This is a genomic window from Pseudomonas sp. B14(2017) (genome assembly GCF_002113255.1).
In the GTDB taxonomy this organism is placed as follows: Bacteria; Pseudomonadota; Gammaproteobacteria; order Pseudomonadales; family Pseudomonadaceae; genus Aquipseudomonas; species Aquipseudomonas putida_Z.
This window is the reverse complement of the sequence record NZ_NEJY01000004.1, coordinates 115,344-171,685: the sequence shown is the minus strand read 5'-3', so window position 1 is coordinate 171,685 and position 56,342 is coordinate 115,344. Positions and strand designations below refer to the sequence as shown.

Genomic DNA, 56,342 nt, shown 5'->3' with positions numbered 1-56,342 from the left:
CCCAATCCATGAAATCGGCGCGGGCGCCGGGGAAGCCGATCTGGGTCCAGCCGACCATGCCTTTGTTGCCGCCATGGATCGGGTCGCAGAAGAACCCTTCACGGGTGTTCTGCACCAGCAAGCTGAAGAACACCTTGGCCGGCACGGTGTCGAAAACCAGCTCTCCAGACTCGACCTTGCTGAGAACGTGGTCCCGGGTAGCGCTATCTTGCGCAGCAAAAACTTGCCCGGAATTGGCCTTGCACCAGCCGTCCACGGCGGCGATGCCCAGGCGGTAGATCTGTTGCGGGCTGAGTTGCAGCTGGTAACCCAGTTCGGGCGCGGCGTCGGCCTTGAACGGGCCCTGCATGTACCACTGCGCGCCGGTTGCGTAGGGGGTGTTCATCTGCCGGTCGATGAATTCGGCAGCGCCGGCTTCAAGTGCACCAGGGCCAAGCTCGTCGGCCGGAATGATGCGCGAGACGGCGGCCTGCACGAAGGCCCACTCCTCGGCAGTGAAGAACGTCGGCTGGTAGTTGCCCGCTGGCGGTGTGGCCGGCACTTTTGGCTCGTGTTGCGGGGCCGCAAGCAGCTGACTGGCACCCACGCCAAGCCCCGTGCTGGCCACGGTGACCACAGGGATCAAGGTCAAGGTCTTGCGCAAAAAGTCCCTGCGCGGGTTGTCTGGGGCATGGTCAGGCATTGCGAATCCTCATCGGCTGTGTGCGGCCTTGAAAAGCGCCATCTGATTTTCAATAGGGAGGGTGGTCTTGATAGGCCATCAAGAAAACAGCCGAATAATTTAGCGTGTTCAGAAATGTTTTGAAACCGGTTTCATGCTTGACGGCTCTACCGTAAGCCAGACCGAACCACTGCGGTAAATCGCATCCGGCCAAGGCAATTTTCACATCCAGGTCACTCTGCGCTGACATCCCGCTCCCTAAAGTGCCGACGCTCGCGAATGGAACGAGCTGACTGGAGTGGCAACATGCTGCAAGGCATCATCGACAAAACCCCGGCCCTGAGGCTGTACCAAACCTTTCGCCTGCCTTCGCGCGGCGTCCTGATCGCAGCACTGTGCATGCTGTTGGCAGTGACCGTGACGGCGGCCTGGGCCCATGCCCGCTTTGCCACCCCCAATCTTGGCAACACACACCATCCGCAACACAGCGAACTCCAGGCCAACTGGTCGAAAGGTTCGGTGATTGTCGTGCTTCGCCATGCCGAGCGCTGTGACCGCTCCCGCGGAGCCTGTCTGGGTGACCCAACCGGTATAACGGTCGCGGGCAGCCGGGTGGCCGCCGATGTAGGTCGCGGCCTGCAACGCCTTGGCCTGGGCAAAGCCGATGTATGGGCCAGCCCCGAGGTGCGTACCCAGCAAACCGCACATGCCATGTTCGGCAAAACCATCACCACGCAGGGCTGGCTCAAGCAGTGTGATGGCCAGTTTGCCGAGACCGCCTTTGCCCACAAGCGAAACGGCCACAACCTGGTGCTGGTCAGCCATAGTGGGTGCATGGAACAGCTGGAGCGCACGCTTGATGTGCCTGGTAGCGCGCGCTCGAACGGCGATGCCAGCGCCCTGTTCATCACTCAGGGCAGCGATGGCAAAGAGAAGCTGCTAGGCCAGATGGCTGCCAGTGAATGGAGCAAACTCGTCGACGCCATGGAACTCTGAACATGCCGCCCCGTACCGCCTACTACCGCAACAACCTGCTGCTGCCTCTGTTGCTGGCCGCTATCGTGTTCATGGCTTTCGACCTCACAGAGCTCGATCGCTGGATCAGCAACCTGCTACTGGACCCGGCCACCGGCCAGTTCCCGCTGTTGCACAACCAGTGGTTCGAGAAAGTCACCCACAAGTGGCCACGGATACTGCCGGATTGGACCGGTGAACTGGCGGTCATCGGCAGCTTGCTGTCGTTCATCTGGCCTCGCTTGGCCAACCGTCCGCAACCGGGCCTGACACGGTTTCTGGAAAATGCCCGAATCGCACCGGCCCTACGCTTTACCACCAACCACCGCCGCGACCTGCTGTTCGTGGTGGTGGCGTTCGCCCTGAGCACCACGGTGATTCACTACCTTAAAAGCCATACCAGTGTGTATTGCCCGGTGGAAACCACGCTGTATGGCGGTACGCAGGCCCAGGTCGAATGGTTCGAAAACTTCTCCTGGTGGGGCAAGGCCGGTGATGGCCGCTGCTGGCCGGGTGGTCATGCTTCCAGCGGGTTTACCTTGTTGGCGCTGTATTTCGTGGCATTGCGTTATCGCTGGGCACATGCCCGCAAGCTACTGGTGGCGATTCTGCTGATCGGGTTCGTATACGGCACTACCCGGGTGTTGCAGGGCTGGCACTACATGTCCCATACGTTCTGGGCCGGTATTTTTGTCTGGTTTACCACCTGGATAACAGCATTATTCTTCTATGGGCGCATCGCTTTGCAAGCGCCTGTGGGAGCGGGCATGCCCGCGAAGAATCCAGCGCGGTGTATGGCACCGGCTTCGCCGGTGCTCGCGAGCATGCCCGCTTGTGCAAAACCTCAGAATTCGAACGTGTAACCCACGATCACCCGGTTTTCATCCGCCACATCGGCAAAGTTCGAACGCATGCTCGCGTTGCGCCAGCGCAGCGACACATTCCTCAATGGGCCCGACTGCACCACGTAGGCGATATCCGTGGTCCGCTCCCATTCCTGCCCTTCCCCACCTTGGGCTGCCAGCGCCCTGCCCTTGGCGCTGGCGATGCGCTGCGGATCTACCTGGTCGCCCTTCACATATCGCACGTTGAAGGTAAGCCCGGGGATGCCCAAAGCGGCGAAGTTGTAGTCATAGCGCAGCATCCAGGCCCGTTCCTTGGCCAGGGCGAAGGTGCTGACCTGCTGCTCGCTGAACAGGTAGGTATCGGTGCCACCCACGTAGGCATACGCCGTATCGCCGCGGCCCTTCTGATAACCACCACTGAACGTGTGGCCCTGAACGGTATAACCGAAGTTGGTGCTGAGCGTCTGGTTGTCGACCTCGCCAAGCAATGCACGTCCCTGCTCGCGTGCATTGAACCATCGCCACTCGCTGAATACTTCCCCAAGCCCCAGGGCGGCCTTGAACTTGAACCCTGCAAAGTCGCGGTGGAACAGGTCCTCGAGTTCACTGGCGTGCAAGCTCAGCGTCAGGTTGGCCAACAGCTGATAATCGACCCCGGCGTAGTACAACCGGTCACTGGTGACCGTTGCCGAATAGGCCCCCTGTTGCGCCATGGCGGTCAGGTCCTCATAGTCGGTGGAATCGCGCAGCTTGGTGGCATCCACCTGCATCAGGGTGAACGTAAACCGGTCCAGATCCTTGCTGGCCAGGTGCGCGCCGTTGAACCACTGGGGAAACAGGCGGCTGTTGTTGGACGCCAGCAACGGCAACTGCGGGCTCAGGCTACCCACTTTCAACTCGGTCTGCGCCAGCCTGGCCTTGAAGGTGGCCACGGCCTTGGCGTAGGCATCCGCAGCACGTTTGTCGCTGCCGCGCGGCAACAGGCCGGTGCCGCTACGGTCCGGCGAAGAATCGAGCTTGAGCCCCAGCATGCCGGCCGCATCCAGACCGAGCCCGATCACCCCCTCGGTATAACCGGACTGTACGCGCAGCATGAAGCCCTGGGCCCATTCGCCACGCCGGGATTGCGTGGCGCTGGCGCCGTGAAAGTCGCGGTCGAAATAGAAATTGCGCAGTTCCAGGCTGCCGCTGCCGTCATCGATAAAGGCAGCCTGAGCGGATTGCCAGGCGCAGCAAAGCGCCGCGAGCATCAGCGATGCTCGCCGGGAGAGAATTATCATGGGTGTGCCTTGTTCTTTTTGTTGTTCGAAGACTCAGCGCCAATCAGCTTCTGGGGTTGCGCACGTAGCGCATCACCACCAGGCAGGCGATCAGGATCAGCGGTGCGATGGACAGCATGCCCATGTAGGTGCTGCCGGTGACATCGTTGATCTTGCCCACCATCACCGGTGCGACGATGCCGCTCAGTTGCCCGACCGAGTTGATTGCCGCAGTACCGGTGGCTATCGCAAGGCCCGAGAAGGTCGACTGCGGGATGGTCCAGAAGATCGGGATGGCAATGAAGGTGCCAGCGGTGGCCAGCACCAGCGCAGCCATCATTGCCAGGGACGAATCGGAATACAGGCACGCCAGCAGATAGCCAACGGCAGCGGCGAACAGGCAGTACACCAGGTAGCGCTTGCGTTCGCCGGTGCGGTCGGAGCGACGCGTCAGCAACACCATGCCGATGCAGGCCACCGCGTAGGGCAATGCCGACAGCACGCCGACCCAGAGCATGTCCTGCACCCCCGAGGACTTGATCAGGTGCGGCATCCAGAAGTTCAGGCCATAGGACGCGGTTTTGACCACGTAGTAGATGAACGCCATGATCGCCACTTCACGGGTCAGCAGCACCCGCCAGATCGAGCCGAGCACAGGCTTTTCGGTACGTTTGTCCTGGGCCAGGTTTTCCGCCAGCAAGTCCTTCTCGTCGCGGCTCAGCCATTTCGCGGTTTCAATGTCGCGGTCCAGCTTCCACAGCACCAGCAGGCCCAGCACCACGCACGGCAGGCCGGACATCAGGAACAACCAGTGCCAGCCGGCCAGGCCCAGCACGCCGTCCATCGTCCCCAGCAGGAAACCCGCCGCCGGGCCACCCACCGCGCCAGCCAACGGTACGGCCAGGAACCACAGGCCATTCATCTTCGCCAGGTGCTTGCGGGGAAACCAGCAGGCCAGGTAGAACAGGATCGCCGGCCCGAAGCCGGCCTCCATCACGCCGATCAGAAAGCGCAGGAAGTAGAGGGTGTACTGGGTATAGGCAAAGACCAGCGCAGCCGTCGCCAGGCCCCAGGACACCATGATCCGGCAGATCCATGCCGGAGCTCCATAGCGTTTCAGCCCCAGGCTGCTGGGCACTTCGAAGAGTACGTAACCAACGAAGAACATGCTCGCGGCCAGGCCATAGGCGGCATCGCCAAGGCCTAGTTCCTGCTGCATCTGGGCCTTGGCGAAACTGATGTTGATGCGGTCGAAATAAGAGAACAGGAAGCAGATGATGGCCAGCGGCATGATGCGCCAGGCCACGCGACGGTACAGCAGCAGTTCATTGATGTGGCTGTCGTTGCGCTCACGCGCCAGTTGGCCGGTCATGGCAACCATGGTGGATCTCCATTCTTGTAATTATTGGAGAGCAGCGACGCCTCTGCCGGCGCCGCTTGCAGGTTTTTCAGCTGATGCGGACCAGTTTTTCCTTGAAGGCCTGGCCTTTGCCGACGTACTCGGCGGCGTTGCGCTGCATGCCGGCGATGGCCTCAGGGCTCAGTTCACGCACCACCTTGGCAGGGGCTCCCAGAATCAGCGAGTTGTCGGGGAATACCTTGCCCTCGGTGACGATGGCGCCGGCCCCGACCAGGCAATTCTTGCCGATGACCGCGCCATTGAGCACCACCGCCTGGATACCGATCAGCGCCCCATCGCCAATGCTGCAGCCATGCAGCATCGCCTGGTGGCCGATGGTCACACCCTGCCCCACGGTCAGCGCAAAGCCCGGGTCGGCATGCAGCACCGCGCCTTCCTGCACGTTGCTGTGCTGGCCGATGCGGATCGGTTCGTTATCCCCACGCAGCACCGCCTGCGGCCATACACTGACGCCCTGCTCGAGGGTAACGTCGCCAATCACGCTGGCATCTTCGGCGACGAAGGTGTCCGGGTGCAGGTTGGGCGTGAGCCTGTCGTATTGGTAGATCGCCATTTCAACCCCGCCTCAGGCCGCGTCGTCGGTTTTCAGCACACCGGCTGCGCACAGCTCGGCAATGTGCGCATCGCTGTAGCCCAGGTCGCGCATCACCTGACGGGTGTGCTCGCCAATGCGAGCGATCGCCCGGCGTGGCTGCAGGCGCTGGCCGTCCAGTGACAGCGGCAGCAAGGGCATCGGCGTGTGGCTGCCGTCTTCCAGTTGCAAGTCGGCCATTCCGCCGCTCTGCTGCAGGTGCAGGTCGTCGAACAGTTCTTCCGGGCGGCGGATCGGTGCAAAAGGAATACCGTTGGCTTCCAGTTGCAGCGCCAGTTGCCCCGCGTCCAATGGCGCGAACACCTCGGCCAGGTGCGCCAACAGCCGTGGCCGTTGCAACACGCGGTCGTTGTTGCTGGCCAGCGTCGGGTCATCGAGCAAGGCCATCTGCCCCAGAACCTGGCACAAGGCATGCCACTGCCCTTCTCCGGTGGCAGCGACGAACATCTGCTCGCCGCCAGCAAAGGTGAACACGTCATAGATGGCCCAGGCGCTGATGCGATTGGGCATCGGCGCTGCAGCCTCGCCGGTGACGACGTACTGCTGCATGTGCTGGGCCGCGAGCAGGACGCAGTTCTCGTACAGGGCGCTTTGCACCTCGCGGCCGGTACCAGTGGTGTGGCGCTCGTTGAGCGCAGCCAGCACGCCAATGGCACCGAACATGCCACCCATGATGTCGTTCACCGAGCTGCCCGCGCGCAGCGGGCGGCCCACTGGCCCGGTCATGTACGCCAGGCCGGCCATCATCTGCACCACCTCGTCCAACGCCAGGCGGTTGTCGTAGGGGCCGCTGAGGAAGCCCTTGTGCGAGGCATAGATCAGCCGCGGGTTGCGCTGGCGCAGCGTTGCGTAGTCCAGGCCCAGCTTGTGCATACGCCCAGGCTTGAAGTTCTCGATGAACACGTCGGCGGTGTCGACCAGTTGCAGCACGGCGGCGCGGCCTTCCGCCGTTTCGACATCGACGGCGATGCATTGCTTGTTGCGGTTGAAGGTGCGGAAGAAGCCCGCCCCCGCGCCCAGCAAGCGGCGCGTGCCGTCACCGCGCACGGGTTCGATCTTGATCACTTCGGCGCCAAGGTCACCGAGGATCATGCCGCAGGTAGGCCCCATGACCATGTGCGAAATCTCGACGACACGGATGCCGTCCAAGGGAAGTCTGGACATCGTGCTACTCCTCGTTCGAGCAGGTCAGGCGTGGCGGGCAGCGCCAGGGAAGTTCAGCGGCAATCCGGCGCGGGCGATGCAGCCGTACAGGGGCTCGCCCGGCAGCGCTTCGCTCAGCAGCCGGCGTGATTCGATCAGTGCAGGCAGGTCGATATCGGTGTCGTAGCCCATACTCTGCAGCATGAACACCAGGTCTTCGGTGACCGTGTTGCCGGATGCGCCCGGGGCGAACGGGCAACCACCCAGGCCGGCCAGCGAGGCGTCGAGCTCGCGAATGCCCTGCTGCACGGCAACCAGGCTGTTGGCCAGGGCCAGGCCGCGGGTATCGTGAAAGTGCGCGGCCTTCAGCCGCTCACCGGCAATTGCCCGCACGGCCTGGATCACCGTCGCCACCTGGCCCGGATTGGCGTAGCCGGTGGTGTCGCCCAGCGAGACCAGGTCGCAGCCCGCTTCGATCACCTGGTGAGTCAGCGCACATAGGTCGGCCAGAGGCACCTCCCCCTGGCGCGTGCAGCCGAAGGCGACCGACATGCCGGCCATGACCTGCACGCCGTGCAGGCCCATCTCGGTCCGCAATTGGCACATACGCCCCAGCTCCTCGACCATTTCCATGGGCGTGCGCCGTACATTGGCCATGCTGTGCGCCATGCTGACGGAGACGGGGGCAACGATGCGATGAGCGCCGGACTCGAGCGCGTCCCTGGCCCCACGCAGGTTCGGCGCCAATGCGGTGACTTGCAGGCCCGGGTATGTGAGGGCGTGAGCCACTACCTCGCGGGCATCGGCCATTTGTGGCAGCAAGCGTGCCGGCACGAACGAAGCAACTTCCATGTGGCGCACGCCAGCGCCGTAAGCGGCATCGATCCAGCGGCACTTGGCGGCTGTCGGCATGATCGCCTGCAGACTCTGCAGACCATCGCGCATGCCGACTTCGTTGATTGTTATTGTTGTCATCACGGTCTCTCTGTCTCAAGCGTTGCGCCAGACTAAGAGCTGGACGGCGAGCAGAAAAGACGTGTTTCACGGCCTGATCCATCGTCAGCCACGATGGATCAGACCGCCGCCTGCCAGGCCGGTGCGCGCAGCAGCAGGTGGTCCAGCAGGCGCCGCGCCGAAAGCGACAGCGTGTGCCGGTCGCGCATGCAGATGACGAACTCGCCCAGTGCCCAGTCGTCGGTCAGCGGTATAACCCGCAGGTCGAACAGCGCCGCATAGCGGGCCACGGCTTCCTGAGGGAACACTGCCAGGCCCAGGCCGAACTGCACCAGGCGGTACGCCGCGTCGAACGACGACACGTAACAGCGAAAGCGCAGCTCATGGCCCGACTGTCCGGCGCTTTTACGCATGAAGGTGTTAAGGGTGGCGAATGCCGACAGGCCCAGGTGGTCGTAGCCCAGGGTTTCCTCAAAGGCAATCTGGCTGCGCCCTGCCAAGGGATGGTCAGCGGAGACGACCACGGCCAGGTGGTCTTGGCGGTACGGCACGAACTCCAGGTCGCCCACCGCCATGGATTTGCGGCAGATGCCCAGGTCTGCGCTGCCCTCAGCCACACCGCGTACCACGTCGGGGCTGAAGCGCTCTTCGATATCGGCCTGGATCAGCGGGTGTTCCAGCATGAACGCCGACAGTTCCTCAGGCAGGAACTCCATGATCGACGAGACATTGGCCAGCACCCGCACATGGCCGCGCGCGCCTTCGGCGTACTCGCTCAGCTCGCTGTCCAGGCGTTCCATGGCCCGGACCATCTCCCGGGCATGGCGCAGCAGAGCCAGCCCTGCCGGGGTCGGCTCCACACCGCGTTTGCTGCGTTTGAGCAAGGCGGTGCCAAAGCGTGCTTCGATGTCGGAAATACGTTTGCTGACCGCAGACGGCGCCATGAACGCGCGCTCGCCGGCGCGGGCGATGGTGCCTTCCTCACAGACGACGATGAACAGGTTCAGTGACAAGTGGTCGAGGGGCTGCATTGCTGGTCTTGCCTGAGAGGATGGAAAGGCCGGTGCAATGTAGCATGGGCGCGCGGGCCTGACTCGCAGACACCGGCGAAGTCGCACAGGAATTCCGTTCACACAGATGTCACGATTGGGTCGGCACGACCTGCCCCACTCCCCAACCTTGGGGGCACGGTGCCCAACGACAAACGCCTACCAATACCGTTGAAAAGGAATTGGATCCCTTGCCCTGCAAGGGCTACAGCGCATTTTTTCCGGTTTGGCACGCCTATTGCCGATCTCCTGCCAGACGCCCCAAGTCCATGGGCCCGTTTGCAGGAGGAAATGACTCATGCACCGACCGATACCCCACCCGCTGGCAGTGGCGATTTTCGCCGGCATGCTCCAGCTCCCGGCGCAGGCTGCCTTGAACGCTGTCGATCCAGGCGCCTATGTGCCCGCCAACGGCGGCTTCCCCGCCTGGTACCAGGACAGCCACGGTCGTACCCTCGACCTGTGCCTGACCAAGGCAGTCAGCTCGCGGGTGCCTGGCGCGCCCGGCGCACCGTCGTACATGTGCACGCTGCTGCCTACCCCCGGCGTGTTCGACGATACCCAACCCATCGTCTTCCCCACCAACTTCCCTGACGAGGCGTTCTGGTTCACCGCCGACGCCGCCATCGTCGACGCCACTCGCGGCATCGACCTCAGCTACGGCACCGCGATCGAAGCGGCATTTGCCGCGGAAGAACCGGTCGACGGCGACCAGGTCAGCTTCGCCCGGGTGCGTATCCGGGTCGACGTGCCAACCGCCGGCACCTACGTGGTCACTCACCCCTACGGCGTTGAAGTATTCGACGTACCTGCGGCCGGGCGCCGGGCGATCAACATGACCCGCGACATCGGCATTGCCGGCGCAGGTGATTTCACCGGTGCCCTGAAAGGCGATGTCGGGCCGTTCCTGCGCAGTGTCAACGGCCCCTACACCGAAGGCAGCGAGCGTTTCATCGGCGACCCTAACCTGGAAGAACGGGTGACCGGCAGCCCGTTCAACACCAACTACGTGCGCATCGAAGGCCCCGGCGGCATCGACCTGCGCACCGAACTGTTCGCGGTTTCGGGCAAGCTTTCCGCAGTGGCCCTGCCAACCCCGCTGATGCCGCAACGCACTACCTACTCGCGGCATACCGAGAACGGCGACCTGCGCGCCCAGCAGGACATCTTCGTGATGGCCCCGCCACCTCCGGCCAGCGTCATCCTGACCAGCCAGACCCCCAACCTGAACCTCACCGAGGCCAACGGTACCGGCGCCTGGTACGCCCAGTCGGTGCTCGACCCGGCCGCCGGGACGATCCTGACGCTGACCGCCGACAACAGCGTGGCGATCCCCACCAGCAGCCTGACCACCGCCAACGTGCCGCTGACCGACCTGGTCACCATCACCCAGGCCCAGTACCGCCTGTCCACCGGCGAGCTGACCCTGGTGGCCAGCACCAGCGACGAAACCACGCCGCCAGTGCTCACCGCACATACCGGCAACGGCGCGCTGATCGGCAACCTGAGCGGCACGGGCGCCGTGAAAACGCTGAGCACCAACCTGTCGCCGATCCCGCCGGCCAAGGTGCAGGTCACCAGTGCCAATGGCGGTAGCGACACCGAAGACGTGGTGCTGGTGCCATGAACAGACAAAGGCTCAGCCTTCAAGGAGGCAGCATGAACACTTGGTCGCGCCGTGCGCTGTTGGCCGCCGGTTTCTCCCTTACCGTTACCAGCGCCGCGTTTGCCGCGCTGTCCGATGTCGACCCGGGGCCCTACACCTTCGCCACCGGTGGCTATCCGATGTGGTACAAGGACAGCCTCGACCAGTCCCTGGAGCTGTGCCAGTCCCGTGCCACCAGTACGCGAGCACCCGGCGCGCCAGGGGCACCCGCCTACATGTGTACCTTGTTGCCCGAGCCCGGCATCTATGACGATGCCCTGCCGTTGGTGTTCCCGGACAACTGGCCGCCAGAGATGTTCTGGTTCCTGGCTGAAACCGACATTCCGCAGGTCGGCAACAGCGGCTACGAGCTGGAGGTCTATGTAGCCGGGGTGGAGGCAGCCTTCGCCGCCGAAAACCCGGTCGATGGTGACCAGCAAAGCTTCGCCCGGATCCGCATCCGTGCTTCGGTCCCAAGTACCGGTACCTACACCATCACCCACCCTTACGGGGTGGAGACGGTCAACGTCACCACGGCTGGGCGCCGCGCGATCAACATCACCCGGGACATAGGCATTGGTGCTCCTGGCAACTTCCGGGGAGCGCTGGCGGGGGCGATCGGCCCTTGGCTGAAGGGTGTTGGCGGGCCTTACACCGCGGTCAACCCCGATACCGGCGCCATCGAAACCTACATCGGCGACCCCAACATCACCGAGGCGGTGACCGGCAGCCCCTTCAATACCAACTTCGTGCGCATTCAAGGCCCCGCTGGCACCATCCAGACCAACACCTTCACTGTTTCAGGCAAGGTACTGGACCAACGGGCCCAGACCCCGGTCAGCCTGGAACGCGCCACCTACTCGCGCAATGCCACCGGCACCCGCACGGAAGTGTTCGCCAAGGCGCCCAGCGCAGCCAGCCTGTGCATGCGCAATGGCATCGCCCTGGTCGGCACCCCGCCTTCGCCGTGCCAGTACACCCTCACCGCCGACAACAACGGGCTGTTCTTCCACCAGCAGTTCGGCCAGGAGGCACCGCCTGCAGTGGTGGTGGTCACCGCCAGCAACAGCGCCGGCGGCACACAGCCGACCGCGCTGTCGAGCAAGCTCACCGACGTGGTCAAGGTCAGCACCGCACGCTACGACTGGGCCAACAAGCGCCTGCTGATCGAGGCCAGTTCCAGTGATGAGGTGGCGATCCCCGACCTGCTCGCCCAGGGCTACGGTCGCCTGTCCAAGGCAGGCACGCTGCAGAGCCTGACCGTCAACGACGTACCGCAGCCACCGGCCACCATCACGGTCAAGTCGGCACGTGGCGGCAGCGATGTCGAACCGGTGGTCGTGGTCGGCAACGCACCGGTCGAGGCGGCCAACCAGCCACCGCTGGCCCAGGCCGATATCGGCAGCACCAGCGTCGGTATCCCGATCACCCTCAACCTGCTGCAGAACGACAGCGACCCGGACGGCAACGTGCCGCTGACCATCAGCGACCTGACCCAGCCCGGTACCGGCCTTGGCGGCGTGGTGATGAACGGCACCACCTCGGTCACCTACACCCCGCCAGCCGGGGCCACGCAACCCGTGGTGGCCACCTTCAGCTACCGGGCGGTGGACGCCAAGGGCCTGAAGTCGGAACCGGCTACTGTCACCATCAACGTCGCGCCCAACCGGGCACCAACCGCCAACCCGGAAACCGTCGCCACCCTGGGCGTGCCATTGACCATCAACGTGCTGGCCAACGACACCGATCCGGAAGGCAACGTGCCGCTGACTGTCCCTGCTGCTTCCCTCACCCAGCCGGCTGTCGGCCGGGGCACCGTCAGCACCAACGGCACCACGGTGACCTACACCCCACCGGCCACGGTGACCACCGCCTTCACCACCACCTTCACCTACCAGGCTCGTGACTCGCTGGGGGCGCTGTCCAACCCCAGCACCGTCACCGTCAACGTGTCGCCACGGCCCGCCGCCGAAACCTTCACGGTCACGGCTGCCACGGTCACGGCACGCTCCAACAACCGTTACAACTGGGACCTCAGCGGTACCTCGTCGGTCACCACCGGCAACACCGTCACCGTGCGGGTTACCACCACTACCGGCGTGCAAACCCTTGGCACCGCAACGGTAGCGCTGACCGGCCGCTGGCGCCTGGCGGTGAGCAATAGCACCACGATCATCCCGACTGCGGCACCGACGGCGACGATCACCACCAGCCAGGGCACCACACGCACCGTCAACGTAACCGTGCAGTAAAGGCCGGAGGTTGCAATGAAACGCCTGTACCCCCTGCTGCTCGGCCTGGCCCTGGTGGGCCAGGCCTGCTGGGCCGAGGACCTGCTGGACAATGCCGACCTCGCGCCCGGCAACGACCTCGGCGACCCGGTGATCATCCGCCTGCTGCCGGCCGGCGCCGGCCAGGCTGCGGTGATCGAGCAGCAAGGCGCGGGCAACCGCGCCGCACTCGACCAGAACGGCCAGGCCCTGCTGGGCCGCATCGTCCAGGCCGGTGGCGCGCAGGAAGCGTACATCTTGCAGGAAGGTAGTGACCTGATGGCGATCATCAGCCAACAGGGAAATGGCAACAGCGCGTCGATCCGCCAGAGCGGCAGCAGCAACAGCGCGACCATCGAGCAGATCGGCAACGACAACAGCGCCAGCATCGTGCAGTCCGGCACTGGCCTCAACAGCTCCGTGACCCAGGCCGGCAATGGCCAGCACGTTCAGATCACCCAATACCGATAGACCTGGAGGCACCCCCATGTACAAGCTCGCTCCGTTAAGTGCCGCTATCGTCCTGGCCCTTGCAGGTCAGGCCATGGCTGCTGACAGCACCTCGTCCCAGACCCAGGACGGCAAGGAAAACATCGCCGAAGTCAGCCAGTCCCTGGCGCCATTCGCCTCGGCCACCCAGACCCAGACCGGCAAGGGCAACAACCACCTGGCGGTGCAATCCGAGAGCACCAGCGATATCCAGCAGAGCGCCAACGGCCAGTACAACGCCGGCTACGCCGACCAACTGTTCGAGAACGGCAGCCAGGTCACCCAGCACGCCAGCGGCAGCTACAACGATGCCTTCGTCAGCCAGTCGCTGGGCATGGGCAACCAGTCGCTGCAAACCCAGCAAGGCGCCGAAAACACCTCGACCGTGTGGCAGGACAGCCAGGAAGGCAGCAAGGCCACCACCTGGCAATCCGGCCAGCGCAACGAGGCCTTCATCGAGCAGACCTTTGGTGGCAGCAACAACAGCAGCATCATCAACCAGACCGGCCAGGACAACTACGCCGCCGCCGAGCACCTGAGCTACGTCGATGGCGATATCCAGGTCTACCAGGATGGCAAAGGCAACTGGGCGTATGGCGACCAGCGCGACGGCACCGGCGGCACCATCGGCATAGGCCAGTACGGTGGCGGCAACTCGGTGGAAGTGTGGCAGGACAATCAGACTGCCAGCCAGGCATCGGTAACCCAGTCCGGCCAGCTGAACGAAGGCTATATCGACCAGAGCTTCGGCATGAACAACAAGGTCAGCCTGTCGCAACAGGGCACGGCCAACGCCAGCTGGTCGGACCAGTTCGAGACCAACAACTCGACCACCACCATCACCCAGACCGGTAGCAACAACCTGCATTTCACCTACCAGAACGGTGAAAACCTCAACCTGACCATCAACACCAAGGGCAATGGCAACAGCGTCACTGCCAGCAACTGGAAAGGCGCCAAGATGGGCGGCCAGTTCGGTACCAACCAGAACGCCACCATCAACCAGAACGGCAATGGCAACGGCGCCAACCTGACCCAGAACGGTGACAACCAGCTGGCCACGCTGACCCAGAAAGGCACCGGCAACCAGATGGAGACCAAGCAGGCCGACATGAACAACGAGCTGTACTTCGAACAGAACGGCACTGACAACATCCTGATCGCCGACCAGCGTGGCACCGAAAACTATGCCTACGGCAACAGCCAGGGCACCGGCAACGTCATCAACCTGGACCAGTCCGGCTACAGCAACCAGAGCTACACCAACCAGCTGTACGGTGGCGGCAACGAAGCCACCATCAAGCAGGTTGACAGTTACAACGTCGCCTACGTGACCCAGGGAGGCCAGGGCAACAAGGCGTACGTCGACCAGAGCGGTGTCACCCAGACCGCGACCATCAGCCAGCTGGGCAGCGCGAACGTGGCCACCGTGACCCAGCAGTAGATCGCTCCCCCCTTGGACCGCGGTGCTCCTCTCCCTGGTGCCGCGGTTCCTTTTTATTCCTGTCAGAACCTCTTTTTCTTGCCGACCTGTTCGCGGGCACGCCCGCTCCCACAGGTGCTCCACCGCCGTCAGAGCCTGCGCCCCCCTGTGGGAGCGGGCATGCCCGCGAATAGGCCAAGCCTGCCAAGCGCATTACAATGGTCCACACCCCAACCGATGCCTGCCCCATGATCCAGTCCGACCTCGACCTGTTCGGCCCCCAGCCGCAACGCCTGGCCAGCCACACCGTGCTGCTGCCCGGCTTCGCCCTGGCCGAGATCGAGCCTCTGCTCGATGCCCTGCGCCCGGTGCTGCGTGCCGCGCCGTTCCGGCACATGCAAACCCCGGGCGGCCTGCGCATGGCGGTAGGGTTGACCAACTGCGGCACGCTGGGTTGGGTCAGTGACGAACACGGCTACCGCTACAGCCCCTGCGACCCGCTCAGCGGCAAACCCTGGCCCGCCCTGCCCCCCGTGTTGCTCGAGCTGGCCAACCGCGCCGCAGCCATGGCCGGGTTCGACGGCTTCGTGCCGGATGCCTGCCTGGTCAACCATTACCTGCCGGGCGCCCGCCTGAGCCTGCACCAGGACCGCGACGAGCAGGACTTCGGCCAACCGATCGTGTCGGTGTCGCTGGGCTTGCCGGCGGTGTTCCTGTTCGGTGGCCTGCAGCGCGCCGACAAAACCCAGCGCATCCCACTGAGCCATGGCGATGTGCTGGTCTGGGGTGGCGAGGACCGCTTGCGCTTTCACGGCGTGCTCCCGATCAAGCCCGGCGTGCATCCGCGCCTGGGTGAACGGCGGATCAACCTGACCTTGCGCAAGGCCGGTGGCTGAATCGGACCAACGGCCCGCCACCCGGCGCAAACAGGATGAACGCGCATGAAACACGTTGAACATCTTGGCCAGGCAAGCTTCAAACGATATGCCATGCCCTCTTCAGCCTGGAGCCCGCCATGCCCTGCCAGCCCTGTTCCCCAACCCCTCACAGCGGAGCCGCGCGCCCATGAAAATGCCCTGCCGCGCGCCCAACGCCTCACTGCAACTTGATTACGTACGCGACACCCTGTTCGGCCCGGTGGCACAAAGCGTGGAATGCCAGTGCCAACTCGCCGCCCTCAACCTGCAAGGCCGCCCGGGCCTGCGCCTGCACATCTGCCCGCCACTGCCCGACAAGGTCGACCGTGCCCACAGCGTGGCCTTCGTCTGGGACGGGCGCAGCTACCACGGTGTGGTCCGCGACCAGGGCAAGTGCGGTGATGGCGGCCTGAACCTGCTGCTGGAACTGCTGTAAGACGATCAACGGCGATCAACCCGGCTGAACCCACGGGGCGCGTCACATCTCCATAGCAAAAGGGCCCACGCCCGCCGGAGAACGCGGAGAACGCCAATGAACAGTCCGTTGCTCAAGCTCTTCACTCACCCCGCCGACGCCTGGCTGGATATTCGCCAGGCCGAGGAAGACCACCCGCAGCAATATCTGCCGCGCCTGCTGGCCCTGGCATTGATCCCCGCGGTGTGCCTGTTCGTCGGCACCACCACCTTCGGCTGGAGCCTGGCGGCCGAGGAACGGGTGCGCCTGAGCATGGCCAGCGCCGCGCAACTGGCTGGCCTGCTCTATGCCACCACGGTCGTCGGGGTGATGTTGATGGGCACGATGATCCGCTGGATGTCGCGCGGTTTCGATGCGCAGCCCAGCCTCAACCAGTGCATCGGCTTTGCCGCCTACTGCGCCACGCCATGGTTCTTTGCCGGGGTGGCCGGCCTGCTGCCGATCCGCTGGCTGGCGCTGGCGGCGCTGCTGGCTGCCTCGGCCTATGCCAGTGTGTTGCTGTATGGCGGGTTGCAGACCTTCCTGCGCCTGAAGAAGGAACAGGCCATGCTGTTCGCTACCTGCGTGTGGGGCGTGGGGTTGCTGCTGCTGGTGACCATCCTGGTGGCGATGATCCTGTTCTGGTTCAACGGCCTGATGCCGGAATATGTGCGCCCGGCCAGCCTGGGCTGACCGGGGCGCGGCAGGCGCCTCAGGCAATCGCCTTGAGTGGCGCCGGGTGGCTGTCACGCAGCGCGTGCAGCTGCCCCACCAGGTTGACCAAGTCGCGGCAACTGTTGAGGCTATGCAGGGGGACCCCGCTCAGGGTCACGCCCTCGTCGAGACTCTGGCCCTGACCCAGGCGGATGGTCAGGTTGGCGCCGTCCGTGCAGCTGACTTCGCAACGGTCGGGCAGGCAGGCCTGCTCGATCATCTGCCGCATTTCTAGCATCGAAACTCCTATCAACGACATGGTACGACCCTCTCTTTGGGATGGCCTGTTGTGTGAGTACGCCTTTGTCGGGCGAGGCGCCAATTGATATTGCGCATGCCGGGGCAGGCGTCCATGCGCCTGGGCAATGATCATGCGGGGAATCCTCTAGCACCTTAGTGGAAGATCACCTGCACAGTTCGAGTGTTCGAACGCAATGGCAGACTTAGCGACGAGCGGTGCCGGCAGGCCCCAGCGATGCCCACAGATGCTGCGCCGCATAGGCTCGCCACGGTCGCCAGGCCAGGGCTCGTTGCGCCAGTTGGGCGTCGTCGCCTTCGAGCAGGCGCAACGCCTTGACCAGCGCCACGTCGCCCAGCGGCAAGGCATCGGCCGCGCCGGCCTGGCGCAACGCCAGGTAGTGCGCGCTCCAGGGGCCGATCCCCTTGAGTTGGCACAGGTTGCGCAGCAGTTCATCCAGCACTTGCCCGCGGCGTAGCAGCCGGGGCTCGGCCAGCAAGGCACTGGCCAGCGTGCCCAGGGTGGCGGCGCGCGCCCGCGGCATGCCCATATCCTCGAACTGGGCAGCCGCCAATACCGGCAGCGCCGGAAACACGTGGCTCAGGCCCGGTGCGGGCCAGCGCAGGGGCACGCCGTGGCGTTGCACCAGGCGGCCGGCCAGGGTCATGGCCCCGGCCACACTGACCTGCTGGCCCAGCACAGTGCGCATGGCCTGCTCGCAGGCGTCCCAGCCTTGTGGCACGCGCAGGCCTGGGCGCTCCTGTAGCAGGCGGGCCATCAGCGGATCGCGGGACAGTTCGGCATTGATGCGCGCGGGGTCGGCATCAAGGTCGAAGACCCGCCTCAGCCTGGCGGTCAGGCCGGGTAGCGCGTGGGCCGGGACGCCCTCAAGGCGGACCCGCAGGTACTGGCTACCCGAAGGTGTGGCGTGCAAGACGGCGTGGCGGCCGGCAATTACCAGGGTACGGCGGTAGGTGCCGTCGAGGCAGGTCTCGATGCCGGGGATGCAGCGGGCAGCGAGGAAGGCCAGGGTCGAGGGCCAGTGGTAAGGGGCGCGGTAGCGCAGCCACAAGGTGTGGTGGCCGGGGGTGGGCAATGATCGGCGCACGGCGTGCAAGGGGGTGAGCTTGGGCATGGCTGCATCATGCCAGCAAATGTAATACCTGTACCGGCCCTATCGCCGGCAAGCCAGCTCCCACAGGTACAGCGACAATCTCGAGAGCATCGCTGTACCTGTGGGAGCTGGCTTGCCGGCGATAGGGCCGGACAAGCCATTCAATCAACCAGGATCAATGCGCCGCACCGTCCCGTGCATCCTGCATCTGCCCGAACCGCCCGGCATGGAAATCGTCGAACGACTCGGCAATTTCTGCCTGACTGTTCATCACGAACGGGCCATAGCCCACGATCGGCTCGTCGATCGGCTCACCGCTGAGCAGCAGCAGGCTGGCACCTTCCAGCGCTTCGACGGCAACATCCTCACCGCCGCGGTCAAGCAACACCAGGCTGGATGGGCCGGCTTCGCGCTCGCCGTTGATCCGCACATTGCCGCGCAACACCACCAGCGCCGCATTGCGCCCGGCGGCAACCGGCAGCTGCAAGGTTGCACCGGCATTCAGGCGCATGTCCCAGACATCCATGGCGGTAAAGGTTCGCGCCGGCCCCGAATGCCCACGATATTCACCTGCAATCACCCGCAGGCTGCCGCCCTCGCCGTCCAGCGCCACCACCGGGATGTCCTCGGCCAGCAGCGTCTGGTAGCCAGCCGCTGCGCGCTTGTCGCGTGCCGGCAGGTTGACCCACAGCTGTACCATCTCCAGCGTACCGCCAGTGCGGGCGAAGCCTGGGGAGTGGAACTCTTCATGGATGATGCCGTTGGCAGCAGTCATCCACTGCACGTCACCGGGGCCGATCAAGCCGCCAGCGCCGGTAGAGTCGCGGTGCTCCAGTTCGCCCTGGTAAACGATGGTCACGGTCTCGAAGCCGCGGTGCGGGTGCTGGCCAACGCCGCGCCGCGCACTGGTCGGGGTGAAGTCATGAGGGCCGGCATAGTCCAGCAGCAGGAACGGGCTGATCTTGCTGGCCAGGTTGTCGTAGGTGAACAGGCTGCGCACCGGGAAACCATCACCTACCCAGTGGGCGTGGGGGCTGCGGTGAATACCCAGAATCGTTTTCATGAGAAGGCTCCTCTCTTGGTTGAGATAACCTTATCAATGATGCCAATCAGGCGGTAGCAGGCTTGTTTGGCATTCATCGTTCCACCCATGGAACAGTCAGCCTTGCAAGAAACCGAGCACCTGTTCGGCAGCAATGACCGGGTCTTCCTGCATGAAACAATGCCCACCTGCAACTTGCCTGGCGGTCACCTGAGGGTTGAGCGCCGCCAGGCGGTTCACCGAATGGGGCACGAAGGGGTAGGTGTGCTCGCCGTACAGCACCCGCGTGGGCGTGCGGATCGCCGTCAGGCTTGCCCACATGCGCTTGGGGAAGGAACTGAAGATTTCCACTTCGCGGCTGGGCCGGCACTTGAGCACCACCGCTTCGCCACAGTCGCCGATGGCATGCTCGACGTAGGCCCGCAGCGCCGCATCGGTCCACCCCTTGAAGGTACCCCGCCCATGCAGCGAAGCCAGGGCTGCCTCGCGGTCGGGCCAGTGGCTGCGGCGGCTGGCGGCCTTGCGCGCCAAGGCGTGACGCTGATGCAAGCCGACCAGGGCCGCCACCCCCATAACACCCAGCATGCGCCGGCTGAACAGTACCGGGTCAAGCAGCACGGCACGCGTGAACAGTTGCGGTTCACTGGCCAGGATCAGGCCGGTGAGCACGCCACCGAAGCTGTGCCCGACGGCAAAGCGCGGTACGTCACCATACTCGCCCCGCCCGGCTGCGAAAGCCTCCACCGCCAACGCAGCGGTGCGGTTCCAGCCACGAAACACCCCGCCATGGTCGCTGTCACCATGGCCCTGGACATCACTGAGCCACAGGTCGAAATGTTCGCCCAGGCGCATCAGCAATGGCTGGTAGGCAAGGCAGCAGAAGCCGTTGCCGTGCAGAAAATGCAGCAGCGGCTTGCCACTGGCCGGGGTTCGCCAGCCACGCAGGGTGAAGCCTTCGGCGCATTCGTGGGACCAGGGGATCAACTGCATCGGCTTGCTGTACTCGCGGGGTCAGGAAAACGCTGATTCTACAAACAGCAGCGGGTACAGTGAAATCACCAGCAACAAGGCCATCAGGACATTGAACAGCATCAGCCAGCGCGGGTTCTGCAACAGGTTGCGCAGGGCGCTGCCGAACATCACCCACACCCCCACGCTGGGCAGGTTGACCAGGGCAAACAAGGCGGCGATGACAATGACGTTGGTCACATAGCCTTGCGCCGGCGTGTAGGTGGTGATTGCACCGACTGCCATCACCCAGGCCTTGGGGTTGACCCACTGGAACGCCGCCGCTCCCCAGAAGCCCAGCGGTTTGCGGGCACTGGACGAGGCTGTGCCGACCGGCCCGGAGGTGGCGATCTTCCAGGCGAGGTAAAGCAGGTAGGCGGCGCCGGTGTAGCGCAGTACCGTGTACAGCGGCGGCCAGGCCTTGAACACCTCGCCCAGGCCCAGGCCAACGGCCAGTACCATTACCATGAAACCGACGCTGATGCCCATGGCGTGCGGGATGGAGCGGCGCACACCGAAGTTGACGCCCGAGGCCAGCAGCATGGTGTTGTTGGGGCCAGGGGTGATGGAGGACACGAAGGCAAACAGCACGAAGGCGGTGAGCAGGTCGGCAGAGGCAAGCATGGCAGGCATTCCACATTCTTTATGGGTGCTGTCACACTAACGGAGTCGCCCTCCTCTGCGACCGATACAGTTTCACTAAATTGTGTAGATACACATCGCTGTACCGCAACCACCAGACCAAGGAAGCCGTCACCATGAGCCTTACCATTCGCCCTGCCGTTCGCGCCGATGCCGAGCAGATCCTGGCCTTCATCACCGAACTGGCCGAGTACGAACGCGCTCGCCACGAGGTGATCGCGAGCGTTGCCGATATCGAGCGCAGCCTTTTTGGCGAGGGCAGCACCGTGCACAGCCTGATTTGCGAGCGCGATGGCCGGGCAATCGGCTTTGCCGTGTATTTCTACAGCTACTCGACCTGGCTCGGGCGCAACGGCATCTACCTGGAAGACCTGTACATAACGCCCGAGCAGCGCGGCGACGGTGCCGGGCGGCAATTGCTGCAGCATATTGCCCGCGAAGCGGTGGCGAATGATTGCGGGCGGCTGGAATGGAGCGTGCTGGACTGGAACGAGCCCGCGATCGGCTTCTATCAGAAGCTCGGGGCTGAAGCGCAGGATGAGTGGGTGCGCTACCGGCTGGATGGGGAGAAGCTGGCAGCGTTTGCCCGAGGCTGACCGGGAGCGCTTCGCAATCCCTGTGGGAGCGGCCTTGTGTCGCGAAAGGGCTGCAAAGCAGCCCCAGCAATTTCAACTGTCACGCATCAATCCTGGGGCCGCTTTGCGGCCCTTTCGCGACACAAGGCCGCTCCCACAAGTACAGCGACAACCTCGAGAGCAACGCTGTACCTGTGTAGGCTTTAGCCGCGAATACTGGCGCAGCCGGTGCCATGAACAGAGTACCCGAGGCGACGGCAAACTCGATTCTGGCAATTGACGGCAGCCCCGCCCCATGGTCTCCTTATGCCTCGCGTTCAGGTGCCCCCGATGGGGGTGAAACGGGAAACCGGTGCGTCACAGGCCCTCCAGCAGGGCCGGACAAGGCCGGTGCTGCCCCCGCAACGGTAAGCGAGCGAAGCGTCTGTACCACTGTGCCCGGTCACCCGGCATGGGAAGGTGACGCCTTCCAGGAGCCTGGCTCCTCCTCGCAAGCCCGGAGACCGGCCTGGCGTTCATGAACACCCCGCGGTGGGCGGGCGCTGTTGCATTCCCCTGGGCTGCCACGCTCGGGGCTGCCGCGCTTGCCCGTTGCCCACAAAAAGCAGAGGAACGCGTCATGCCCGTCACCAGCGCCAAGCAACACAGCATCACCACCCCCGTCACCCTCAGCCAGCGTGTCGTCATCGCCGTCGGCGCCAGCCTGCTGGGCCTGTGCCTGGTTTACTTCGCCGGCTTCTCGCACATCGAGGCCGTGCACAACGCCGCCCACGACACCCGCCACAGCGCCGCCTTCCCCTGCCACTGAGTACGCCCGATGATCACACGCATTGCCCGTACCGCGGGCTTCAGCGGGTTGCTGGCGGCCTTGCTGCTGACCTTGCTGCAAAGCTTCTGGGTCGCCCCGCTGATCCTCGAGGCAGAAACCTACGAAGCCTCGGCTCCGGTCGCCCAGCACGAGCATGCCGGCGAAGTGGCCGCCCATGAACACAGCGCCGAAGCCTGGTCACCGGAAGACGGCTGGCAGCGGGTGCTGTCCACCACTGGCGGCAACCTGGTGGTCGCGGTCGGCTTCGCCCTGATCCTCACCGCCCTGTACAGCCTGCGCGAACCCAAGCGTGCCGGCACCGGCGCACTGTGGGGCCTGGCCGGCTTCGCCGTGTTTTGCCTGGCCCCGACCCTGGGCCTGCCGCCGGAACTGCCAGGTACTGCAGCCGCCGACCTGGGACAACGCCAGGCCTGGTGGATCGGCACCGCCAGCGCCACCGCGCTGGGCCTTGCCCTGCTGGTGTTCGCCCGCCACTGGTTGCTGAAGGCGCTGGGCGCCGTGCTGCTGGTCATTCCCCATGTGATCGGTGCGCCGCAACCCGAGGTGCACGAGAGCCTGGCCCCCGCCGCACTGGAAACCCAGTTCAAAGTGGCCTCCTGGCTGACCAACGCCGCCTTCTGGCTGGCCCTGGGCCTGCTCAGCGCCTGGCTGTTCCGGCGCTCCAGCCAGGCCTGATGCCTGCCTTTTACGCCGGCTTCGGCTGCCGCCGGGGTTGCCCGGCGGACACGCTGGAAACCTTGCTACGCCAGGCCTTGGCCAACCAGAGCCTGGCGTTGGCCGACCTGCACGGTATCGCCAGCATCAGCCTGAAGGCCGACGAACCCGGCTTGCAGCAACTGGCCGAACGCCTCGGCGTGCCCTTGGTGTTGTACGATACCGCGCAGTTGCAACCCTACGAACTCCAGCTCAGCCACCGCTCCGCCGCTGCCCATGCCCACTGCGGCTGCTGGGGCGTGGCGGAGAGCGCGGCACTGGCCCTGGCCAGCCAGCGGCTCGGCGCGGCCAGGTTGCTGCTGACGCGCCAGGTACTGGGCCCGGCTACCCTCGCCCTGGCCTGTTGAACGTTTCCCCCTCTTTCCTGCAAGGACTTTCCATGACGGTCTACTTCATCGGCGCCGGCCCCGGCGACCCGGAACTGATCACAATCAAGGGCCAACGGCTGATCCGCCAGTGCCCGGTGATCATCTATGCCGGTTCGCTGGTGCCGGCCGCCGTGCTCGAGGGGCACCAGGCCGAGACCGTGATCAACAGCGCCGAACTGCACCTGGAGCAGATCATTGCCGCCATGCGCAGTGCGCATGAGCAAGGCCAGGATGTGGCCCGGGTACACAGTGGCGATCCCAGCCTGTACGGCGCCATCGGCGAGCAGATCCGCCATCTGCAGGCGCTGGGCATCGATTACCAGATCATTCCCGGGGTCACCGCCACGGCGGCCAGCGCCGCCCTGCTCGGCTGCGAACTGACCCTGCCCCAGGTAGCGCAGACCGTTATCCTTACCCGCTATGGCGACAGTTCGCCGATGCCGCCCGGCGAGCAACTTGGCGACCTGGCGCGCCATGGCAGCACCCTGGCGATCCACCTGGGGGTGAAGCACCTGTCGCGTATCGTCGAAGAACTGCTGCCGCACTACGGCGCGCACTGCCCGGTGGCGGTGGTGCATCGCGCCACCTGGCCGGATCAGGACTGGGTGCGCGGCACCCTCGGCGATATCGTCGAACGCGTCGCGGCCAAGGGCTTCCGACGCACGGCGCTGATCCTGGTGGGCCATGTTCTGGGCGACACACCGTTTGCCGAATCGGCCTTGTACCGCGCCGGGCACGCCCACCTGTATCGCCCTGGCGACTGAGCATTGCCAGGTTCGCCACGGGCGTAGCAGACTCCGGTTTCCCGCCTGCAAACAGGAGTCATGCCCATGCTGGACCTACGCCCAAACTGCGAGTGCTGCGATACCGACCTGCCGGGTGACAGCCCCGATGCGCTGATCTGCTCCTTCGAATGCACCTTCTGCCGTACCTGCGCCGAAACCCGTTTCCAGGGCCGCTGCCCGAACTGCACCGGCCAGTTGGTGGCACGCCCGACACGGGTCGGCCAGTCGCTGGCCAACAACCCCGCCTCGACCCAGCGCGTGAGCAAAGCACACTCCGCCTGCGCGTGATCTACTTCAAAACATTCAAAAAAACAGACATCGTTGCTTTGTCAGGGTGATGTCTTTCCCACTTTTTGTAGGACTTTTCAACAACTAGCCCGGGGACTTTCAACACTTCTATACTCGGCATTACCAAATTTCGGGAATGGTCGTATCGTGCAGCGCTTCCGATAACCCTACTTGCAGACGTATTCCTGAGTGATCCAGGAAGCGGACCACATCCTGACAGGAGTTTTCTTCATGACTACCGTGCTGATCGTCGACGACCACCCCATAGTGCGACTGTCCTTGAAAATGTTGCTCGAACGCGAGCGCTTCCAGGTCGTCGGCGAAGTCGGCGATGGCAGTGAAGTCACTCAGGTGGTCCGCACACTGCGCCCGAACGTGGTCATCCTTGACATCGGGCTTCCGGGCCTGGACGGCATGGAAGTCATCAAGCGCCTCCAAAGCCTGGAACCGGCCCCCAAGATCATGGTACTGACCGGCCAGGCCACCGACCTGTATGTACGGCGCTGCCTGGATGCCGGCATCGGAGCCTTCGTCACCAAGGACGAGGACCACGAGGCCTTGCTGTTCGCCCTGAAGGCCTTGGTCAAAGGCTACTCGACCTTCCCGCAGATGTCGGTCAACAGCAACTCGCTGGAAAGCGAGCCGGTGCGCCTGGCGAGCCTGTCCAACCGGGAAATGGAAGTGCTCAGGCGCCTGTCACGCGGCGAGAACAACAAGAATATCGGCACCTGCATGAACCTCAGTGCCAAGACCATCAGCACCTACCGGGGCCGCATCATGGAGAAGCTCAAGACCGAATCGCTGGTTGAGATGGTCGACCTGGCCAAGCGCAACAGCGTCTATTGAGCGCTCAGTGGCAATGAAGCCCCTGCTGGCAAGCGCCCTTCTGGTCATCGGCCTGGCCAATTCCGGCGCGCTGCTGGCCAACAGCGAACCCCGCCAGTTGCTGGCACGCTCGGTCAGCGCCGCCGCCCCGCTGGCGCTGTCCAGCGAAGAGCGGCAATGGCTCCAGCAACGCCAGCACCTGGTGCTTGGCAGCTCGCGGCCCGACTACCCACCGCTGGAAATCAATGTCAGCCAGCGCGACTATGAAGGCCTCAGCGCCGATTACGCTGGCATCATCGCTGAACAGCTGGGCACCACCATCGAAGTACGACGCTACGACAGCCGCCACGAAGCCATCGCTGCGCTACGCGACGGCCGTATCGACCTGCTGGGCAGCTCCAACGCCTTCGAGGCAGTGGATGCCCAGCTCAGCCTCAGTGCGAGCTACGCCGACGACCTGCCGGTCATCGTCACCCGCGAGGGGCACAGCTTGAAGAGCACCCCCGACCTCGCCGGCCTGCGCCTGGCCATGGTCGATCATTACCTGCCGGCCAGCAGCGTCCGCAGCCTGTACCCCAAGGCGCAACTGAGCCTGTATCGCTCGACCCTGGCCGGGCTGGCCGCCGTCGAACTGGGCGAGGCCGACGCCTACCTGGGCGATGCCATCAGTACCGACTTCGCGATTGGCAAGAGTTACCAGGGCACACTGAAGATCGACCACTTCTGCCAGGTTGCCCCCGGGGCGTTTGCCTTTGCCCTGGCCAATGACAACCCGCGTCTGCGCCAGTTGGTCGACAAGGCGCTGGCGCGCATCAGCGAAAGCGAACGCCTGAACATCCTGCGCCGCTGGAGCAGTGGCAACACCAGCCTGCTGCTGCAACGCCACCTCACCGCCCTGACCGCCGAAGAAGAAGCCTGGATCGCCGCCAACCCCAGCATCAGCGTGCTGGTCAACACATCGCTGGCACCACTGACCTTCAATGACGCCCAGCACCGCCCCAGCGGCATTACCCTCGACCTGCTCAAGCAGATCTCGCTGCGCACAGGGCTGCATTTCAAGCCGGTCGAAAGCCCGTCGGCGCAGGCAATGGTCGAGCGCCTGGCGCGCGGTGATGCGCAGATGATCGGCGCATTGGGCTATAGCGCGGACCGTTCGAAACAACTGCGCTATACCCGCCCCTACCTGGTCAGCCCGCGGGTGCTGGTCACCCGTGGCGACAATGCATTACCGGCGCAGGCCATGGCGCTTGATGGCCTGCGCATCGCCCTGGTGCGCGGCTCGCCGCAACGGGCCGTGCTGCAACAACGCTACCCGCAGGCCAGGATGGTCGAAGTGGACAACCCGCTCGGCCTGATGGAAGCCGTGGCCAACGGTGCCGCCGACGTTGCCTTGAGCAGCCATATCAATGCCGCCTACTACATCAGCCATGTGTTCAAGGACCGCCTGCGCATTGCCAGCGTGCTCGACGACGACCCGGCCATCGCCGCCTTCGCCGTGGCCGCCGACCAGCCGCAGCTGCAGGCAATCCTCGACAAGGCGCTGCTGAGCATTCCACCCGAAGAGCTGGACCAGTTGATCAACCGCTGGCGCACCACCACCCTGGTGAGTGACAGCCCTTGGCGCGACTACCGCACCCTGGCCTTGCAGGTGCTGGTGCTGTCGGCCTTGCTGCTGGCCGGGGTGGTGTTCTGGAACAGCTACCTGCGCAAACTGATCAACCAGCGCACCGAGGCCCAGCATGCACTGCAAGCGCAGCTGGCGCTCAGCCGCGGCCTGCTCGAGCAACTGCGCCAGGCCAAGGACGACGCCGAACAGGCCAGCCAGACCAAAAGCACCTTCCTGGCCACCATGAGCCATGAAATCCGTACCCCGATGAATGCCGTGATCGGCCTGCTGGAGTTGGCCCTGGAAGACAGCCGCGGCGGCCGTTGCGACACCCAGACCTTGCAGACCGCCCACGATTCGGCCATCGGCCTGCTTGAGCTGATTGGCGATATTCTCGACATTTCCCGCATCGAATCCGGGCACATCACCCTGCAGCCGGTGCCCACCAACCTGGTCGAACTGGTACGCGCCACCGTACGGGTGTTCGAAGGCAATGCACGGGCCAAAGGCCTGCACTTGCACAGCGAGCTGCCCGCTGCGCCGGCCTGGGTACTGGCTGATCCGCTGCGCCTCAAACAGGTCTTGTCCAACCTGATCAGCAACGCCATCAAGTTCACCGACCGCGGCGAAGTCCAGGCCAGCCTGCTGCTCTCGCCCGCCAACAATGACAGCCTGGCAGTGGAACTGAATGTGCGAGACACCGGTATCGGCATCGGCCCAGCCGACCAGGCCCGGTTGTTCAATGCCTTCGTCCAGGCCGATGGCCCCCGGGCACGCCAGGGTGCCGGCCTGGGGCTGGTCATCAGCCGCACCCTGGCCGAGTTGATGGGCGGCACCTTGAGCCTGCAGAGCGTCGAAGGCGTAGGTACCAAGGTGCAGGTCTGCGTGCGGCTGCCCGCGTGCGCAGCACCGGTCCAGGTCGAACAGCACGCCCCGGAGCTGGAAAGCAGCAGCGGCCCGCTGAACATACTGGTGGTCGACGACTACCCCGCCAACCTGCTGCTGCTGGAGCGGCAACTGCATACCCTGGGGCATCGGGTCACGCTGGCGGAGAACGGGGAAATCGCGCTGGCACGCTGGCAGGCAGCGCGCTTCGACTTGGTGATCACCGACTGCAGCATGCCGGTCATGGACGGCCACGAACTGACCCGCCGCATCCGCAGCCTCGAGGGCGAACGCGGCCTGGCGGCATGCCGCATTCTCGGCGTCACCGCCAACGCCCAGGCCGAGGAGCGTGCCCGCTGCCTGGCCAGCGGCATGGACGAATGCCTGTTCAAACCCATTGGCCTGCGTACGCTCAAGGCCCACCTGCCCCACGCTCACCCCCGGCAACAGCCGCCAGCGCGGGCCGCCAGCGGGTTCAACCTTGGCGAACTACGGCACCTGACCCAGGACGACGAACAACTGACGCGGAATTTGCTGGAACAGCTGGCACAAAGCGTCAGCGAAGACCTTGCGACCTTGCGCGCACTGGCAGCAGATGCCCCCGGCGAGGCTGTGCGTGCCCTGGCTCACAGGATCAAGGGCGGGGCGAAGATGCTCAAGGTACGCACGCTGGTCCACGATTGCGAAGCCATCGAACAGGCCCAAGGCCAAGGCCTGCCGACGACTGACCTGCGCCTGCAATTGCAGGCCAGCCTGGAGACCCTGCTGGACGAGTTGGGCGATGCGCTCAATGCAATTGCAGCGTCGAACTGATCTGGCTGATGGCGTTTACCACGTGCCGTGACCCCTGCTGGATTTCCATGATCACCGTGCCGGCCTCGTTGGCCAGCGCCACGCCATGATCGGTGCGTTTCAGGCTCGACTGCATGCTGGCTACGGCCAACAGCGACAGGTCGTGGTTCTGCCGCACCACGTCGACGATTTCCACGGTGGCCTTGCTGGTTCGCGCCGCCAGGCTGCGCACCTCGTCGGCCACCACGGCAAAACCGCGCCCGTGCTCGCCGGCGCGGGCCGCCTCGATGGCTGCGTTCAAAGCCAACAGGTTGGTCTGGTCGGCAATGCCACGGATGGTCAGCACTATCTGCCCGATTACATCCGACTGCTTGCTCACCGCATCGATACTGCGTGCCGCGTCGTTGAGTTCATGGGAAATCTGCTCGATCACCTGTACCGCCTGCTGTACCACCTCGGTGCCCTTGCGCGCGCAGGCATCGGTCTGCACCGAACTGGCATGGGCAGCATCGGCGGCGCTTTGCTGGGTGCTGACCTGGCGGGTGATGTCGCTGGCGAACTTCACCACCTTGTACAAGCGGCCCTTGCTGTCGAAGATCGGGTTGTAGGACGCCTCCAGGTAGACCGTCCGGCCATGTTTGTCGACGCGTTCGAAACGGTGCGAATGGTACTCGCCGCGGTTGAGCGATGCCCAGAACTCGCGGTACTCGGCCGATTCGCGCTCATGCGCCAGGCAGAACAGCCCGTGATGGCGACCGACCACCTCGTCCAGGCGATAGCCCATGGTGTCGAGGAAGTTCTGGTTGGCCTTGATCACCCGGCCCTGCGGGGTGAATTCGATCACCGCCATGGAGCGGCTGATGGCCTTGAGCAGGCTTTCGCTCTCGTGCTCCTCCATCACCCGCTGGCTGATGTCGGAAGCCACCTTGATCACGCTGGTGACCTGGAGCTGCTCGTCCAGTACCGGCATGTAGCTGGCTTCCAGCCAGACTTCGCGGCCGGCCTTGTCGATGCGCTCGAAGGTACCGCTGATGGCCTTGCCCTGCCCCAGTTCACGCCACAGTTGCTGGTATTCGGCGCTTTTCGCGTAGCCAGGGTCGCAGAACAGCCGGTGGTGCTTGCCGCGCAACTCCTCGGCGCTGTAGCCCATGGCCTGGCAGAAGCGCTCATTGGCATCGAGGATCGTGCCGTCGGGGGTGAACTCGATCATTGCCATGGAGCGGCTGATCGCCGCCAGCTTGGCCTGCAAGCTGGCCAAGGCCTCATGACTGCGCTGGATCTCGACCAGATCGGACTTGCGGTGGAAATCGAACATGACGCCGGGCTCCTGTATGCGCGGTGTCCTGAGCATAGATCGCCGTTAGCGCCATGCAAGCACAGTGCTATCACCTTGTAATTAATGCATTCATAGTACGGAGCGCGCTTCTTGACCAGGATGGGCAAGCGCCCGGGCTCAGGAACTCTCCCGCACCATCAACTCGAAGCCCAGGTCCTGCTGCGCATTCGGCACCCGCTTGCCATCGAGCAACGCCAGCAACGCCTGCGCAGCACCGCGCCCCACGGCGGCCCGAGGCGTGCGAATCGAGGTCAGCCGCGGCACCATGTGCGCCGAAGCCGGCAGGTCGTTGAAACCGACCATCGCCACCTGCCGCGGCACCTCCACCCCTTGGCGCAATGCCTGCAGCACCGCGCCCTGGGCCAGGTCGTCGTTGCAGAAGAAGATACCGTCGACATCTGGCGCCTGTTGCAGCAGCTGGCTGAACAACGCGCTGCCCAGGGCAATGGAAGAAGGCTCCGGCGCCAGCACTTCCAGCTCGGCCGCCTGCAAGCCGGCCTCGGCCAATGCCTGGCGGAACCCTTCGGCACGCTGCATCACCCGCGGGTCGAGCTGCGCGGCAATGAACGCCAGGCGCTTGCGCCCGCGCTCGATCAGGTGGCGGGCCGCGGCGCGCCCGGCCTGCTGCTGCGAGAAACCGACCGACAACGCCCCGGCCTCGCCATTCAGTTCCATCATGTGCACACAGGGCACACCACTGGCCGCCAGCATCTGCCGCGATGCCTCGCTGCGCTCGAAACCGGTCAGCAGCATGCCGCAGGGCTGGTAGGCCAGGTAGTTGCGGATCAGGTTCTCTTCTTCGGCAAGATCGTAGTGATAGTTGCCGATCAGCACCTCGAGCCCGCGCGGGCGCATGACCTCATGAATGGCTTCCAGCGTATCGATGAACAGCTGGTTGGACAGCGACGGGATCAACACCACCACCGACTGGCTGCGCGCCGACGCCAGGGCACGGGCCGCCGGGTTGGCCACGTAGCCAAGGCTCGCCGCGGCAGCAACGACCTTTTCCACCAGCTCCGGCGCAACCGTGCTGACCCCACGCAGGGCGCGCGAGGCGGTAATCGGGGAAACCCCGGAAAGCCTGGCAACTTCTGCCAGGGTGGGACGACCTGTGGTGCGGGAGCCGGTGCGGGACATGGATGTTGTAATTTTACTACTTGCAAGGAAAGGGAACGGCCACTAAGGTAGCGCTGTCTCAGGACGCAGGCAATGTAATCTTTGGTAGCAGCCACCGCGCGCTCGCCGCCAAGCGTCCATACTGCGTAAGGACAAGATCAATAACACCGGGGAGGTGGCTGTTCGTCGACGACGAGACAGCGCTATCTCACCCGCAGGAGGTACTGATGATTTCTCCCCTGTCCGCCATCGTGGTGATGGGCGTGGCCGGTTGCGGCAAAAGCTGCATCGGCGCTGCCATCGCCGCCCGAAGCGGCGGCCGCCTGATCGAAGGCGACGCTTTCCACCCTGCCGAAAACATCCGCAAGATGAGCGCTGGCATCCCCCTGGACGACAGCGACCGTGCCGGCTGGCTGGTGCGTCTTGGTCAGGAGCTGCAAGCCACGACCCAGGCCGGGGAACGTCCGATCCTGACCTGTTCGGCCCTCAAGCGCCGCTATCGCGACTCCCTGCGCGATGCCATGCCCGGGCTGGTGTTCGTGTTCCTCGAGCTGTCACCCGCCGAGGCGGAAAAACGCGTGCTGGCCCGCCCCGGGCATTTCATGCCGGCGAGCCTCATCGAAAGCCAGTTCGCTGCCCTCGAACCGCCACACGGCGAACCTCTGACTATCGCGCTTGACGCCACCCAACCCATCGGAGCGCTTGCCGATGCGGTGGACAGCTGGCTAAAGAGCCGCGGTGAGCCGGGCCTGGCACAAACCGCCTGACCCTGGCGGCTTTCCCGGCCCACCCAAGACAGCGCTACCCTGCCCCATAAGCGCAAGCAAAGTTGCAAAAAAGCTACGCCAAAACAACGATAAGACCGAGGCCTTCAAACCATGTTCGGACTGGCTACTGATACCTTCCTGCTGCTCGACGCGCTGGTTACCATCGTCGGGCTGATCCTGCTGATCACCCACTTCAAAGTCCACCCCTTCGTCGCCCTGACCATCGCGGCCGGCTTCCTTGGCCTGACCTCCGGCATGCCGGTGGCCAAGGTCATGAAATCGTTCCAGGACGGTTTTGGCGGCGTGCTGGGCTTCGTCGGCATCGTACTTGCCCTGGGCACCATGCTTGGCAAGCTGATGGCCGACTCCGGGGGGGCCGACCAGATCGCGCAAACCCTCATCCGGGCCTTCGGCAAGAAGAACGTGCACTGGGCGATGATGTTCGCCGCCTTCCTGGTGGGCATCCCGCTGTTCTTCGAAATCGGCTTCGTGCTGCTGATTCCGCTGGTGTTCATCGTCGCCCGGCGCTCCGGCGTGTCGCTGATCAAGATCGGCATTCCACTGCTGGCCGGCCTGTCGGTGGTGCACGGCCTGGTGCCCCCGCACCCGGGCCCGTTGCTGGCGATCGGCATCTTCCATGCCGACATCGGCAAGACCATCTTCTATGGCCTGATCGTGGCGCTGCCTACCGCCATCATCGCCGGCCCGCTGTTCGGTAACTTCATTTCCCGCTACATCCCGGGCACCCCGTCCCAGGAGCTGATGGACCAGATCGCCAAGGAGTCCGACCAGGGCAACCTGCCGAGTTTCACCATCACCCTGGTCACCGTGTTGCTGCCGGTGGTGCTGATGCTGCTGAAGACCTTCGCCGACGTGGTGCTGCCAGCCGAGCACATCGTGCGCCAGTGGATGGACCTGATCGGCCACCCCATCACCGCCCTGCTCGCTGCCCTGCTGCTGGCCTTCTACACCTTCGGCTCGGCCCGTGGCTTCAACCGCCAGCAGATCATGAAGATGCTCGACCAGAGCCTGGCACCGACCGCGGCGATCGTGCTGATCGTGGGTGCCGGCGGCGGCTTCAAGCAGATGCTGGTAGACACCGGCGTGGGCAACGTGATCGGGCAGATGGCCGTGCAGGCGGAGATTTCGCCGATCATGCTGGCCTGGCTGGTAGCGGCGGTAATCCGCATCGCCACCGGTTCCGCGACGGTCGCCACCATCACCGGCGCGGGCATCGTCGCACCGGTGATCGACCTGGTGCCTGGGGTCAACCGTGAGCTGCTGGTGCTGGCCACCGGCGCCGGCTCGTTGATCCTGTCCCATGTCAACGACGCCGGTTTCTGGCTGGTGAAGCAGTACTTCAACATGACCGTGGCGGAGACCTTCAAGACCTGGAGCATGATGGAGACCATCCTGTCGATCGTCGGCATCATCTTCATCATGTTGCTGTCGCTGGTGGTGTAACCGTTGATCGGGGTAATGGCACCTTGAAGCTTCGGGTAGGGCCGAACGGAAGTATCAGCCCTACCAGAAGCAAAGGAGCCTGCCATGCCCCGCTCAAGCATCCTGCTGATTGTCCTGCTCGCCGCGCCATTGGCCATAGCTGCCGGCACCGGCCCCACCTATCCCGACGACCCGCACAACCCGGCGCCCAAGCCGGGCGCGGACAGCACCCTCAACCCGATCGAAAAGCCCATGCCGCGGGACACCGACCCACGCATAAAAGGCAACGACCCGGACAGCCCGCCCGCTGAACAGAATGACAACCGGGATTTGCCGGGTATGGATGGCAGTGGCTCGGAAGGTACCGGGCGGCAGGGAGCAGCCGATAATCAGCGTTGATCAATGCCCCTGAATGCAACTGTCTTGCTCAAATTCCAAAAGTTGCCGCTCCCACAGGTACAGCGACAACCTCAAGAACAATGCCGCTCCCGCAGGTCCCCGTACGGCCCTTTGCCCGATGCTCACCACTGGCGCTTGTCCGGCCTGGTCAGCCCCAGTTTCTCGATCCGGTAACGCAGCATGTCCCGCGACAGCCCGAGCATGCGCGCCGACTTGGTCACGTTCCAGTCCGTGCGGTCCAAGGTCTTGCACACCAGGTCGCGCTCCATATCCGGCAGGCTGGTGCCGGGCTCGGGTTCGTGCCGAGGCATTTCGAACACCGCAGGCGCCGCCTGTTGCACCAGCGGCTCGTCGATCAGGGTCATGCACAGGTTGAGCTGATGCGCCTGCACCACCTCGTTCGGTGCCAGCAGCACGGTCTGCTCCAGCATGTTGCGCAGTTCGCGCACATTGCCTGGCCAGCTGTAACCGAGCATCAGGTTTTCCGCCTCGGCGGAAAAGCGCAGGTTCGGCTTGCCATAACGCCGGCCATGATGGGCCAGGAAATGCCGCGCCAGCAGCAACACGTCCTGCCCGCGGGCATACAGGCGCGGTACCTTCAGGGCGATGATGCGCAGGCGGAAGAACAAGTCGCGGCGGAACTTGCCCTGCTGCACCATCTGCTCCAGGTTGCAGTTGGTAGCGCTGATCACCCGCAGGTCGACCTTGCGCTCCTTCACCGCGCCAATCCGGCGGATACTGCGGTCTTCCAGCAACTTGAGCAGCTTGGCCTGCAGCACCAGGTCCATCTCGCCAATCTCGTCGAGGAACAAGGTGCCGCCATCGGCAGCCTCCACCAGGCCCACCCGGCGCTCCTTGGCATCGGTGAAGGCGCCCTTCTCGTGGCCGAACAGCTCGGCCTCCAGCAGGTTGGCCGGGATCGAGGCACAGTTGAACTCGATGAACGGCCCCTTGCTGCGCGAACCATCGAAATGCAGGGCGCGGGCCACCAGCTCCTTGCCGGTACCGGTCTCGCCTTCGATCAGCACCGGTGGCAAGTCGTCGCTGGCCATGCGCCGCTCGGCATCCAGTACCTGGCGCAGGGTGTGCTTGAGGGTGAGCATCGTCGGTGATTCGCCGATCAACGCCTGCAACCCGGACTTCTGCGCCTCGCGCTCCTGGTAGAACGACAACGTGCGTTCCATGCGCTCGGCAGCCAGCGCCTTGTCCAGGGTCAGCTTGAGCTCGGCCAGCACCACCGGCTTGGTCAGGTAATGGAAGGCGCCCTCCTTCATTGCCTGCACGGCATCTTCGACATTGCCGTAGCCGGTCATCATGATCACTTTCAGGTCCGGCACCTGCGCCACCAAGGTACGCAGCAGGTCGTGCCCGCTCATGCCCGGCAGCGAGTTGTCGGTCAGCACCGCATCGGGCTGGCCCCGCTTGATCTGCTCCAGCGCCAGTTCCGCGCTGTGGCACACGGTGACCTCGAAGCCCTTGAGGCTGAGGTAGGTGCGAATGTTGTCGGCGAGAATTTCATCATCCTCGACTACCAGGATGCTGTGCTCCATGGTCCCCTCCCGCTGCGATATTGAATGTGAGGCTGACGCGGGTTCCTTCCTCTTCGCGGCTGCTCAAGCTGACCGAGCCGCCAAAACGTTCCATGATGCGTTTGACCAAGGCCAGGCCTACGCCGAGGCCGCCCTGCTTGGTGGTGTAGAACGGCTTGAACACCATCCGTTCCTGCTGTTGGCTCATGCCCTTGCCGGTATCGCTGAGGACGAACTCGGCACGCTGCCCATCCTGCACATTGACCTGGGCACGCAGCATGCCGCCTTCAGGCATGGCTTCCAGGGCATTGGAGAACAGGGTGTTGAGAATTTGCGTAAGCTGTAGCGGCTGGCTGGCCACCCATTGTGCCCCGGGGCCTTCGTAGCAGAAGCGCACGCCGTTGCGTTCGATCTGCTGGGCGAAGGCCAGGTGGGTGTCCTCGATGGCCGTCACCAGGTCCACGGCCTCGGCGTCGTCACTGGTCGGGCGCAGCGACACCAGCAAGTCACGCACCCAGCGCGACATGCGGTCGACCTGGCTGATGATGTCGGTGATGTTCTTCTGCGCTGCGGGGTTGGCGATTTCCTGGGCCAGTTCTGCGCTGGAGCGGATGTTGGCCAGCGGGTTGCGCAAGCTATGCGCCACCGCCGACGACATCTCGCCCAGGGCCACATAGGTTTCACTGGCCACCAGCCGATCCTGCTGCAGGTGCAGCAGCTGCGCCGCGCGGCGCACGATCCAGAACAGGCCGAAGTAGACCAGCGCCCCGCCCACCAGGGTCGAGGCCCAGATCAGCACGTAGCCGCGCTGGATGCGCCGCACCAGGTCTTGCGGCTCCTTGTAGATCTCCACCATCGCCAGCACCTGCTCGCCCTGGCTGTCGAACAGCGGGATGTAGTTCTCGATGAACAGGTAACGCGGCTCACGCTGGAACTTCTGCTCTTCGCGGTCATCGTCGGCCTGGTGGTAGCTGGCCGACACCGCCTTGCGCGAGCGGAAGGCGCGGTCGAGGTCGCCATCGGCCTCGATGCGCTTGCCGATCAGCTCCCGGTTGGTCGACCAGACGATGGTGCGGTCGCGTGCATAGACATTGGCCAGCAAGGTGTCCGGCAGGTGCTCGACATGGTCGAGGAACTCGACCCGGGTAGATTCAGCCAGGTCCGGGGTGAACTGCAGGTGCTGCTGGTCCAGGCGCGGGTCAAGCAACTCGCCCATGGTGGTGCCCGGCGGCAACTGCGAATGGCGCACTTCGGCCTGGGCCATGGCCTGGATGAACTGGGCGGTGAGCATGGCATCGCGCTCGACGCTGTCGCGCACCACGAAACGCGTCGACACATACCCCAGCCCGCCTGCCACCGAGGCGATGATCAGCAGGCTGATGACCGAGAACCAGCGCAGCAGGTTGAACTCGCGCAATGGCACGGCCACACCGCTGGCGGTAGTACTGGCCTTGCCTGGCACTTCATTATCCAGCATCTGCATCGCGTGCTTCCCGCGCAGGGCGTCCGTTCAGAAATGCATCAAGGCGACGAACAGTAGCCAATTGATAGCACTCCACCCGTGCAGCCGCAGCTGCCATTTGTCGTGTGTTGCGCTCCGCCTGTCACGTTGCAAGAACCCAGCCAGCCACCCGACTGATTTGATTAGTTGTTTATAATCAATAGGTTAATGAATTTTCCTAGATTCGCATGGAGGATGATCCCCCACATTTGGGGATTTTCACCCCAAAAACATAAGTCCTTTATAAACAAGAAGATACGAATATTTATCAATGTAAATCATGAGAATTCCATCAGCCGGAAACTCAACGAAACCCGGGTGCCATGGCCTTCACTGCTGCTGAGCCGGACGCTGCCACCGAAGCGTTCCATGATGCGTTTGACCAACACCAGGCCCACGCCCAACCCACCCTGCTTGGTGGTGAAGAAAGGCCGGAAGGCCATGCGCTGCTGCTCTTCGTTCATGCCTTTGCCGTTGTCGGACAGGCGCAGGGTCAAGTTACGCCGGTCATGGCGCACCACCTCGACACGCAACCGCCCACCCTGCTCCATCGACTCCAGGGCGTTGGCGATCAGGCTACTGAAAATCTGCCGCAGTAACACCGGGTGCCCCAGCACCTGCACCGCCGGTAACGGTTGCAGGTCCACGCTCACGCCGCCACGCGCCAGCAGCACCGCGTAGGTCTGCAGGCTTTCCTGCAATGCCAGCGGCAAATCCACCGCCACTGCCTCATCGTTGAGCGGGCGCAATGACTGCAACATCTGGCGGATCCACTGCGACATGCGGTCGACCTGGCTGATGATGTCGTTGACATTGCGCTGCGCCGGGCCGTCGTCGAACGCCTGGGCCAGCTCGGCACTGGAACGGATGCTGGCCAGCGGGTTGCGCAGGCTGTGGGCTACCGCCGAGGACACCTCGCCCAGTGCCACGTAGGTTTCGTTGCTGATCAGCCGTTTCTGCTGCACCGACAGCAGTCGCGCGGCGCGGTGCATGATGCCGTACAGGCCGACGTAGACCAGCCCGGCACCGACGGTGATCGCCAGCCAGATCAGGATCAGGCCATGCTCGATGCGCACGATCAGGTCATGGGGCTCCTTGTAGATCTCGACCATCGCCGTGACCTGCTCGCCATCGGCATCGAACAGCGGAATGTAGTTCTCGATGAACAACTGCTCGGGTGGGATGACGAACTTCTGCTCGGCGCGGGCCTGTTCGAAGTTGTGGTAGCTGGCCGAGACTCGCATCTTGTATTCGAAGGCCTTCTCCAGATCCTGGTCGCCTTCGATCAGCTTGCCGACCAGCGCCGGGTTGCTGGACCAGATCACCGTACGGTCCGGGGCATAGATGTTGGCCAGCAGCATGTCGGGCAGGTGGGCGATGTGGTCGAGGAACTCGCCACGCGCCCTGCGCCGGGCGTCCGGGTCGACATCGAGCAGGTTGGCGCGGTCGATGCGCGGGTCGAGCAGTTCACCCATGGTGCGCACATTGGGGATCGACACATGGCGCACTTCGGCATCGGCGATGGAGGTAATGAATTGCGCGGTGAGCAAGGCATCGCGCTCGATGCTCTCGTCGATGATGAAACGGCTGGAAATCAACCCCAGCCCGACCGCTACCGAGAGGATGATCGCCAGGCTGACCCAGGCGTACCAGCGCAGCAGGTTGAACGGCTTGCGTGGGGTGGCCAGTTCGTTACCGGCGGGTACTTCAATAGCGTCGGAACGAGGGGCGATGTCCATGGCGGACTCCACAACTGGGCACCTTCAGAAGGTTATAGCCCAGAGTTGGGGAAACCATCGGGTCAGCTTGGTGGCATCCGCCGAAGGGTATTGTTTTGTTTCCCGTACTGAACGCACCTGCCTTGCAAAAATCCAGATGCTCACACGGTCCCTGTGGGAGCGGCTTTAGCCGCGAACACCGGCGCAGCCGGTGCCATGCACCGCGTTGGATTCTTCGCGGCTAAAGCCGCTCCCACAGGGGTCGCGCCAGCTTTGAAAGGGGCTACAGAGGCTAATCACCCGTCAACCCCTGCAACCGGCGGTACTCCCGCAGCACATTCGGTACATAGCGCCGGGTCTCGGCAAACGGCGGTACCGCACCACGGCGCAGCACAGCTTCGGGGCCGGCGTTGTAGGCCGCCACGGCCAGGGTGATGTCATTGTCGAACAAGTTGAGCATGCGCTTGAGGTAGCGGGCCCCGCCCTGCACGTTGTCTTCCGGGTCCAGGCGGTTTTCCACGCCCATCTCGCGGGCGGTATCCGGCATCAGTTGCATCAGCCCCACGGCGCCCGCCGGTGAACGGGCCTTGGGGTTGTAGCCGGACTCGGCCTTGATCACCGCATGCAGCAACGCCGGGGGGACGTCGTGGGTACGCGCCGCGGCGGCGACCAGCTTGGCGTAGGGGCGGCCGGTGATGAGCTGCGCGTTGGCCGGGCCGGCCTGGGCCTTCGGCTCGCTGATCACCGTTTCATAGAGGCGCCCGGGTCGATGGACGTTGGTCAGTATGTAGCTGCCTTTGGCGTCGATGGAAATGTACACATCGGCCTGGGCAGCACCTGCCACCAGCCAGATCAAACCGAGAATGAGTCCACGCATGTCGGTCGCCTCTTCGTGGTACCCCCAAATTTGGGGGATATACCCCGGAAAACCCGAGGTCGATGACCACGACGCAAGCACTGTGCCGCTTTGCATACCGCATGGTGCAAGGCGCCAGCGCAGGCGTGCACGGCTGTTGCATGGAGCCTGCAAAAGCTTGTCCCCATGCAGCGGAGGGCTTCACCATGCAGCGCAGAACCAACCCTCAACGTGGCTTCACCCTGCTTGAACTCCTGGTGGTGCTGGTGGTGCTCGGCCTTTTGGCCGGTATCGTCGCGCCCAAGTACTTCAGCCAGCTAGGCCGCTCCGAGGCCAAGGTGGCGCGGGCGCAGATAGAGGGGCTGAGCAAGGCCCTGGACCTGTACCGCCTCGAAGTCGGCCACTACCCCAGCAGTGAGCAAGGCCTGCAGGCCCTGGTGATCGCCCCCAGTGGCGAAGCGCGCTGGACCGGCCCGTACCTGCAGAAGGCCGTGCCGCAAGACCCGTGGGGCCGCCCGTACATCTACCGGCAACCTGGCGAGAACGGCGGCGAGTACGACCTGCTGTCGATGGGCAAGGACGGCCAGCCCGGTGGCGACGGGGAAAACGCCGAAATCACCAGTTGGCAGTAGGGAGAACGGCCATGCGCTACAGCCTCAAGGCCCTGGGCAGGCAGGGTGTGGTGCAGTTGCAGATCGAGGCCGAGGACGCCGACCAGGCCCGCCGCCAGGCCGAGGACCAGGGCCTGCGCGTGCTCAGCCTGCGCGGCCACGGCGGCGCCTTGCGCGGCATGGCCTGGCGCCGCGAAGCAAGCTTTGACCTGGTGCTGTTCAGCCAGGAACTGTCGACCCTGCTCAACGCCGGCCTGCCGCTGATCGACGCGCTGGAGAGCCTGGCGGAAAAGGCCCCCGCAGCGGCAACGCGCAAAGTGCTCGCCGAACTGGTCCGCCAACTGTACGAAGGCCGCTCGCTGTCCCAGGCCCTGGGCCAACAGCCACGGGTATTCCCGCCGCTGTACGTGGCGCTGGTGCAATCCAGCGAGCGTACCGGCGCACTGGGCGACGCCCTCGCCCGCTACATCAGCTACCGCCAGCGCCTGGACCTGGTACGGCAGAAGCTGGTGGGCGCCTCGGTGTACCCGTTGCTGCTATTGCTGGTGGGCGGTGGCGTGGTGCTGTTCCTGCTTGGCTACGTGGTGCCGCGTTTCAGCCAGGTATTCGAGGGCATGGGCACCGAGTTGCCCTGGCTGTCTCGGCTGCTGATGCAGATCGGCCTGTTCCTGCATGCCCAGCAACTGCCACTGGCGTTTGGCACCTTCGGCGTGGTCATGGCGCTGTGGCTGCTGCGCCGCCAGCCACGGGTGCGGCGCTGGGCAGCCTGCCAGCTGCGGCGCCTGCCGGCACTGCACCAACGCCTGATGATGTACGAACTGGCGCGCTTCTACCGCTCGCTGGGCATCCTGCTGCAAGGCGGTATCCCCATCCTCACCGCCATGGGCATGGCCCGCGGCCTGCTCGGCAGCGCGGCGGCCCAGGGCCTGGAGCACGCCAGCCAGCGGGTCGGCGAAGGGCTGCCGTTGTCCGACGCGCTGGAGGCCGGGCAACTGGTCACGCCGGTATCGCTGCGCCTGCTGCGGGCCGGCGAGCAGTCCGGCAACCTGGGCGAGATGCTGGAGCGCTGCGCCGACTTCCATGACCAGGAAATCGGCCGTTGGGTGGAATGGTTCGTCAAGCTGTTCGAACCACTGCTGATGACCTTCATCGGCCTGCTGATCGGCCTGATCGTGATCCTGATGTACATGCCGATCTTCGAACTGGCCTCGAGCATTCACTGAATGGCCAGGCCCAGGCTTTCACGCAGGGTGGTGCCCTCGTAGGCGGTGCGGTATACCCCGCGTTCCTGCAGCAGCGGCACCACTTGCTCGGTAAAGCGGCGGAACTGCCCGGGGTGGCCGATATAGATGTTGAAACCATCCAGCGCCCGCGCCTCGAACCACTCGGCCATTCTGGCCGCTACCGTTGCCGGCGAACCGACGAAGGCCCCCGGCCGCAACTGGCGGCCGAACTCCACCGCCTGGCGCAAGCTCAAGCCCTGCTCCCGTGCCTGGTCGGCAATGCGCCTGGCGTTGGTGAAGAAGCTGCTGCGCGCGTGCTCCAGGCTTTCTTGCGGGAATGGCGCATCGAGGTCGTACTGGCTGAAGTCGTGCCAGCCGAAGTTGCGCCCGAACTCCTTGAGCGCCAGCTCGAAGCTGTGGTCCTGCTGGTGGTAATGGCGCTCGATTTCACGGGCGTGTTCGTCGGTGTCGCCGACATAGATCTCGGCCCCGGGCAATACCAGCAACTGCTCGGGGTCACGCCCCAGTCGCGCGGCGCGGCCCTTCACATCACGGTAGAACGCCTGGCCCTGCTCGATGCTGGCGGCGTGGGTGAAGATCACATCCGCCGTGGCGGCCCCAAGGTCACGCCCCTGCTGCGAATCGCCGGCCTGGAAGATGACCGGCTGGCCCTGTGGCGAGCGCTGGATGTTCAACGGCCCCACCACCGAGAAGTGCTCGCCCTTGTGGTTCAGGGCATGCATCCGGCTGGGGTCGAGGAACTGCCCGGTAGCCCGGTTGCGCGGGAAGGCGCCGTCTTCATAGGAGCGCCACAGGCCCTGCACCACGGCGACGTGCTCCTGGGCGCGGGCATAGCGGGTGTCGTAGTCGTAGTGCTCGTCACGGCCATAGTTGCCGGCGGTGCCGGCGTCGCCACTGGTGACCACGTTCCAGCCGGCGCGGCCCTTGCTGATCAGGTCCAGCGAGGCGAGGCGGCGGGCGACGTTGAAGGGTTCGTTGTAGGAAGTGGTCAGGGTGCCGACCAGGCCGATGTGGCGTGTGCTTACCGCCAGCGCCGAGAGCAGGGTCAGCGGCTCCAGGCGGTTGAGGTAATGGGACGGCGAGCCGGGGGTGATGTACTGGCTGTCGACGATGAACATCAGGTCGAACAACGCCGCCTCGGCCTGGCGGGCGATGTCGATGTACCAGTCGATATTGACGCTGGCGTCGGCAGGCAGCTCCGGGTCGAGCCACAGGTTGTGCCGGCCAGGGCCGCCGCAGCCCATGGTCAGGGCACCAAGCTTGATCTTGCGGGTGGTCATGGGTATTCCTCGGAAATGGTGGTAGCTGTGCCGGCCTCTTCGCGGGTAAACCCGCTCCCACAGGAATTGCGCAGTATTCGAGTGCTGCACTGCCCCTGTGGGAGCGGGTTTACCCGCGATAGGGCCGGTACAGGCGTAATCAGTGCTCGAACGCCGCCGCGAACGAGGTATCGAACAGGCTGGCCGCCGGGTAGGCCTTGATCAGCCCCAGCCCGGCAAAGAAGTCCACGGTCTTCTGCGCCTCCACGATCACCTGCGGGTTCAGTGCCGCCACATCGGTACGCGCCCTGGCAAACCAGGCCCGGGCGATGTCGCGGTCGGCACGGGTGCGCTTGGCCCAGGCATCGGCATACGCCTCGGTGTGAGCGGGGTCGCTCAGGGTCCAGTCACGGGCCTTCTTCAGGCGCTGGAGAAAATCACTGATCTGCGCCCGTTTGGCCTCCACCGCCTTGGCATTGGCCACCACGAAACTCTGGGCCGGGATCAACCCATCGGCCGTGGCCAGCACCCGGGCGCCTTGGCGCTCCTGCTGGGTGACATAGGGTTCCCAGGTGGCGATCACGTCCACCGAACCACCATCCAGGGCATGCGACGCATCCAGGGCGCTGAGGTAGCGCAGCTCCAGGGCGTCACGCGGCACCGCAGCCTTGTCCAGCGCGCTGAGCAACAGCTGCTGGCTCCAGGAACCCTTCCAGATCGCCGCACGTTTGCCACGCAGGTCTTCGAGGCGGTGAATGTTCGAGTCCTTGCGTGCCAGGATGGCCACGCCCTCCAGGTTCTGCCGGCTGACCGCAATCACCTTGATCGGCGCACCCAGCGCACCGAGGAACAACGGCGGCGCATCGCCCAGCAGGCCGATGTCCAGGCTGCCCACGTTCAGCGCCTCGGCCACCGGCGAGCCGGCGGTGAACTGCTTCCATTCCAGGGTATAGGGCAGGTCGTCGAGCACGCCGGCCGCTTCCATCACGGCGCGGGCATTGAAGCTCTGGTCGCCAACCACCAGGGTTTGCGCGGCGGCCGCCAGGCTGAGGGAGCTGGCCAGCACACCGGCGGCCAATTGCTTGAGGTATCGCACGTTCGTCTCCAGGTACCGTCGAGGTACATAAGGCCGATCCGCGCGTGCGGTCTCGTGGTGTAGTCGCGGGGCTTGCTGTTCGTTGCGCTCATTTCAAAACAGATCAGCCAAGCTGTAAATGCATTTTTTGCATATTAGCTTATGAATATTTTTACTTTTAAGAATACTCATCGCATTTGCTAGGGTTTAACCAAACCGTCAGCCGAGCCTGAACCATGAGCCAACCCCTGCGCCTCGAGCGCCTGCGTCACTTCATCGACGCACTTTCGCAACTGCTGGACCGGGAAACCGACGAAGCCACCCTCCTCGACCAGGGCCAGGGCCTGCTGCGCAGCCTGGTCGCCCATGACGACTGGCTGCCCGAGGCGCTGGCGCAGCCGGACCCGGCCCGTTACCAGCAATACCTGCTGCATTGCGATTCGCGCCAGCGCTTTTCCATCGTCAGTTTCGTCTGGGGGCCAGGCCAGCAGACGCCGATCCACGACCACCGGGTGTGGGGCCTGATCGGCATGTTGCGTGGCGCCGAATACTCGCAAGGCTTTGTCCGTAGCGAGCACGGTGTGTTGCTACCGGCAGGCGAGCCGGTGCGCATCGACCCTGGCCACGTGGCGGCCGTATCGCCGCGCATCGGTGATATCCACCAGGTCAGCAACGCCTTCGCCGACCAGGTGTCGATCAGCATTCACGTGTATGGCGCCAACATCGGCGCCGTCAGCCGTGCCGTGTACCTGCCCGACGGCAGCGAGAAACCGTTCATTTCCGGCTATTCCAACACCCTTCTGCCCAATATCTGGGACCTGTCCAAAGAGAACCCTGCCCCATGAGTACCGTAGCCACCCGCGCCTTCCACGACATTCGTCGGGCATTGCTGGCCCATGAAGAACTGGCGCTGATCGATGTACGCGAGGAAGACCCGTTCGCCCAGGCACACCCGTTGTTCGCCGCCAACATTCCGTTGTCGAAACTGGAGCTGGAGGTGTTTGCCCGGGTCCCCCGGCGCGACACCGCCATCACCCTGTATGACGACGGCGAAGGCCTGGCGGCCCAGGCCGGCCAGCGTCTGACGGCACTGGGCTACAGCGATGTGGCACTGCTCGAAGGTGGCCTGGCGGGCTGGCGCGCAGCAGGCGGCGAACTGTTCCGCGACGTCAACGTGCCGAGCAAGGCCTTTGGCGAGCTGGTGGAAAGCGTGCGCCACACCCCATCGCTGGCAGCCGAACAGGTGCAGGCGCTGCTGGATGCCAAGGCCGATGTGGTGGTGCTCGACGCCCGCCGCTTCGACGAATACCAGACCATGAGCATCCCGGGTGGCATCAGCGTCCCGGGTGCCGAACTGGTGCTGCGGGTGGCCGAGCTGGCGCCCGACCCTGCCACCCAGGTGATCGTCAATTGCGCCGGGCGCACCCGCAGCATCATCGGCACCCAGTCGCTGGTCAACGCCGGCATCCCCAACCCGGTGGCGGCCCTGCGCAACGGCACCATTGGCTGGACCCTGGCCGGGCAAACCCTGGCCCACGGCCAGCAACGGCGCTTCGCCGAGGTTACCGACAGTACCCGTGCCGATGCCGCACAGCGCGCGCGCGGCGTGGCCGACCGCGCCGGCGTGGCCCGCCTGGAGCGCGAAGGCCTGGCCGCCTGGCAGGCTGATACCAGCCGCACCACCTACCTGTTCGACGTGCGCACGCCCGAGGAATACGCCCAGGGCCACCTGCCGGCCAGCCGCAGCGTACCGGGCGGGCAGCTGGTGCAGGAAACCGACCATGTCGCCAGCGTACGCGGGGCGCGCATCGTGCTGGTGGACGATGACGGCGTGCGGGCCAACATGAGCGCTTCGTGGCTGGCGCAAATGGGCTGGCAGGTGGCAGTGCTGGACGGTTTGTCAGCGGCAGACTTCAGTGCAGCCGGCGAGTGGCAGGCGCCGCAGCCGGCGTTGCCAGTGGTGACCGAAATCGGTGTCGAGCAGCTGGAGGACTGGCTGCAAGCGCCAGGCACCGTGCTGCTGGACTTCACCAGCAGTGCCAACTATGTGAAACGGCACATTCCAGGCGCTTACTGGGCGATCCGCGCGCAGTTGCCACAGGTGCTGGAGCGCTTGCCGGTAGCCGAGCGCTATGTGCTGACCTGCGGCAGCAGCCTGCTGGCGCGCTTTGCGGCGCTGGACTTGCAGGCACTGACGCAAACCCCGGTGCACGTGCTGGACGGCGGCACGGCGCGCTGGATTGCGGCGGGCAAGGCGCTGGAGAGCGGCGAAACGCGCTTGGCCGTGGCGCGTACCGACCGTTATCGCCGGCCTTATGAAGGGACGGACAACCCGCACGAGGCAATGCAGGGGTATCTGGACTGGGAGTTCGGCTTGATTGCCCAGCTGGAGCGCGATGGCACCCATGGGTTCCGCGTATCGAGCTGAGATTGCCGGGGTTAGCAAATGGGGCCGCTTTGCGGCCCTTCGCGGGCATGCCCGCTCCCACAGGGACCGTGCATTCTCCAAATCCAGCGCCGTACCTGTGGGAGCGGGCAAGCCCGCGAACACCGGCAAAGCCGGTGCCATACCTAAACCCACTACAACAAGATCATGCCACAAATCGATGAACGCCCCACACATATCATTCATCGTGATAATAACCTTCGCCCCGTTCGATTCGTGCATCACGCGCAAGACACTCACACTCCGCCCACTACTAATACATTGGCGGAGTTCTCCATGGAACAATCACTCAAACCCTTGCGCTTCCCCCTCGCTGCCCTGGCAGTGGTGGTGATCAGCGCTTGCGGTCGAACCCCCGACGCCGTGCAGGCTCCCGCCGCGCCGAAGGTCAGTGTGGCCAAGGTGATCGAGCAACCGATCAACGAATGGGACGAGTTCACCGGCCGTCTCGAAGCCCCGGAAACCGTCGAGGTTCGCCCACGGGTCTCTGGCCAGATCGACCTGGTGGCCTTCACTGAAGGTGCCCAGGTCAAGAAAGGCGACCTGCTGTTCCAGATCGACCCGCGCCCGTTCCAGGCAGACGTCCGCCGCCTCGAAGCCCAGCTACAGCAAGCCAAGGCCACCGCCATCCGCAGCGCCAACGAAGCCCGCCGTGGCGAACGCCTGCGTGACAGCAACGCCATTTCCGCAGAACTGGCCGAATCGCGTAGCAGCGCCGCCGCCGAAGCCCGCGCCGGGGTCGACGCGATCCAGGCCCAGCTCGACCTGGCACGCCTGAACCTCAGCTTCACCCGTGTCACCGCGCCCATCAGCGGCCGCGTCAGCCGCGCCCAGTTCACCGCCGGCAACATCGTCACCGCCGATGTCACCCCGCTGACCAGCGTGGTCTCCACCGACAAGGTCTACGCCTACTTCGACGCCGACGAGCGCGTGTACCTCAAGTACACCCAGCTGGCCCGCGAAGGCCAGCGCGGCCAGAGCACCCCGGTGTACCTGGGCCTGACCAACGAAACCGGCAACCCGCACCTGGGCCAGATGAACTTCGTCGACAACCAGGTCAACCCGCGCACCGGCACCATCCGTGGCCGTGCGGTGTTCGACAACAGCGACGGCCAGTTCACCCCAGGCCTGTATGCACGCCTGAAGCTGGTGGGCAGCGCCCAGTACCAGGCCGTGCTGATCAACGACGAAGCCGTGGGCACCGACCTTGGCAAGAAGTTCGTGCTGGTCATGGACAAGGACAACAAGGCCGCCTACCGCGCCGTGGAGCTGGGGCCGAAGCTGGAAGGCCTGCGCATCGTGCGCAGCGGCCTGGGCAAGGACGACCGCATCGTGGTCAAGGGCCTGCAGCGCGTACGCCCTGGCTCACCGGTCACCCCGGAAGAAACACCGATGGCCAGCGAACAGACCCTCGCCGCCCTCGCCCAGCAGCGCCAGGCCCTGGAGGCCAGCAACCCGGCGCCGAAGGTGGCGGGCAACAACGTGAAAGTCGCCAGCGCCCAGGCGCCACGCGGTTAAGGGACCACACCGATGAACTTCTCGAAATTCTTCATTACCCGGCCAATCTTCGCCGCGGTGCTGTCGCTGGTGCTGCTGATCGCGGGTTCGATCTCGCTGTTCCAGCTGCCGATCAGCGAATACCCCGAAGTGGTGCCGCCCACCGTGGTGGTGCGCGCCAACTTCCCCGGCGCCAACCCCAAGGTCATCGGCGAAACCGTCGCCGCGCCACTGGAGCAGGCGATTACCGGCGTGGAGAACATGCTGTACATGTCCTCCCAGTCCACCGCTGACGGCAAGCTGACGCTGACCATCACCTTCGCCCTGGGCACCGACCTGGACAATGCCCAGGTGCAGGTGCAGAACCGCGTCACCCGTACCCAGCCCAAGCTGCCAGAGGAAGTGACCCGCATCGGTATCACCGTCGACAAGGCCTCGCCCGACCTGACCATGGTCGTGCACCTGACCTCGCCGGACAACCGCTACGACATGCTCTACCTGTCCAACTACGCCATCCTCAACATCAAGGACGAGCTGGCGCGCCTGGGCGGCGTGGGCGATGTGCAGCTGTTCGGCATGGGCGACTACTCGCTGCGCGTGTGGCTGGACCCGAACAAGACCGCTTCGCGCAACCTCACCGCCAGTGATGTGGTGGCTGCGATCCGCGAACAGAACCGCCAGGTGGCCGCCGGCCAGCTGGGCGCCCCACCCGCCCCGGGTTCGACCAGCTTCCAGCTGTCGATCAACACCCAGGGTCGCCTGGTCAATGAGGAAGAGTTCGAGAACATCATCATCCGCGCCGGTGCCGATGGCGAAATCACCCGCCTGAAGGACATCGCCCGGGTCGAACTCGGCTCCAGCCAGTACGCCCTGCGTTCGCTGCTGAACAACCAGCCGGCGGTGGCCATCCCGATCTTCCAGCGCCCAGGCTCCAACGCCATCGAGATCTCCGACGAAGTGCGGGCGAAGATGGCCGAGCTGAAGAAGGACTTCCCCGAGGGCATGGACTACAGCATCGTCTATGACCCGACCGTGTTCGTCCGTGGTTCCATCGAAGCCGTGGTGCACACCCTGTTCGAAGCGCTGGTGTTGGTGGTGCTGGTCGTCATCCTGTTCCTGCAGACCTGGCGTGCCTCGATCATCCCGCTGATGGCCGTGCCGGTATCGCTGATCGGTACCTTTGCCGTGATGCACCTGTTTGGCTTCTCGCTCAACGCGCTGTCATTGTTCGGCCTGGTCCTGGCCATCGGTATCGTGGTGGACGACGCCATCGTCGTGGTGGAAAACGTCGAGCGCAACATCGGCCTGGGCCTGAAACCGTTGGAGGCCACGCAAAAGGCCATGGGCGAAGTGACCGGGCCGATCATCGCCACCGCCCTGGTGCTGTGCGCCGTGTTCGTGCCTGCCGCGTTCATTTCCGGCCTGACCGGGCAGTTCTACAAGCAGTTCGCCCTGACCATCGCCATTTCCACGGTGATCTCGGCATTCAACTCGCTGACCCTGTCGCCGGCCCTGGCTGCCGTGCTGCTGAAGGACCACCATGCGCCCAAGGACCGGTTCTCGCGGTTCCTGGAAAAACTGCTGGGCAGCTGGCTGTTCGCCCCGTTCAACCGCTTCTTCGACCGCGCTTCCAACCGCTACGTCGGCGGCGTGCGTCGGGTCATCCGCTCCAGCGGCATCGCCCTGTTCGTGTATGCCGGCCTGATGGGCCTGACCTACCTGGGCTTCTCGTCCACCCCGACCGGTTTCGTGCCGGCCCAGGACAAGCAGTACCTGGTGGCGTTCGCCCAGCTGCCTGACGCGGCCAGCCTCGACCGCACCGAAGCAGTGATCAAGCGCATGAGCGAAATCGCCCTGAAGCAGCCTGGCGTGGCCGACTCGGTAGCCTTCCCAGGCCTGTCGATCAACGGTTTCACCAACAGCCCGAACAGCGGCATCGTGTTCACCCCGCTCAAGCCGTTCGACGAGCGCAAGGACCCGAGCCAGTCGGCGGCGGCCATCGCTGCTGCACTGAATGCCCAGTTCGCCGACATCCAGGACGCCTACATCGCGATCTTCCCGCCACCGCCGGTACAAGGCCTGGGCACCATCGGCGGCTTCCGCCTGCAGATCGAAGACCGTGGCAACCTGGGCTACGAGGCGCTGTACAAGGAAACCCAGAACATCATCGCCAAGAGCCACAACGTGCCGGAACTGGCGGGCCTGTTCACCAGCTACCAGGTCAACGTGCCGCAGGTCGATGCCGCCATCGACCGGGAAAAGGCCAAGACCCACGGCGTGGCGATCACCGACATCTTCGACACCCTGCAGGTCTACCTGGGCTCGCTGTACACCAACGACTTCAACCGCTTTGGCCGTACCTACCAGGTCAACGTCCAGGCCGAACAGCAGTTCCGCCTCGATGCCGAGCAGATCGGCCAGCTGAAGGTGCGCAACAACCTCGGCGAGATGATCCCGCTGGCGACCTTCCTCAAGGTCAGCGACACCTCCGGGCCTGACCGGGTGATGCACTACAACGGTTTCATCACCGCCGAGATCAACGGCGCCGCGGCACCGGGCTACAGCTCCGGCCAGGCCGAAGCTGCAATCGAGAAGCTGCTGAAAGAGGAACTGCCCAACGGCATGACCTTCGAGTGGACCGACCTGACCTACCAGCAGATCCTCTCGGGCAACACTGCACTGTTCGTGTTCCCGCTGTGCGTACTGCTGGCCTTCCTGGTGCTTGCCGCCCAGTACGAAAGCTGGAGCCTGCCGCTGGCGGTGATCCTGATCGTGCCGATGACCCTGCTGTCAGCCATCACCGGGGTGATCGTGTCGGGTGGTGACAACAACATCTTCACCCAGATCGGCCTGATCGTACTGGTGGGCCTGGCGTGCAAGAACGCGATCCTGATCGTCGAGTTCGCCAAGGACGAACAGGCCAAGGGGCTCGACCCGCTGGCAGCGGTACTGGAAGCCTGCCGCCTGCGCCTGCGGCCGATCCTGATGACCTCGATCGCCTTCATCATGGGTGTGGTTCCACTGGTGTTCAGCTCCGGTGCAGGTTCTGAAATGCGCCATGCCATGGGTGTGGCGGTGTTCTCGGGGATGATCGGCGTGACCGTGTTCGGCTTGTTCCTGACCCCGGTGTTCTTCTTCCTGATTCGCCGTTTCGTCGAGCGTCGCCAGGCCCGCAAGGCCGAGCGCGCCCACTCGCTGGAGAGCCATGCATGAACCTGCTCAAACCCTTGACCCCGAGCCTGCTGGCGCTGGCCCTGGCGGCCTGCGCGGTAGGCCCGGACTACCAGGCGCCGGCCACCGAGCCCGCGCAGTTGGCCAGCGATGTACAGGCCAAGGCCTACGACCGTAGCCGTTTCGAGAGCCTGTGGTGGAAGCAGTTCGACGACCCGGTGCTGAACCAGCTGGTGCAGGCTTCGCTGGACGGCAACCGTGACCTGCGCGTGGCCTTCGCCCGCTTGAAGTCGGCCCGTTCGATCCGTGAAGACGCCGAGAACGATCAGTTCCCGGTGGTCACCAGCCGCGCCAGCAGCGACATCGGCAAGGGCCAGGTCCCCGGCCAGACCACGCAACGGGTGAACAGCGAACGCTACGACCTGGGCCTGGACATGGCCTGGGAGCTTGACCTGTTCGGCCGCATCCAGCGCCAGATCGAAGCCAGCGAAGCCCAGGAAGCGGTAGCCGCGGCCGACCTGCAGCAGCTGCAGGTCAGCCTGATCGCCGAGTTGGTCGATGCCTACGGCCAGCTGCGCGGCGCGCAGTTGCGCGAGAAGATCGCCCTGGCCAACCTCAAGACCCAGCAGGAATCGCGGGCCATCACCGAAACCCTGCGCGATGCCGGCGTGGGCAACGACCTTGACGTGGTACGGGCCGACGCGCGCCTGGCCGGGGTCGAAGCCACCGTGCCGCAACTGCAGGCGGAACAGGCGCGGGCCCGGCATCGCATCGCCACCCTGCTCGGCCAGCGCCCCGAGGCGCTCAGCGTCGACCTGTCGCCCAAGGCCCTGCCGGCCATCGCCAAGGCGCTACCGGTGGGTGACCCGGGTGAACTGCTGCGCCGCCGCCCGGACATCCGCAGCGCCGAACGCCAGTTGGCGGCTGCCACCGCCAACGTCGGCGTGGCCACGGCCGACCTGTTCCCCCGCGTCAGCCTCAGCGGCTTCCTCGGCTTTACTGCTGCCCGTGGCTCGCAGATCGGCTCCTCGGCAGCCAATGCCTGGGCGCTGGGCCCGAGCATCACCTGGGCGGCCTTCGACCTGGGCAGCGTGCGCGCCCGCCTGCGCGGTGCCAAGGCCGATGCCGAAGGAGCACTGGCCAACTATGAACAGCAGGTGTTGCTGGCCCTGGAAGAATCGGCCAACGCCTTCAGCGACTACGACAAGACCCAGCAGCGGCTGCTGTCGCTGATGCGCCAGAGCGATGCCAGCCGCAAGGCGGCGGAACTGGCCTCGATTCGTTATCGCGAGGGTACGGTGGACTACCTGGTGCTGCTCGATGCCGAGCGTGAGCGGCTGAGCGCCGAAGATGCACAAGCCCAGGGCGAGGTCGAGCTGTACCGCGGCATCGTCTCCATCTACAAGGCCCTGGGCGGCGGCTGGCAGCCGGAGACTGTAGCCAGCGCGCGCTGATACACCCGTTTCAACGGCTCCTTTGGTTGGCTCCTCCCCCAACCGTTTGCCCCGCAGGCCTTGGTCCGCGGGGCTTTTTTATGCTGATTGAGGGTGTGTGCAGGGTGCATGCCTCTGAATCTTCAGCGCCTATGAGATCGAGCGCCGCCCGCGCGGCGCATCGCCGGCAAGCCAGCTCCCACAGGTACTCCACCGCTTTTGAGACCTGTGGTTCACCTGTGGAAGCTTGCTTGTGCATGCCTTGAAGTTGGTGCGGACCATGTAGGAGCTGGCTTGCTGGCGATCGAGGGCAAAGCCCTCGCCTAGGTTCTAGAGCTGTAAGACATTTCCGAACCAGAAACCAAATGCTTCAGTTCGAACGCTCTGTCGAATTATCCTACAGCACCTGTCGGAAGGTGCTGTCTTGGCTGGGGAGCACACCAGGTTTAATGTCCTCGGCTCGCCTTTTCAGGTGATTTGCCTCACTTCTGTTGCCCATTCCTTTCTGTTTTAGTCGGTGTCGATAATGGACATTTACAGGCTTGATGTTATATCGGTATCGATATAATTTGTGTGCAGGCTCCTGGAATCTGTGCATTGCCATGTACGCCAGAAAGGTGCAGCGGCATGACCAAACACACGGCATGAGGCGCAAGCGCAGCTGGCGATTGGAGCGATGGCGAAGGGGTATGCGAAGTGTAAAGACGGTACTTTTCGCGTGTTCTATGTTGTGAACCGCCCGGAAGCTGTCTATGTCCTGCATGCATTCCGCAAGACAACTGAAAAGACGGATAAGCGCGATATTGATGTGGCGAAAGCCCGTTTCAAGTCGCTGGACTGAGAGGTGATCAACAATGGCGAATGAACGCTCGGCATCTGTATGGGACGCGTTGGCTGATACGCCAGAAGAGGCCGACAACCTTCGGCTGCGCTCGCAGTTGATGCGGATTTTGGTCAAGACGGTGCGTGCCTGGGATCTACCTCAGAAGGATGCGGCGCGTCGGCTACATGTCACTCAACCGCGCTTGAGTGAGCTGTTGAATGGGAAGATTGACAAGTTTTCCCTGGATGCCTTGGTAAATCTGCTGGCCAATGCCGATCTGGAAGTGGATTTCACGGTGAAGGAAAAGCTCGCCTGAATCGGTGGCTGGACCATGAGGGCCAGGCCTTGCCGTTTTCAACCCGCACCGAACTGAGGCGTCGTAAGACATTTCCGAACCTGAAACCAAGCGCTACCTTCGATATCGTGTCGTACAAACAAGGGGTCGCGCGCGCCAGGCACAGAAGAGACTGGCCCGAAACAGATGTGGGAGCTGGCTTGCCGGCGATGCGCCGCGCGGGCGGCGCTCGGTCTCACAGGCGCAGAAAATGTCGAGACAGGCACCTGGTTGCAATTACCCTCCGGCTAGCCCAAGCTCTGCCCTTCCTGCTGCCACGGATCGTCCGATGCCCAGACGCAACCGCTACCTGATCGCCCTGTTGCTGTTGATCCTGGTATCGGCCCTGTTCGGCTACCTGTGGCGCGACACTCCGCCAGCCCCGCCAACCCTGCCCGCGCACAGCTACGCCAAGGCCCTGCGCCAGGCCCATGAGGGCCAACCCGGCGCTGCACGGGTGCTGTACCAACAATTGCAGCGCACCGACCTGCCACCCATCCGCCGAGCGGCCTTGTATGCCGAACTACCCAACTACCCTTCGCCCCAGGCGTTGAAACTCGCCCGCCAGGACCTGGAACATGCCGACCCGCTGGTGCGCCGTGCAGCCATTGCCGGCATCCGCCGCCTGCTGCCGGCGGCGCAGCGCAGCCTGGTACTCGGCCCGCTGCTGGATGACGACGAGCAAAGCGTACGCTTTGCCGCGGTAGATGCCCTGCTCGGCCTTGCCCCGGATGACATCGGCCTGTATTTCGGCCCGCTGCAGGTCGCCTTGGAGCAATACCAGCAGGCTCTGGAGCAACAACCCGAAGACGCAGACGCCCAGGTCCACCTGGCGCGCCTGTATCTGCACGAAAACGACTACACCCTGGCCGCCACAGCCCTGCAACGAGCCCTGACGGTAGCGCCAGGCAACCTCGACGCACTGGCGACCCAGGTACGCCTGCTGGAACGCCAGGGCCATCACGACGCCTCGCGTCAGGTACTGGGCAAAGCCCTGGCGCTGAGCCCCGACTCGGCCTTTCTGCAGTACGAACTGGGGCTCTGGCTGAACCGCCACGAGCAGCGCGAATACGCCTTGCTGGCCTTGTCCCGCGCCGTCGAACTGGACCCGGACAACGCCGACTACCGCTATACACTGGCGGTCACCCTGCATGAACTGGAACAACTCGACGCCGCGCAAAAGCAACTGGAAACCGTGCTCAGCCGCCAGCCGGCCAATCGCCGGGCACGGGTGTTGCTGATCCAGTACTGGAAGGAAACCGGCCAGTTGCAGAACGTGCAGGTACTGCTGGCCGAACTGGAGCGGCAGAACCCGGACGACCCCGTGCTGCAACAGGGCCTGTAGGCAACGTCCGAAAATTTGTTGAACCCTGGGGCCGTGCCCAAGGTCCAGTGGATATCAGACCACCCTGCAGGAGAGTCGTTTTGGCCAGTTCGTTGGCGCTGGACGAACGTGCATTGATCCTGGCGCCCCCGCCAATAGCCGCGGATACTGCTCGCCTGCTCGCTTCTGCGGGCATCGACAGCCTGTGCGCGGTCGACCTGGCCAACCTGCAAGCCTGCCTGGCCGAAGGCGCGGGCCTGGCGATCATTGCCGAGCAAGTGTTCAAACAGGGCCCAAGCGCGTTGCTGCAGGCATTCATCGACCAGCAACCGTGCTGGTCGGACCTGCCCATCGTGCTGCTCGGTCAAGGGAGCCAAGCGGCCAAGGGCTCGACCAACCACCCGGTAGGCAACCTGTTCCTGCTGGTCGCACCGTTCGAAAACGCCCTGCTGCTGCACACGACCCAGTCCGCCCTGCGCAACCGGCGCCGGCAGTACCTGGCGCGCGACCAGCTGCAGGACCTGCAGCAACGCCTTGACGCCCAGGCCGCGCCTCCCGGCGAAGACCAGCAGCGCAGCGAGTTCGCCCGCCACCAGACGCGCAAGATGGAGGCCATCGGCCAACTGGCCGGGGGGGTCGCCCATGACTTCAACAACCTGCTCACCAGCATCGGCGGCAGCTTCGAGCTGATCGACCGGCGCTTGCGCCAGGGCCGCAGCGATGGCCTGGACAACGTGCTGCGCATGGGCCGCGAGGCGGTGTCACGCGCCGCCCGCCTGACCCACCGCCTGCTGGCTTTCTCTTCCCGGCAATCGCTGCACAGCCAGCAGGTCGACCTGCACGACCTGCTCCAGGCCAAGCGTCTGAAGGCTTGCCTGAGCCCGGCAGTGAACCTGCACGTGCAAATCGCCAAGGGCCTGTGGTCGGTCGAAGCCGATGACCAGCAGTTGCAGGAAGCCCTCGACAACGTGCTACTCAATGCCTGCGAAGCCATGCCCAGTGGCGGCCAGCTGCGCATCGAGGCAAGTAACCAGCACATCGGTGCCGGGCAATTCCCCGGCGGTGCCCTGTGCGCCGGCGACTATGTACGCCTGCGAATCGTCGATGACGGCCAGGGCATGGCGCAAAGCACGCTGGAGCATGCCTTCGAGCCGTTCTTCAGCACCAAGGCGATCGGCCAGGGCATCGGCCTGGGCCTGTCGATGGTGTACGGCTTCAGCAAGCAATCCCACGGCCATGTCACCCTGCACAGCCAGATCGGCCAAGGCACCCGGGTGGACCTGTACCTGCCGCGCCATGTCGACCAGGACCAGGCACCGGTCAAACCCGTGCAGCCCGTGCGAGGCTACCAGGGCCATCACGTGCTGGTGGTCGAGGACGACCCGCATGTACGCCAATTGCTATGCCAGGCCCTGCGCGAGGATGGCTTCGCCTGCCACAGTGCCGCCGACGCCAACGAGGGCCTGAAGGTTCTGCGTTCGACACAACCGGTGGATCTGCTGGTCAGCGATGTCGGCTTGCCCGGCATGAATGGCCGCCAGCTGGCCGAGATTGCACGCAACCTGCGCCCACGCTTGCCAGTACTGTTCATCACCGGCTATGCGGAAACGGCCATGGCCCGCGAGGGTTTCCTGGAGGCGGGCATGCACCTGATCTGCAAGCCCTTCGAGCTGAAGCAACTGCAGGCCCAGGTGACCCAGATACTGGGCAAGCCCTGAACCGCTTCACTCCTCCAGCATGCGTAGCGCCTCATCCACCAAGTCCGCCAGCGCGAACGGCTTGTTCATCAATGCCGTGCCCGGCTGCTCGAGCAACTGCGCTTCGATCGGCTGACCCGCATAGCCGGTGATGAACAGGATCTTCTGCAACGGCAGCTGCATGCGCATGGCCTTGGCCACCT

At 64.5% G+C, this 56,342-nt stretch carries 50 protein-coding genes, 3 pseudogenes and 1 riboswitch (2 of these 54 cut by a window edge); of the genes and pseudogenes, 31 read left to right on the top strand and 22 right to left on the bottom strand.

All coding sequences use genetic code 11. From position 1 onward, the window contains the following. A protein-coding gene (locus CAG34_RS05445) for a gluconate 2-dehydrogenase subunit 3 family protein (RefSeq protein WP_085588582.1) crosses the window boundary here: on the bottom strand, positions 1–682 show its 5' portion. Its footprint begins 59 nt before the window's first position; only the first 682 of its 741 coding nucleotides appear in the window; it begins with the start codon at positions 680–682; the stop codon falls past the left edge of the window. Between the two features lie 285 nt (positions 683–967). Between CAG34_RS05445 and CAG34_RS05440 the strand changes: the two genes are divergently transcribed. Together CAG34_RS05440 and CAG34_RS05435 are read left to right on the top strand one after the other, a co-directional pair. Next, a complete protein-coding gene (locus tag CAG34_RS05440) occupies positions 968–1,657 on the top strand; it encodes a histidine phosphatase family protein (RefSeq protein ID WP_085588580.1) in 690 nt (229 codons plus the stop codon). Positions 1,658–1,659: 2 nt separating this feature from the next. Then, on the top strand, positions 1,660–2,538 hold the full coding sequence (locus CAG34_RS05435) for a phosphatase PAP2 family protein (protein ID WP_025339283.1): 879 nt from the start codon (positions 1,660–1,662) through the stop codon (positions 2,536–2,538). Here CAG34_RS05435 and CAG34_RS05430 read toward each other — a convergent pair. From CAG34_RS05430 to CAG34_RS05405, 6 genes are all read right to left on the bottom strand, one after another. Continuing rightward, positions 2,520–3,800 carry an OprD family porin gene (locus tag CAG34_RS05430; RefSeq protein ID WP_085588578.1) on the bottom strand — a complete coding sequence of 427 codons (1,281 nt, stop codon included), beginning with the start codon at positions 3,798–3,800 and terminating at the stop codon, positions 2,520–2,522. The two genes, CAG34_RS05435 and CAG34_RS05430, sit on opposite strands and share 19 nt — an antisense overlap. 43 nt (positions 3,801–3,843) lie before the next feature. Continuing rightward, on the bottom strand, positions 3,844–5,160 hold the full coding sequence (locus tag CAG34_RS05425) for an MFS transporter (RefSeq protein WP_025339285.1): 1,317 nt from the start codon (positions 5,158–5,160) through the stop codon (positions 3,844–3,846). A gap of 67 nt (positions 5,161–5,227) precedes the next feature. Next, positions 5,228–5,752 (bottom strand): gamma carbonic anhydrase family protein, encoded by a 525-nt coding sequence (locus CAG34_RS05420; RefSeq protein ID WP_025339286.1) that lies wholly within the window; start codon positions 5,750–5,752, stop codon positions 5,228–5,230. Between the two features lie 12 nt (positions 5,753–5,764). Next, complete coding sequence (locus tag CAG34_RS05415) at positions 5,765–6,955, bottom strand: CaiB/BaiF CoA-transferase family protein (RefSeq protein WP_085588576.1); 1,191 nt, start codon at positions 6,953–6,955, stop codon at positions 5,765–5,767. A 24-nt stretch (positions 6,956–6,979) separates the two neighbouring features. Next, on the bottom strand, positions 6,980–7,909 hold the full coding sequence (locus CAG34_RS05410) for a hydroxymethylglutaryl-CoA lyase (RefSeq protein ID WP_085588574.1): 930 nt from the start codon (positions 7,907–7,909) through the stop codon (positions 6,980–6,982). Between the two features lie 98 nt (positions 7,910–8,007). Beyond that, positions 8,008–8,919 (bottom strand): LysR family transcriptional regulator, encoded by a 912-nt coding sequence (locus CAG34_RS05405; protein WP_085588572.1) that lies wholly within the window; start codon positions 8,917–8,919, stop codon positions 8,008–8,010. Positions 8,920–9,235: 316 nt separating this feature from the next. Between CAG34_RS05405 and CAG34_RS05400 the strand changes: the two genes are divergently transcribed. The 7 genes from CAG34_RS05400 (at position 9,236) to CAG34_RS05370 (ending at position 16,828) form a co-directional block, all read left to right on the top strand. Then, positions 9,236–10,564 (top strand): hypothetical protein, encoded by a 1,329-nt coding sequence (locus CAG34_RS05400; protein ID WP_085588571.1) that lies wholly within the window; start codon positions 9,236–9,238, stop codon positions 10,562–10,564. A 32-nt stretch (positions 10,565–10,596) separates the two neighbouring features. Further along, entirely contained in the window at positions 10,597–12,834 is a 2,238-nt protein-coding gene (locus tag CAG34_RS05395) for an Ig-like domain-containing protein (protein WP_085588569.1), read from the top strand. A gap of 15 nt (positions 12,835–12,849) precedes the next feature. Beyond that, complete coding sequence (locus CAG34_RS05390; RefSeq protein WP_085588567.1) at positions 12,850–13,323, top strand: curlin; 474 nt, start codon at positions 12,850–12,852, stop codon at positions 13,321–13,323. A 16-nt stretch (positions 13,324–13,339) separates the two neighbouring features. Continuing rightward, complete coding sequence (locus CAG34_RS05385; protein ID WP_085588565.1) at positions 13,340–14,785, top strand: curlin; 1,446 nt, start codon at positions 13,340–13,342, stop codon at positions 14,783–14,785. Positions 14,786–15,012: 227 nt separating this feature from the next. Further along, positions 15,013–15,660: a DNA oxidative demethylase AlkB gene (alkB, locus tag CAG34_RS05380; RefSeq protein ID WP_085588747.1), complete on the top strand. Its 648-nt coding sequence runs from the start codon at positions 15,013–15,015 to the stop codon at positions 15,658–15,660. A gap of 169 nt (positions 15,661–15,829) precedes the next feature. Continuing rightward, entirely contained in the window at positions 15,830–16,117 is a 288-nt protein-coding gene (locus CAG34_RS05375; RefSeq protein WP_025339295.1) for a hypothetical protein, read from the top strand. A 96-nt stretch (positions 16,118–16,213) separates the two neighbouring features. After that, the gene (locus CAG34_RS05370; protein WP_085588563.1) at positions 16,214–16,828 is read left to right on the top strand and encodes a Yip1 family protein; all 615 of its coding nucleotides are present in this window, start codon (positions 16,214–16,216) and stop codon (positions 16,826–16,828) included. A gap of 19 nt (positions 16,829–16,847) precedes the next feature. Here the strand turns inward: CAG34_RS05370 and CAG34_RS05365 are convergent, their stop codons facing one another. The 5 genes from CAG34_RS05365 to CAG34_RS05345 all read right to left on the bottom strand — a co-directional run bounded on the left by CAG34_RS05365 (position 16,848) and on the right by CAG34_RS05345 (position 20,884). Further along, on the bottom strand, positions 16,848–17,108 hold the full coding sequence (locus tag CAG34_RS05365) for a DUF1652 domain-containing protein (RefSeq protein WP_025339297.1): 261 nt from the start codon (positions 17,106–17,108) through the stop codon (positions 16,848–16,850). A 184-nt stretch (positions 17,109–17,292) separates the two neighbouring features. Continuing rightward, the gene (locus CAG34_RS05360) at positions 17,293–18,222 is read right to left on the bottom strand and encodes a DNA-3-methyladenine glycosylase (RefSeq protein WP_085588561.1); all 930 of its coding nucleotides are present in this window, start codon (positions 18,220–18,222) and stop codon (positions 17,293–17,295) included. A gap of 154 nt (positions 18,223–18,376) precedes the next feature. Next, a complete protein-coding gene (locus tag CAG34_RS05355; protein ID WP_025339299.1) occupies positions 18,377–19,264 on the bottom strand; it encodes a pirin family protein in 888 nt (295 codons plus the stop codon). A 96-nt stretch (positions 19,265–19,360) separates the two neighbouring features. Further along, a complete protein-coding gene (locus CAG34_RS05350; RefSeq protein WP_085588558.1) occupies positions 19,361–20,233 on the bottom strand; it encodes an alpha/beta fold hydrolase in 873 nt (290 codons plus the stop codon). 21 nt (positions 20,234–20,254) lie between these two features. After that, a complete protein-coding gene (locus tag CAG34_RS05345; RefSeq protein ID WP_025339302.1) occupies positions 20,255–20,884 on the bottom strand; it encodes a LysE family translocator in 630 nt (209 codons plus the stop codon). A gap of 125 nt (positions 20,885–21,009) precedes the next feature. On the opposite strand from CAG34_RS05345, the gene CAG34_RS05340 reads away from it, so the two are divergent. From CAG34_RS05340 to CAG34_RS05305, 8 genes are all read left to right on the top strand, one after another. Then, positions 21,010–21,489 (top strand): GNAT family N-acetyltransferase, encoded by a 480-nt coding sequence (locus CAG34_RS05340; protein WP_085588556.1) that lies wholly within the window; start codon positions 21,010–21,012, stop codon positions 21,487–21,489. Positions 21,490–21,770: 281 nt separating this feature from the next. Then, positions 21,771–21,995: riboswitch (cobalamin riboswitch) on the top strand. A gap of 92 nt (positions 21,996–22,087) precedes the next feature. Continuing rightward, positions 22,088–22,276 (top strand): CbtB domain-containing protein, encoded by a 189-nt coding sequence (locus CAG34_RS05335; RefSeq protein ID WP_025339304.1) that lies wholly within the window; start codon positions 22,088–22,090, stop codon positions 22,274–22,276. 9 nt (positions 22,277–22,285) lie between these two features. Next, the gene (locus CAG34_RS05330; RefSeq protein WP_085588554.1) at positions 22,286–22,972 is read left to right on the top strand and encodes a CbtA family protein; all 687 of its coding nucleotides are present in this window, start codon (positions 22,286–22,288) and stop codon (positions 22,970–22,972) included. Then, positions 22,972–23,358 (top strand): cobalamin biosynthesis protein, encoded by a 387-nt coding sequence (locus CAG34_RS05325; RefSeq protein ID WP_085588552.1) that lies wholly within the window; start codon positions 22,972–22,974, stop codon positions 23,356–23,358. Before CAG34_RS05330 ends, CAG34_RS05325 begins: the two co-directional genes overlap by 1 nt. Before the next feature lie 32 nt (positions 23,359–23,390). Next, positions 23,391–24,143, top strand: coding sequence for a precorrin-4 C(11)-methyltransferase (gene cobM / locus CAG34_RS05320; protein ID WP_085588550.1), 753 nt, complete (start codon positions 23,391–23,393; stop codon positions 24,141–24,143). A 66-nt stretch (positions 24,144–24,209) separates the two neighbouring features. Continuing rightward, positions 24,210–24,452, top strand: coding sequence for a DUF1272 domain-containing protein (locus CAG34_RS05315; protein WP_085588548.1), 243 nt, complete (start codon positions 24,210–24,212; stop codon positions 24,450–24,452). Between the two features lie 231 nt (positions 24,453–24,683). Beyond that, complete coding sequence (locus CAG34_RS05310; protein WP_085588546.1) at positions 24,684–25,298, top strand: response regulator transcription factor; 615 nt, start codon at positions 24,684–24,686, stop codon at positions 25,296–25,298. 13 nt (positions 25,299–25,311) lie between these two features. Further along, positions 25,312–28,581: a transporter substrate-binding domain-containing protein gene (locus CAG34_RS05305; RefSeq protein ID WP_085588544.1), complete on the top strand. Its 3,270-nt coding sequence runs from the start codon at positions 25,312–25,314 to the stop codon at positions 28,579–28,581. On the opposite strand, the pseudogene CAG34_RS29380 reads toward CAG34_RS05305, so the two are convergent. The 3 genes and pseudogenes from CAG34_RS29380 to CAG34_RS05295 form a co-directional block, all read right to left on the bottom strand. Continuing rightward, positions 28,556–28,981 (bottom strand): annotated as a pseudogene (locus CAG34_RS29380) (methyl-accepting chemotaxis protein); the annotation flags it as partial. The gene CAG34_RS05305 and the pseudogene CAG34_RS29380 overlap by 26 nt on opposite strands. Before the next feature lie 111 nt (positions 28,982–29,092). Beyond that, a pseudogene (locus CAG34_RS29375) lies at positions 29,093–29,776 on the bottom strand (PAS domain-containing protein); the annotation flags it as partial. Between the two features lie 237 nt (positions 29,777–30,013). Beyond that, the gene (locus CAG34_RS05295; RefSeq protein WP_025339312.1) at positions 30,014–31,033 is read right to left on the bottom strand and encodes a LacI family DNA-binding transcriptional regulator; all 1,020 of its coding nucleotides are present in this window, start codon (positions 31,031–31,033) and stop codon (positions 30,014–30,016) included. A gap of 206 nt (positions 31,034–31,239) precedes the next feature. Here CAG34_RS05295 and CAG34_RS05290 point away from each other — a divergent pair, with 206 nt between their 5' ends. The 3 genes from CAG34_RS05290 to CAG34_RS05280 all read left to right on the top strand — a co-directional run bounded on the left by CAG34_RS05290 (position 31,240) and on the right by CAG34_RS05280 (position 33,621). Continuing rightward, positions 31,240–31,779 (top strand): gluconokinase, encoded by a 540-nt coding sequence (locus CAG34_RS05290; RefSeq protein ID WP_085588540.1) that lies wholly within the window; start codon positions 31,240–31,242, stop codon positions 31,777–31,779. Positions 31,780–31,890: 111 nt separating this feature from the next. Next, entirely contained in the window at positions 31,891–33,243 is a 1,353-nt protein-coding gene (locus CAG34_RS05285) for a GntP family permease (RefSeq protein WP_015270532.1), read from the top strand. A gap of 84 nt (positions 33,244–33,327) precedes the next feature. Further along, positions 33,328–33,621 (top strand): hypothetical protein, encoded by a 294-nt coding sequence (locus CAG34_RS05280; protein WP_085588538.1) that lies wholly within the window; start codon positions 33,328–33,330, stop codon positions 33,619–33,621. Positions 33,622–33,743: 122 nt separating this feature from the next. Here the strand turns inward: CAG34_RS05280 and CAG34_RS05275 are convergent, their stop codons facing one another. From CAG34_RS05275 to CAG34_RS05260, 4 genes are all read right to left on the bottom strand, one after another. Beyond that, positions 33,744–35,171, bottom strand: a complete 1,428-nt coding sequence (locus tag CAG34_RS05275) for a sigma-54 dependent transcriptional regulator (RefSeq protein WP_025339314.1) — start codon at positions 35,169–35,171, stop codon at positions 33,744–33,746. Then, entirely contained in the window at positions 35,140–36,633 is a 1,494-nt protein-coding gene (locus CAG34_RS05270) for a HAMP domain-containing sensor histidine kinase (protein ID WP_085588536.1), read from the bottom strand. The genes CAG34_RS05275 and CAG34_RS05270 overlap by 32 nt, the downstream gene beginning before the upstream one ends. Before the next feature lie 296 nt (positions 36,634–36,929). Then, positions 36,930–38,390, bottom strand: coding sequence for a HAMP domain-containing sensor histidine kinase (locus tag CAG34_RS05265; protein WP_085588534.1), 1,461 nt, complete (start codon positions 38,388–38,390; stop codon positions 36,930–36,932). 271 nt (positions 38,391–38,661) lie between these two features. Next, positions 38,662–39,246, bottom strand: coding sequence for a lytic transglycosylase domain-containing protein (locus tag CAG34_RS05260; protein WP_023662492.1), 585 nt, complete (start codon positions 39,244–39,246; stop codon positions 38,662–38,664). A gap of 185 nt (positions 39,247–39,431) precedes the next feature. On the opposite strand from CAG34_RS05260, the gene gspG reads away from it, so the two are divergent. Together gspG and CAG34_RS05250 are read left to right on the top strand one after the other, a co-directional pair. After that, complete coding sequence (gene gspG, locus CAG34_RS05255) at positions 39,432–39,857, top strand: type II secretion system major pseudopilin GspG (protein WP_085588532.1); 426 nt, start codon at positions 39,432–39,434, stop codon at positions 39,855–39,857. A gap of 11 nt (positions 39,858–39,868) precedes the next feature. Further along, complete coding sequence (locus tag CAG34_RS05250) at positions 39,869–41,059, top strand: type II secretion system F family protein (protein WP_085588530.1); 1,191 nt, start codon at positions 39,869–39,871, stop codon at positions 41,057–41,059. Here CAG34_RS05250 and CAG34_RS05245 read toward each other — a convergent pair. Then, on the bottom strand, positions 41,053–42,360 hold the full coding sequence (locus CAG34_RS05245; protein ID WP_025339319.1) for an LLM class flavin-dependent oxidoreductase: 1,308 nt from the start codon (positions 42,358–42,360) through the stop codon (positions 41,053–41,055). The genes CAG34_RS05250 and CAG34_RS05245 overlap by 7 nt on opposite strands. A 139-nt stretch (positions 42,361–42,499) precedes the next feature. Then, the gene (locus CAG34_RS05240; RefSeq protein WP_085588528.1) at positions 42,500–43,435 is read right to left on the bottom strand and encodes an ABC transporter substrate-binding protein; all 936 of its coding nucleotides are present in this window, start codon (positions 43,433–43,435) and stop codon (positions 42,500–42,502) included. Between the two features lie 215 nt (positions 43,436–43,650). Between CAG34_RS05240 and CAG34_RS05235 the strand changes: the two genes are divergently transcribed. The 9 genes and pseudogenes from CAG34_RS05235 (at position 43,651) to CAG34_RS05195 (ending at position 56,160) form a co-directional block, all read left to right on the top strand. Next, positions 43,651–44,259, top strand: coding sequence for a cysteine dioxygenase (locus CAG34_RS05235; protein ID WP_085588526.1), 609 nt, complete (start codon positions 43,651–43,653; stop codon positions 44,257–44,259). Continuing rightward, positions 44,256–45,842: a rhodanese-related sulfurtransferase gene (locus CAG34_RS05230; RefSeq protein WP_085588524.1), complete on the top strand. Its 1,587-nt coding sequence runs from the start codon at positions 44,256–44,258 to the stop codon at positions 45,840–45,842. The genes CAG34_RS05235 and CAG34_RS05230 overlap by 4 nt, the downstream gene beginning before the upstream one ends. A gap of 294 nt (positions 45,843–46,136) precedes the next feature. Further along, entirely contained in the window at positions 46,137–47,378 is a 1,242-nt protein-coding gene (gene mexE / locus CAG34_RS05225) for a multidrug efflux RND transporter periplasmic adaptor subunit MexE (RefSeq protein WP_025339323.1), read from the top strand. A gap of 12 nt (positions 47,379–47,390) precedes the next feature. Next, the gene (locus CAG34_RS05220) at positions 47,391–50,570 is read left to right on the top strand and encodes an efflux RND transporter permease subunit (RefSeq protein WP_025339324.1); all 3,180 of its coding nucleotides are present in this window, start codon (positions 47,391–47,393) and stop codon (positions 50,568–50,570) included. After that, entirely contained in the window at positions 50,567–51,982 is a 1,416-nt protein-coding gene (locus CAG34_RS05215; RefSeq protein WP_085588522.1) for an efflux transporter outer membrane subunit, read from the top strand. Before CAG34_RS05220 ends, CAG34_RS05215 begins: the two co-directional genes overlap by 4 nt. 676 nt (positions 51,983–52,658) lie before the next feature. Then, positions 52,659–52,802 (top strand): annotated as a pseudogene (locus tag CAG34_RS05210) (type II toxin-antitoxin system RelE/ParE family toxin); the annotation flags it as partial. Between the two features lie 13 nt (positions 52,803–52,815). Continuing rightward, on the top strand, positions 52,816–53,100 hold the full coding sequence (locus CAG34_RS05205) for a helix-turn-helix domain-containing protein (protein WP_003260206.1): 285 nt from the start codon (positions 52,816–52,818) through the stop codon (positions 53,098–53,100). Between the two features lie 307 nt (positions 53,101–53,407). Further along, positions 53,408–54,463: a tetratricopeptide repeat protein gene (locus tag CAG34_RS05200; protein ID WP_085588518.1), complete on the top strand. Its 1,056-nt coding sequence runs from the start codon at positions 53,408–53,410 to the stop codon at positions 54,461–54,463. An 80-nt stretch (positions 54,464–54,543) separates the two neighbouring features. Continuing rightward, the gene (locus tag CAG34_RS05195; RefSeq protein WP_085588516.1) at positions 54,544–56,160 is read left to right on the top strand and encodes a response regulator; all 1,617 of its coding nucleotides are present in this window, start codon (positions 54,544–54,546) and stop codon (positions 56,158–56,160) included. Between the two features lie 6 nt (positions 56,161–56,166). On the opposite strand, the gene CAG34_RS05190 is transcribed toward CAG34_RS05195, so the two are convergent. Beyond that, positions 56,167–56,342, bottom strand: the 3' end of a protein-coding gene (locus CAG34_RS05190; protein WP_085588514.1) for an ATP-binding protein. Its footprint extends 1,891 nt past the window's final position; 176 of the gene's 2,067 nt are visible here — the last part of the coding sequence; its start codon lies beyond the right edge, outside the window; the stop codon is at positions 56,167–56,169.

What these genes read in the sequence shown, in the direction of transcription:
- CAG34_RS05250 (WP_085588530.1), top strand. Translation starts at nt 39,869, where the DNA reads ATGCGCTACAGCCTCAAGGCCCTGGGCAGGCAGGGTGTGGTGCAGTTG.
- CAG34_RS05205 (WP_003260206.1), top strand. Translation starts at nt 52,816, where the DNA reads ATGGCGAATGAACGCTCGGCATCTGTATGGGACGCGTTGGCTGATACG.
- CAG34_RS05385 (WP_085588565.1), top strand. Translation starts at nt 13,340, where the DNA reads ATGTACAAGCTCGCTCCGTTAAGTGCCGCTATCGTCCTGGCCCTTGCA.
- CAG34_RS05245 (WP_025339319.1), bottom strand. Translation starts at nt 42,360, where the DNA reads ATGACCACCCGCAAGATCAAGCTTGGTGCCCTGACCATGGGCTGCGGC.
- alkB (WP_085588747.1), top strand. Translation starts at nt 15,013, where the DNA reads ATGATCCAGTCCGACCTCGACCTGTTCGGCCCCCAGCCGCAACGCCTG.
- CAG34_RS05375 (WP_025339295.1), top strand. Translation starts at nt 15,830, where the DNA reads ATGAAAATGCCCTGCCGCGCGCCCAACGCCTCACTGCAACTTGATTAC.
- CAG34_RS05310 (WP_085588546.1), top strand. Translation starts at nt 24,684, where the DNA reads ATGACTACCGTGCTGATCGTCGACGACCACCCCATAGTGCGACTGTCC.
- CAG34_RS05315 (WP_085588548.1), top strand. Translation starts at nt 24,210, where the DNA reads ATGCTGGACCTACGCCCAAACTGCGAGTGCTGCGATACCGACCTGCCG.
- CAG34_RS05220 (WP_025339324.1), top strand. Translation starts at nt 47,391, where the DNA reads ATGAACTTCTCGAAATTCTTCATTACCCGGCCAATCTTCGCCGCGGTG.
- CAG34_RS05295 (WP_025339312.1), bottom strand. Translation starts at nt 31,033, where the DNA reads ATGTCCCGCACCGGCTCCCGCACCACAGGTCGTCCCACCCTGGCAGAA.
- CAG34_RS05235 (WP_085588526.1), top strand. Translation starts at nt 43,651, where the DNA reads ATGAGCCAACCCCTGCGCCTCGAGCGCCTGCGTCACTTCATCGACGCA.
- CAG34_RS05370 (WP_085588563.1), top strand. Translation starts at nt 16,214, where the DNA reads ATGAACAGTCCGTTGCTCAAGCTCTTCACTCACCCCGCCGACGCCTGG.
- CAG34_RS05280 (WP_085588538.1), top strand. Translation starts at nt 33,328, where the DNA reads ATGCCCCGCTCAAGCATCCTGCTGATTGTCCTGCTCGCCGCGCCATTG.
- CAG34_RS05420 (WP_025339286.1), bottom strand. Translation starts at nt 5,752, where the DNA reads ATGGCGATCTACCAATACGACAGGCTCACGCCCAACCTGCACCCGGAC.
- CAG34_RS05290 (WP_085588540.1), top strand. Translation starts at nt 31,240, where the DNA reads ATGATTTCTCCCCTGTCCGCCATCGTGGTGATGGGCGTGGCCGGTTGC.
- gspG (WP_085588532.1), top strand. Translation starts at nt 39,432, where the DNA reads ATGCAGCGCAGAACCAACCCTCAACGTGGCTTCACCCTGCTTGAACTC.
- CAG34_RS05350 (WP_085588558.1), bottom strand. Translation starts at nt 20,233, where the DNA reads ATGCAGTTGATCCCCTGGTCCCACGAATGCGCCGAAGGCTTCACCCTG.
- CAG34_RS05355 (WP_025339299.1), bottom strand. Translation starts at nt 19,264, where the DNA reads ATGAAAACGATTCTGGGTATTCACCGCAGCCCCCACGCCCACTGGGTA.
- CAG34_RS05405 (WP_085588572.1), bottom strand. Translation starts at nt 8,919, where the DNA reads ATGCAGCCCCTCGACCACTTGTCACTGAACCTGTTCATCGTCGTCTGT.
- CAG34_RS05305 (WP_085588544.1), top strand. Translation starts at nt 25,312, where the DNA reads ATGAAGCCCCTGCTGGCAAGCGCCCTTCTGGTCATCGGCCTGGCCAAT.
- cobM (WP_085588550.1), top strand. Translation starts at nt 23,391, where the DNA reads ATGACGGTCTACTTCATCGGCGCCGGCCCCGGCGACCCGGAACTGATC.
- CAG34_RS05275 (WP_025339314.1), bottom strand. Translation starts at nt 35,171, where the DNA reads ATGGAGCACAGCATCCTGGTAGTCGAGGATGATGAAATTCTCGCCGAC.
- CAG34_RS05415 (WP_085588576.1), bottom strand. Translation starts at nt 6,955, where the DNA reads ATGTCCAGACTTCCCTTGGACGGCATCCGTGTCGTCGAGATTTCGCAC.
- CAG34_RS05345 (WP_025339302.1), bottom strand. Translation starts at nt 20,884, where the DNA reads ATGCCTGCCATGCTTGCCTCTGCCGACCTGCTCACCGCCTTCGTGCTG.
- CAG34_RS05395 (WP_085588569.1), top strand. Translation starts at nt 10,597, where the DNA reads ATGAACACTTGGTCGCGCCGTGCGCTGTTGGCCGCCGGTTTCTCCCTT.
- CAG34_RS05365 (WP_025339297.1), bottom strand. Translation starts at nt 17,108, where the DNA reads ATGTCGTTGATAGGAGTTTCGATGCTAGAAATGCGGCAGATGATCGAG.
- CAG34_RS05340 (WP_085588556.1), top strand. Translation starts at nt 21,010, where the DNA reads ATGAGCCTTACCATTCGCCCTGCCGTTCGCGCCGATGCCGAGCAGATC.
- CAG34_RS05325 (WP_085588552.1), top strand. Translation starts at nt 22,972, where the DNA reads ATGCCTGCCTTTTACGCCGGCTTCGGCTGCCGCCGGGGTTGCCCGGCG.
- CAG34_RS05425 (WP_025339285.1), bottom strand. Translation starts at nt 5,160, where the DNA reads ATGGTTGCCATGACCGGCCAACTGGCGCGTGAGCGCAACGACAGCCAC.
- CAG34_RS05330 (WP_085588554.1), top strand. Translation starts at nt 22,286, where the DNA reads ATGATCACACGCATTGCCCGTACCGCGGGCTTCAGCGGGTTGCTGGCG.
- CAG34_RS05215 (WP_085588522.1), top strand. Translation starts at nt 50,567, where the DNA reads ATGAACCTGCTCAAACCCTTGACCCCGAGCCTGCTGGCGCTGGCCCTG.
- CAG34_RS05430 (WP_085588578.1), bottom strand. Translation starts at nt 3,800, where the DNA reads ATGATAATTCTCTCCCGGCGAGCATCGCTGATGCTCGCGGCGCTTTGC.
- CAG34_RS05400 (WP_085588571.1), top strand. Translation starts at nt 9,236, where the DNA reads ATGCACCGACCGATACCCCACCCGCTGGCAGTGGCGATTTTCGCCGGC.
- CAG34_RS05440 (WP_085588580.1), top strand. Translation starts at nt 968, where the DNA reads ATGCTGCAAGGCATCATCGACAAAACCCCGGCCCTGAGGCTGTACCAA.
- CAG34_RS05335 (WP_025339304.1), top strand. Translation starts at nt 22,088, where the DNA reads ATGCCCGTCACCAGCGCCAAGCAACACAGCATCACCACCCCCGTCACC.
- CAG34_RS05200 (WP_085588518.1), top strand. Translation starts at nt 53,408, where the DNA reads ATGCCCAGACGCAACCGCTACCTGATCGCCCTGTTGCTGTTGATCCTG.
- CAG34_RS05230 (WP_085588524.1), top strand. Translation starts at nt 44,256, where the DNA reads ATGAGTACCGTAGCCACCCGCGCCTTCCACGACATTCGTCGGGCATTG.
- mexE (WP_025339323.1), top strand. Translation starts at nt 46,137, where the DNA reads ATGGAACAATCACTCAAACCCTTGCGCTTCCCCCTCGCTGCCCTGGCA.
- CAG34_RS05265 (WP_085588534.1), bottom strand. Translation starts at nt 38,390, where the DNA reads ATGGACATCGCCCCTCGTTCCGACGCTATTGAAGTACCCGCCGGTAAC.
- CAG34_RS05260 (WP_023662492.1), bottom strand. Translation starts at nt 39,246, where the DNA reads ATGCGTGGACTCATTCTCGGTTTGATCTGGCTGGTGGCAGGTGCTGCC.
- CAG34_RS05390 (WP_085588567.1), top strand. Translation starts at nt 12,850, where the DNA reads ATGAAACGCCTGTACCCCCTGCTGCTCGGCCTGGCCCTGGTGGGCCAG.
- CAG34_RS05285 (WP_015270532.1), top strand. Translation starts at nt 31,891, where the DNA reads ATGTTCGGACTGGCTACTGATACCTTCCTGCTGCTCGACGCGCTGGTT.
- CAG34_RS05435 (WP_025339283.1), top strand. Translation starts at nt 1,660, where the DNA reads ATGCCGCCCCGTACCGCCTACTACCGCAACAACCTGCTGCTGCCTCTG.
- CAG34_RS05410 (WP_085588574.1), bottom strand. Translation starts at nt 7,909, where the DNA reads ATGACAACAATAACAATCAACGAAGTCGGCATGCGCGATGGTCTGCAG.
- CAG34_RS05270 (WP_085588536.1), bottom strand. Translation starts at nt 36,633, where the DNA reads ATGCAGATGCTGGATAATGAAGTGCCAGGCAAGGCCAGTACTACCGCC.
- CAG34_RS05360 (WP_085588561.1), bottom strand. Translation starts at nt 18,222, where the DNA reads ATGCCCAAGCTCACCCCCTTGCACGCCGTGCGCCGATCATTGCCCACC.